Below are 56,059 nucleotides of genomic sequence, written 5' to 3' on the forward strand. Positions count from 1 at the left end.
ATTTTTAAAGCAATTCAAGAATTCGAATGAAAGGCCAGTTATATCCCTTAAAAGGAGACTATAGGCATTGGAGGTGGAAATTGTGACTTGTGAAGAAATAGAAAACAGGGTCATCGCAATAGCGGGGGAGCATACAAAGCTTGCATTGGAGCACCTGGAGATATTCGGCAAGCCTGGAAGTGAAAAACGATGCGTTGAAATACACGAAAGAATTGAACAGTTGAGGCAGGAAAGGGTGGAGCTTATAGGACGATAGAAAGGAGGGAGTGCTGTGATTGTTAGAGATATTAGGAAGCTGAATATTAAATGCCCGATTTTGAAAGGAAACAGATTCAGGCAGTACACGGCAAGGCTTGAGTTTATCGCAAAAATGGAAAAGGCCCTCAAGGAGCTGCAACTCCAAAAAGGGCATTCACAAAATTTAATGTAAAACCATTATACCACACTGGAAGGAGTTTTAAAAAATGCATTCAATGGATCTTATCGAAAACTATATAGCACTATGGATAGCCATTGAGAACGGATTTACAGTAGAAACGGCCTTTCATGTACTGGATTTGGTATTGGAAAACAAAAAAATATCTCCAAAGGTGCGAAGGGTGCTGGATGAAAAAGACGTGGATGACATGATTAAATTCAAAGATGAAATGCATTTGACATGTACTGAAATAGGAATGATGTACGGTATTTCAGAGTCAGAAGTATATCGCAAAATTAGAAACTGTAGAGCGGAAAGAACGGAGGGACAATTATGCTTATAACACCAAAAAAGATTCTCCAGGCGGCAGGATATGAAGTGCTTTCAGTTGATGAAAGAGAAAACGCCGTCAGAGTATATACAGTGAGATTCACCGAGAAAGAGAAGGCGAAAAAGAAAGCGGACATTGAAGCGTGCGGCGGAGAATACGACTTTGACCTGGACGATACCTTTGAACTGCGAGTGAATGAGCGCGGCTTCGATGGTAATGGCGATGAATATATAATTTTCAACTTGTACAAGACAGGCGAGTGCTGGGACGTAATATACCTTGAAGAAGTGTTTGACTAGGAAGGGGAGTGCTAGGCATGGATTTGGATGCAAGGCTTATGAGGGCGCAGAAAAAGCTTGATTCAATAGTTGGTATCTTTGGACTTGGACATGAAAAAACAATGAGACAGTCAAAAGCGGTGGATAGGCTCATTGTGTTGAAAATGCAAAACGAAATGAAGCTAAAAGCGGCGGGAGGAAGATAGATGAACTGCTCTGTAGTGATAGGAAGATTGACGAGAGACCCGGAGCTTAGATACATCCCGGGAAATGGCAAGGCGGTTGCGACTTTTACGGTAGCTGTCAACAGGCCGTTTAAAAATAGAGAGGGCCAGTATGAGGCCGATTTCATACGGATTCAGGTGTGGGGAGCCCTGGCGGAAAACTGCGCAAAATATCTGATCAAGGGCCAGCAGGCGGGCGTGAAGGGAAGGCTCCAGACAAGGTCGTATGACAACAGCCAGGGAGCAAAGCAATATATAACGGAGATTGTTGCCGAAAGCGTGGATTTCTTGGGCAAGCCAGGGGGCTACGAGGGCACAAACGGGTCGCAGCCGGAAATACCAGGCGGATACGAGCCAGTTAATTTTGATGACGATGATATTCCATTTTAAAGGGGGCGTTTTGAATGTCGAAAAGAGACAGGGCTGAAAAGGCAAGGCACAGAAGAAGCAATGAGAATCTAAGGAGAAGCACCGAGAAGTTTGCAAAGAAGTTTTTGGACGAAAAGAAGTGGCACAAAAGGAGCTGATGGGTGTGCATATAGAACAGATCCATACAAGGCGAATGAAAAAAAGAAAAGCAGGGTTTGCGGTTAAGGCGGCAGTGGCAGCGGGGATTATAGTCCTCGCTTTGCTGCATATCAAGTTAAGGTAGGTGCATGATATGAAAAAGCTTAAACGGGTTGTAATAAAAGAAGAGCTGGTTGAACTGACTGGAGATTTCAAACTGGCCATAGTGCTTGGCCAGATGATCTACTGGTGCGAAAAAGTCAAAGACATAGACGCATACATAGTCGAGGAAAAAGAAAGGTACATGAAATTCGGGACGGATGAAGATGGCATCCCGCGCATGGAGCTGAGCAACGGCTGGATATACAAAAAGGCCGAAGAGCTGTCGGATGAAACAATGATAGGCGTTAAACCGAAGGCCATGAGGACGTACCTCAAGGAGCTTGTAGACAAGGGATGGCTTGACCAAAGGAGAAACCCAAAGATAAAAATGGACAGGGTGCTCCAGTACAGGGTCAACATAGCAAAAATCCAAAAGGACCTTTTGGCCCTTGGATACAACTTGGATGGATACAGCATAAAACTGGCTGATATAAGTCAGATTCAAAATGGAGAAATTCAAAATAAAAAGCCGGAACAACCCGAGGGCGAAGTGGAAAATACGAAACGTCTTAAAGAAAATTCGAAAGAGCAAAAAGAAAATAGAAGGGTCGAAAAAGATGCTAGAAAGGGCGAAAAGGAAAAAGCAATACCAGAGATTACTACAGAGACTACTACAGAGATTTTAAAAGAAGATGCAGCAGGGAAAAATGAAACGCCAGTGCCCTATAAAAAAATTCAGGATATGTTCAACGAGACATGCGATAAATTCCCTCAGATACGGAAAATGACTGCAGAAAGGCAAAAGCACATAAAGGCCAGATTCAGGGAGTATGGAAACAGGATTGAAGTATTCGAGGAGCTGTTTGAGAAAATCAGCGGTAGTAAATACCTTGCGGATAACAGCAGCAAGTGGGCAGATTTTGACTGGTTCATGAAAGAAAACAACATGGCAAAGGTACTTGAAGGCAAGTATGACAAGGAGTTTAAGAAAGAGGAACAGAAGCAGGCTGGGATTGATTACAGCAAAAACACATTCCACTTCAAGGAGCAAAGGTCGCAAAAATACAGCGCAGATGAATTTGAGGCTATGATACTCGAAAACCAGGCAAAGAAATTTAGAAAAAAGCATGAACAGGAGTGAAGCGCCGAAGAAACTCGTGAAAAGAGGTGATGATATGAGTTTTGATTGCTGCCATTTGTACATGGAATGCTCAGATAAAGGCTACTGCGTGAATCAGTATGAGAACCTGAAAAATGAATGCACCTATAGGCTGAAGCTGAGGCAGGGCATAAATTTTTTCAGCCCAGAGAAATCCAGGAAAGGCGCATTCATAGAGGTTGACGGCAGGCAGTTCAAAGTCAACAAGCTTAGCTCATACGGCTGGTCAACCTATGAATTGAGCAGTGACGAGAGAGAAGATCTGAGAGGAAAGCTTGGACCTTTCGGAATCAGCGTAAGCGGAAGGAAAGAGATTTCAAAATGCATTAAAGAGCCCCGTGAAAAGGACGAATGGGCTTGCTGCAAGGTTCGTCTGACCATCGGTGAAGTGACATATGTAATATACAACCACAATGTCAGAGGAATTACAAAGAAGACAGCAGAGCGAATAAGAAACCATCTTGTTGACAGGGGGCTGGCCGCAGCCGTCGAGGTAGTGCAGACAAACAAGAATGCGGTACAAGGGCAAAAGCCCGCTCCAAGGCTGAAAACAGAGGCAGTGCAAAATGAAGAGCCACAGGCAAGAGTGCAGGTGAAGTCGAAAGAATACGACGACAGCTGGAGAATGCAGCCGGTGAAAAAGGTTGAGAGACAGGAACCGAAAGAAAAGCAGCTTTCACTTTTTGACACGATATCAGGACTTTAGGGAAATGGATAGCCAGGCGAAAGGATGATGCCATGATTCACTTTATCGAATCGCCAAAGCAAAAGAGAACCAAGATCTGCTCCAAGTGCGAAAGAACAATCCAGGCATATGAAAACTATTATGTGGAAACGGTTGAAATAGGCGGTGGAGTGGCGCTTGAAGAATATTGTATTGAGTGTATTAGAAAAAATATGGAGGTATGAAATGGTTAAATTGAGAGTGCAAGGATTGCCGGAAGAGGTTGAGGTGTGGAAAAAAGAAAATATAAGAGGCTACAAGAAAAAGAGGGAAAGAGAAAAATAATAAGATAGTGCAAAAGATGAAGAAATGGTGGATTACTCTGATTTTGCACAAGGAATAGTTTTAAGCTTGAAAAGCAAATACGTTTAACATGTTAATTATGCTAAGCGGCTAATAGTGACAGAATAAAGCCGACAGTTACACCGATGCCTACGCCAGTGGCTACAGAATATATTGCATTTTGAAACCATAGGCTACGCTCTAATTTGAAATAATTTTCACCTTCGAGTGTTAGTGTAAATTTAGTTAGTTTATAAACTTCCACATAGGTGCCGTGTATTAATTCACCTCGATATAAAAGGCCCAAATATTTTTCAACCTCGTTTAGATTTAAGTCTTTTATTTTAGGTTGTATTTGCTCAGCATTCTCAAAAAAATGGAATCTCTTATCATGGGGAGTTTCTTCTATAAGAACTTTTAAAACTTTTCTTGTATTTCTATCAAGAGGTATAAGTGTATCTTTATAAAGCATATTAATCACGCTCCTTTTATTAAATTAATACGCTTTATAAAACTATTTCAAGCAGAATATTACAAATAATGTATAAGGAATTGAATGAGTGGAAGTAGTAGTTAATGCACAAAATTAAGCAAAGACGTAACAACACCTATGGGGCTGGAAGGGCAAAAAGGGGATGAACAAATGTCATTGCAGGAGAATAGCTACAAGAAACGGCTCGCAGCTACGAGAGCTAAAAAGCAAATCAAGCTTGATGAAGGACGAAAATACAAAATAATTGATTTATCCGGGCGAGGAAGCAAAATAAAAAAACTCAAATTCGAGTTTGCAACAAAAGACCTGCTCTTCTTTAAAAACAGCTTTGGGAGAATGGAAAGTTTTATAAAAACGGATATTGGCTCGACCATACAGATTCAAAAGGCATAGGGGTGAAGTATATGAAAGTTAAGCTGCTGAATGAAATCAAAACATTTCTGGAGGAATGCTATGTGACGGAAGATTCGCCAGAAGGAAACAGAGAGATAGTAAATACCTTTTATGAAAGATGGAGGAATGACGAAGAGATCCAAGAGGCGATTGGAAAATTGGAGACTTAAGAAGGTGGAAGCATGGGGATTTTATACGAAAGCATTAGCCCTAAGATTGAAAAGATAGTGAGGAGATATTTTGAGGGGGAAGACCTTAAAGCTATTATAGAGGATGAAAAGGCTGAAATTGAAGCTGAAACTCTATTGAAAATTTTAAAACATGAGGATTAATAAGGGGTGAGTATAGTGGAAAGGGAAGAATTCAGAATAGTAAAATCAGGAGAACATGCTGAAGTGAAAAAAGTGAGTTTTGAGGATGGATATGAAAGAGAAATAAATCCAAGCAAGAAGGAACTGCTTGAAATAGTGCAACTGGTTTTATCGAAAGTACCAAGATAGGGGGGAAATACATATATGGCAAAGAAGGAAGACATCAAGGCAAAGGTTCATAAAAAGGTTGAAGATCTTATAGACATGGTGGACAAAGTAGGCAATATAGACTTTTTTGAATTTGGAGTAAGACATACAAATGGCGAATTGGTAATAAGCCTGAAAAACACGTACAAGGAAAAAATTAAATAGTTTGTGCTGACCGAGTAACGGAGGCACTTCCAGTTATGATGGGGCTGGGAGTGTCTTTTTTTGATAGGAAAAGCAGGTGGGGAGGAATACTTTTGAAAGACGTAGAAAAAACATTAAGAGAATATAGGGTAATTGAGACAAGGATTGAAATACTTCAGGAGCAGTTAAAAAATATAGATGATGTGGGGGTATCGGCTTTAGACTACACAGTTGACCGTGTTCAAACATCAAATATGAGCAAGCCGGTTGAGGACATAGTACTGAAAAAGATTGAAATAGAAAAAGAAATATACCTGGCAAAGCATAAGCTGGATATTATAAATAAGGCTTTATCAGCGCTGGATGAAGAGGAAAGGCAAGTGATACAAATGCAAGTTATAGAGGGCAAACAATGGTATAAATTGTGTTCATGCTTGCACTTAGGAGAAACCGCTTTAAGAGAGAAAAAGAAGAGAGCTCTAGGGAAGATAAGAACAGTATTACAGTAGTGAGGTTTTGGCGTTGAAAAGGCGAGGGGAATGAGTGTGTTGGAAGGCATTACAGATGATATTATGGAATTGTGAAAATTGAATATACTATTTCTTTCAAACAAGGTTGAGGGCAGTCCAAGAGGGCTGCTTTTCTGATTTGTATAATGATTGGGCGGTGAATTTAATGGATGAAGCTGCAAGTTATAAAAAAGCGAAGTTAGAGCTTATAGAGAAAAAGAAAAAAGAGTGTGAGAGGCATAAGTGCTACAGATGCAGATGGCTGTCACATTTTTATTATAAGAGCAATTATGATGCGGTTTTTGTATGTATGGTGCCAAGGTGCATAAGAAAATAAAATAAATGATATAGCATGTCAAAATTTGACGAAGGATTGCCCCTTTTAATCTATTGTAATTGGAGTATACTGGATATAAAAAGAGGAGGGGTATTATGGCAAAATGTGTATTGTGTAGCAATAAAAATGCATCGTATGAGTATTCAGAAGGTGGTTATGTTTGTGAACATTGTATGGGAAGTAATTTCACATGCCCTGATTGTGGAAGGGTCTTTCCAAGAGAAACAGGGGATTCTGGAACAGGATTTTGTGCTGAATGTGCCCATAACCATTAAGTAGGGAGAGTTATAGGCTGATTAAATAGAAAAGGAGCAATGTACATGAAAACACATGATATAATTGTTAAGGTTTTAGAAAAGCTAGACAAGTCTCTTGATGAAAATGAACCCGAGTTTAGTGATATTAGACCTGATGCACTAGAAATCAGCAGTGAACGATGGGCATATATTTTGGAAATGATGCAAGATGCATGCTTAATCAAAGGAGTAGCTTTTAGTCGCGGAGGAAGAGGTAGGGCTCCACTAGCAACGCATATTGATAATATGCAGATTACGTTAATGGGAGTTAGATATATCGACGAAAATACAACAACTGCAAAGATAGTTAAAGCAGCTAAGTTGTTAAAAGATACGATACCAGGATTATAAAGAGCCTACGGGCTCTTTTTTCATACTCAAATTTAAAATATCAACAAGTAAGAAGGTGAATGTATGAATTTCGTAGAGCCAATAAGAGAACGAGAATTGGTATATGACATAGGCAGCTACTTAAAAAAGAAGAGTGAAAGAGACTATATCATGTATATGTGCGGAATTTATACTGGCCTGAGAATATCCGACATACTAAAGCTGAAGGTCAGGGATGTCAGAAACAAGAAGTACATCAAGCTTCGGGAAAAGAAAACCCGGAAGGAAAGAACCATTGAAATCAATGATGAGCTGAAGAGGGCGCTGAACAATTACATTGAGGGCAAGGATCTGGACGAGTACCTGGTCAAGTCCAGGGAAAACTACAATGCTCCAATATGCAGGAGCATGGCGTACAAGATATTGAAGGCGGCAGGTGACAGGTTCGGGCTTGAGAGCATCGGGACTCATACGCTGAGAAAGACATTTGGATACCATTTCTACAGGCAGACAGGTGACATAGTTACGCTGCAGCAGATATTTAACCATACGCATCCGAGTGTCACATTAAAGTACATCGGAATAAACCAGGAGAGCATAAATAAGGCTATGAAAAAGTTCAAAATATAGCTTTATTTTTTTATTTTTTGCAATAAGTTCAACACAATGCAAAAGTGTGGAACTGATATTTTCAAACATGCATAAAAGCAAGAAGCATAAACGCATGTATGGGTTCAAATGAGTTCAACACAATTGTAAGATAAGTTTAACTCGATTGACAGAATAAGGAAAAAGAGGAGGTGGTTTTGTGGCGCAAAGATCATTTAGAAATTGTAACTATCCAGGGTGCTCGAAGTTGACAAAAAATACTTATTGCGAAGAGCATGAAGGCGAGGTGAAAAGGAAAAGAGGCGAGAGGGAATCGTCGAGCAAGAGAGGATACAACTACAAGTGGCAACAGGAGAGGGAAAAGTTTTTGAGAAAGAATCCATTGTGCACCGAGTGCATGAAAGAAAACAAAATAACTCCGGCAAAGATAGTGGACCATATTGTTCCGCACAAGGGAGATATGAAACTGTTTTGGGATAAGAGCAACTGGCAGCCACTATGCAAGAGGTGCCATGATAGGAAGACGGCAAGAGAGGATGGTGGATTTGGTAATGAAAGAAACAAAATATAGAGGTTTCTCCAGAGGGGGAGGGGGGTTCAAATCTCTACAGCGCAGGGAACGTAGACCGAGTGGGAAGTCATCTTTTCATGGTCGCAAGTTTTGAAAGGGGGGCTAAGACATGGGAAGGAGAGGTCCGGCTCCAAAGCCGACAAATCTGAATGTGCTCCAGGGGAATCCGGGCAAAAGGCAGCTGAATACAAGCGAACCAACATTCAAAAAGGCCATTGGCCTGAAGCCGCCGACATTTCTAGACAGGCTGGCGAAAAAAGAATGGAAGAGGGTCGTTCCACTTCTTGAAAAAAACGGCCTTTTGACCGAGGCGGACACGGCGGCCCTTGCAGCATACTGTCAAAACTTTTCAAGGTGGGTGGATGCGGAGAAGCTTGTATCTGAAAAAGGGTACACTTACACGACTGACAAGGGGAATGTAATTCAAAGGCCGGAGGTTGGGATTGCGAATACCGCAATGAAGCTTATGAAAAGTTTCGCCCAGGAGTTCGGCTTGACTCCAAGCTCCAGGACAAATCTTTCTGTAAAGGAAGCGGATGAGAGCGAAGATCCATTCGTTACTTTCATGAGGGGTGGCAAAAGTGGATAGAGTGACCAAGTACGCAAGGGAAGTCCTCGCCGGAAACATAGTGGCTGGATACCTTGTCATACTGGCCTGCAATAGGCACATTGAGGATTTGAAAAAGTCGAAAAAGAAATCATACAAGTACTGCTATGACGAAGAGGCGGCGGACAGGGCCATAGATTTCTTTGGATTTTTGAACCATACAAAGGGAGAGTGGGCTGGAACTCCTGTAGAGCTGGAGCTATGGCAGTGCTTTGTCATTGGCTCCATATTCGGATGGAAGCACAAGGACACCGACCTAAGAAGATACAGGACAGCATACGAGCAGGTCGCAAGGAAAAACGGAAAGTCCACAAAACTTGCCGGAGTCGGCCTTTATGGACTTACTGGAGACGGGGAGCAGGGAGCCGAAGTATATTCGGCTGCCACAAAGCGTGACCAGTCAAAAATCATATTCGATGAAGCCAAGAGGATGGTAAAGGCTTCGAAGCACCTGAGCAAATATATAGACACTTTCACAAACAACATGAACGTACCCGTGAACAACAGCAAATTCGAGCCCTTGTCGTCAGATGCGAATACCATGGACGGCCTCAACGTCCACTTCGGACTCATAGACGAGCTGCACGCCCATAAGACGAGGGAAGTTTATGACGTGCTTGAGACGGCCACAGGAGCCAGAAGCCAGCCGCTCATTTATATTATCACGACAGCGGGCTTTAACAGGAATGGAATCTGCTATGAAATGTATGAGTATTCCGTGAAAATACTTGAGGGAACCGTTGAAGATGACACATTCTTTGCGTACATAGCACAGATCGACGAGGGAGACGACTGGACAGACCCCGAATGCTGGATAAAGGCAAACCCGAATCTTGGAGTTTCATGCAATGTTGAAGATTTGCAGAGGAAATGTGAAAAGGCCAAGGAGATTCCGGCGGCGCAAAACAATTTCCTTTGCAAGCATTTGAACATATGGGTCAATTCACAAAAGCGATGGATGAACATGTTCAAGTGGGCCGAGTGCCCGCAGAAAATAGTCACAGAAAAAGAGCTTATAGAATATCCCTGCATAGTAGGTATGGACCTTTCATCCACCACGGATATAACGAGTGTCAATTTCGAGTTTGACATGGAAGACTATTTCTATATACTGAGCCATTCATTCATGCCGGAGGAAGGCATTGAAGAAAAGGAAAGACGGGACAACGTGCCGTATACTGCTTGGGCGAGAGAGGGATATATCACTTTAACACCTGGTCCGGTTGTGGACTACGACTGGATAGAATTGTACATCTTTGAAAAGGCGAAGGTATTTGACATCATGGAAATATGCTATGATCCGTGGAACGCCACTCAGATAGCCAACGATTTTAAAAACGAAGGGTTCACGACGGTGGAGGTGCGCCAGGGATACAAGACTTTGAGCGAACCCATGAAAAATGTATATGACCTAGTGCTGCAGCAAAAGCTTATTCACAACGGAAACCCGCTGCTCACATGGACTATGAGCAATGTCGTGGCAACGCAGGACCCGGCGGGAAACATAAAGCCGGACAAGTCAAAGGCGCAATACAGGATAGACCCGGCAGTAGCTTTAATAACAAGTCATTCAAGGGCAATGCTAAAGCCTTACAAGGGGAGAAAGAGCGTATACGAGGAGAGAGGGCTGTTTTTTATATGAAAAAGTACAAAGAGGATATTTGTTTTACCGCAGGCCTTGGCATTTGCACTTATGGTCTGCACTTGATATATGAACCTATTGCCTTTATGTTTCTTGGAAGCGTACTGATGGCAATAGGTTTTATTATGGCCAGAAAGGGGGTGAAATAGTTGTTTTTAAGCGGATTGTTTGAAAAAAGGGAGTCCATTTCTAACCCTTCACAGGAATTTGTGGACTTTATGGGTGGGGGCGTTACAACTTCAGGCAAGTCGGTGTCTGAAGAAACCGCACTGACATATTCAGCGGTGTTTGCCTGTGTGAATGTGATAAGTGAAACACTGGCTTCACTGCCGCTGTTTCTGTATGGGAAGAAAAAAGGGGCGAAGGAAAAGGCTAGGGACCACCCGCTGTATGAGCTCCTGCACGACATGCCCAACGAGGAAATGACTTCAATGACATTTAGGCAGACTCTTCAGGTCCACTTGCTCCTGCGGGGTAACTGCTATGCGGAAATAGAATGGGGGCCGAATGGTTTTCCAAGGGCGCTGTGGCCACTCAATGCGGCATCAACATGGCCAGAAAGAGACAAGAAAACGAAAAAGATTGTATATAAGACAATAATAGACGGCCAGGGGTACACACTGCCTGCAGAAAGAGTGCTGCATATACCGGGGCTGTCACTCAATGGAAGGCACGGGCTTTCACCCATAGGCCTCATGAGGGAGACGATAGGGCTTGGAATGGCAGCTGAAGAATACGGGGCAAGGTTCTTCAGCAACGGGGCAAAACCTGGGGGAGTGCTGGAGCATCCGGGGAATCTTTCGGACCCGGCGAAAAAGTCACTGGTCAAATCATGGAATGACATGCACAGAGGGCTTGAAAACCAGCACAGGATTGCGGTTTTAGAAGAGGGACTGACATACAAGCAGGTGGGGATACCGCCTGAGGATGCGCAGTTTCTTGAGACAAGAAAGTTCCAGGTAAGCGAAGTGGCCAGGATATACAGGGTGCCGCCTCACATGATAGCCGACCTTGAAAAGGCCACATTTAGCAACATAGAGCACCAGGGAATTGAGTTTGTGAGCCACACAATGAGGCCGTGGCTTGTGAGATGGGAGCAGGCATTAAGGTGGAAGCTTATGACTTCGAACGAAAGAAAGAACTACAACGCTGAATTCAACGTTGAGGGGCTTCTTCGTGGAGATACAAAGTCCAGGTATGATGCCTACCATATGGCTCTTAATGACGGCTGGATGAGCGGAAACGAAGTCAGAAAGCTTGAAAACCTTGAAGAAAAACCGGAGCTCAACGAGCACTTGATTAATGGAAACTTTACTCTTGTGAAAGCTGTTTTGAATGCGATTGAAAATATCAAAAAAGGGGGTGAGGGGCTTGAATGACAAGGAGAAGAGAGGCAACCACATTAGTGCCGAGGTGAGGGCCCAGGAAGGGGAAGACGGCAAGCGAAAAATCGTAGGTTATGCCGTGAAGTGGAACGAGCTTTCAAATCCCATATTTGGCCTGTTCAGAGAGCAGTTTGAAAGGGGGGCTTTTCAAAAGTGGCTTTCAGATCCAAACAACAAGGTCATAGCTTCATGGCAGCACAGACTCCATGAAGTTCTTGGGAGAAGGCCCAAGACACTTGAAGTTTATGAGGACGACATCGGGCTAAGGTATGAAATAGACCCGCCAAGCTGGGCTGACAAGTATGTTGAGACGATAGAGCGTGGGGACGTTGACGGAAGCTCCTTTATTTTCATTCCTACAGTTGAGGAATGGGACGAGACGCAGGACATGGCCATAAGGACCATTAAAGAGGCACAGCTTCATGAAGTCAGCCCGGTCACATACCCGGCATATTCGCAAAGCACTTCGGATGTAAGGGGGGCAGATGGAGAGTTTAGGTCTGCAGACAAGGTATTTGAGAAGTTCAAAAATTCAAAAGAGGACTATAGTGCAGACCTTGCGATGAAGAAAAAGAAACTGGAATTGCTTGAAAAAATATAAATTCAGGAGGCGTTAAACGTATGAAAGAAAAGATAAGAGAGCTGAGACAAAAAAGGGCCAACCTTATACAAAATGCCAGGGGCGTAGTTGACAGGGCAGAAGGCGAAAAAAGGAGCATGTCGGCTGAGGAGGAAACAACCTGGAATAGCTACATGACCGAGATAGACAAAATAGACAAGCAGATTGAAAGAGAGGAAAGGATGGCGGCGCTTGAAGACACACTGACAGGAGCAACGCATGAGCCTGTGGGACAATCTGGAGATCCGAAAGGTCCGGAGCAAAGGGAAAATATCCACCCGACTGACAGGGAAGAGTACCGCTCAGCTTTTGCAAAAAAACTTATGGATGGAAACCTGGCAAACCTCACAGTGGAAGAGGCGAGGGCGCTGGCTGTGAGTTCTGCTAGTTCAGGCTCAAACATAGTGGCTCCGCAGCAGTGGGTGACACAGCTCATAAAGGACCTTGATAATGCTGTATTCATGAGGAAAATATCGAATGTACTGCCTGCTCTTACTACTTCAGACAGCCTGGGAGCGCCTACGCTGGATGCGGATGTAGACGACGCAGACTGGACTACGGAGCTTCAGACTGGAAACGAGGGAAGCATGGACTTTGGAAAAAGGGAGCTCAAGCCGAATCCAGTTGCAAAAAGGATAAAGGTTTCAAACAAGCTCGTGAAGTTCTCGTCCATACCGATAGAGCAGCTTGTAAGGCAAAGGCTTGCATACAAGTTTGGGATAACTGAAGAAAAGGCGTTCATGCTGGGAGATGGCGTAGCGAAGCCGCTTGGAATATTTACGGCAAGTGATAATGGAATAGACGCTTCGAGGGACATAGTCGAGGGAAATACGGCCACGGCTGTGACATATGACGGGCTCATAGCCGCAAAGTTTGCGCTTAAAGGGGCCCATGTCCAAAATGCGAACTGGATATTCCACAGGGATGTGGTAAAACAGATAATGAAAATAAAGGACAATGAAAACAGATACATCCTGGATCCGAATAGCGCAGTCGCAGATAAGATACTCGACAGGCCATACTACATGAGTGAATACGCTCCAAATGTCCTTACCGCAGGCAATTATGCCGGAATAATAGGGGATTTCGACTACTACTGGATAGTTGATGCGCTCAACATGGAGATTCAAAGGCTTGTGGAGCTTTATGCCGAAACCAACCAGATTGGATTCATAGGAAGAAAAGAAACGGACGGGGCTCCAGTTCTAAAGACAGCTTTTGCAAGGATTAAACTTGGCGCATAGGAGGTAATCACATGACCATAAAAATGCTAAAGACATCTGCTTCAGCTGCGGGTGTCTTTTTGACAGACAGGAAATATGAGGTAGGCATTGAAATATCCGAGGATATGGCCAGCAGTTTTATCAAAATAGGTGCCGCAGTCGAGGATGGGAAAGCAGTTCAACTTGGCAAGGTGGACGAGCAGGAATCGCCCGCTGAGGACTTGCTTGTTCACAAGGGAGCCGGGTGGTACGAACTGCCAAACGGTGAAAAAATCCAGGGCAAAGACGAGGCCTTGAAAAGGCTTGAAGAGTTAAAGCTTAAGTAGGTGCAGCCATGGTTACGGTTGAGGAAATGAAAGAGTATTTGAAGCTGGAACACAGTGAGGAAGATTCTATGATAAGTGGCATGATAGAAGCTGCAAGTTCAATGGTCGAAACGAAAATAAACAGACCTATAGCCGAAGAGGAAATGACGGATGAAAATAGGTGGACAGTGCCCAAGGAAATACCCATGGCCATAAAAATGCTTGTGGCCTATATGTATGAAAACAGAGGGACTGGAATATCGAAAGACATTGAGAATGCAGTGAACTATATGGTCAAGCCGCACAAGCTTTGGAGCTGATTGAATGAACGCAGGGATGCTAAATAAAAGAATCATATTTCAAACATATGTGAACGCTACAGTAAATGAAAATGGATTCCTGCTTACGGATGACCAGCGCTGGCAGGACCATAAAAAAGTGTGGGCCGGAATAAAGACCCTTAAAGGGCGGGAATATTATGAAGCCGCAGCGACACAAAACGAAAACCAGGTCAAGTTCATAACAAGGTATCATGCCGGGATTACAGCCGACATGAGAATAAAAATGGGTGAGAGGGTTTTCGAAATCCAAAGCGTGGTTGACGTTGATGAAAAGCACAAGGAACTGAACATAATGGCCAAAGAGCAGGTGTAAAAAAGAGGACTTGAAAAAACGAGCTTTCAAATTCAATTGAGGCAAGCTTTAACAAGATGCTTGATGTCATAATGTCAACAAGGAGAGAAAAGCCCTGAAACGCCTACTGTGGGCGAAAGAAGAGGTGTAGACGAAATGGCTGAAATAAAACTGGAGGGAATGGACGAACTTCTCAATCGGCTTGAACAGCTTGGAAAAAAAGGCGCTCAAATTGAAAATAACGCACTTAAAAAAGCCGGTGAAATTGTAAAGGAGTCCATTGAAAGCCGGGCTCCTAAAAGGACAGGAAAACTCAAGGAAAGCATAAAGGTCTCTAAAATAAAAACAAAGGAGGGCCAAAAGATTGTTGAAGTGGGCCCGGACGGAGACGGTTTCTATGGCAAGTTCCTGGAATTCGGAACAACAAAGATGGCGGCACAGCCTTTCATGGGTCCTGGTTTTGAGGCCGTGAAGGATGAAGCGGCAGAGGCGATAAAAGAGGAAATCAAAAAAGGGCTGGGGCTATGATAAACAAAACAGTTATGGGAGCCCTTGCAGGTATCGGGGTGCCGGTGTCATTCCAGACATATGACGGGAATGAAAGCGTCTATATAACCTTTTTCGAATACCTGCAAAAGGGCGAGGACTACAGCGAGGACGAGGAAGAAATTACAGGCCACTATATCCAGGTGGATGTTTGGAGCAAGGGAGACTATGCGGACATAGTCAATGCGGCAAAGGAAAAACTAATAAGCGCAGGGTTTACGAGAAAAAGCGAATACGACTTATATGAGCCTGATACAAAGGTATACCACCATGTAATCAGGCTTTTTTATGCAGAAAATCAAATAGGAGGCTGATGAAATGAGCAAACAGATAGGGCTTAGGGATTTTCACATAGCACTGCTTACAAAGGACGATAAGACAGCGGCAACTTATGAAACACCCGAAAAGCTTGAAAGGGCAATAATGGCGAAGATAACGCCGAAGGTTTCAACAAGCAAAGAATATTCGGACGACAACCTGGAAGAGATAATAGACATATTCGACTGCGTGGATGTAGAGATAGAGCTGAACCAGCTTTCGCTTGCATCCAGGGCGAAGCTCCAGGGAGCAAAGCTTGTCAAAGGTGCGCTTAAAGAAACGAAAAACGACATAGCGCCATACCTGGCAATGGGCTTCAGGTCGAAAAAGAAGAACGGAACATACAGGTATGTTTGGCTTTACAAAGGTAAATTTGAGCTTACTTCAGACGAGTACGAGACTACAAAAGACAAGGTTAAGGCGCAAAATTCAAAACTCAAAGGGACATTCTTTGCCAGGGACTACGACGAAGCGTACAGGCTGATTATGGACGAGGATGAAACTGGAGTGGATACAGCAACATTGGAAGCATGGTTCACAGCGGTTCAGGACCAGCCAGCGGAAGCAGCATAAAACAAGGAGGCAATAACTAATGGCTAATGATATAAGACAAAAAGGCGTTGAGATAACACTGGATAAAAAAAGACGTCTGCTATTCGACCTGAATGCGCTTTGTGACTTGGAGGACAAGTTCGGAGACATAAACAGCGCATTTAAGCAAATAGCAAACGGCTCAATGAAGGGAATAAGAACACTTCTTCACATAGGGCTTGTACATGAAGACGAGTCGCTATCAGAAAGGGACGCTGGAAAGCTAATAGCCCTTGCGGATATAGCGGAGCTTTCTCAAAAGCTTACAAAGTCCATGACGCAGGGACTGCCAAAAGTAGAGGATGACGATGTAGACGAAAAAAACCAGGAGGCCAAGACAGTCGATTAGACTGGCCTTGGCTTTATTACTTGGGGACGGTGATACTTGGAATGAGCGAGGGTGTGTTTTGGAAAACAACCCTAAGGAAGCTCATGGCGCTGTATGATGTTCACCTGGAGATCCACGGGCTGAAGGAAGAAAAAGCAAGTATAGAGGATGTGATTTTCTAAGAAAGGAGGTAGGGTTATGGCGGAAGAAGTAGGCAGTCTCCAGGTCAATATAGGCCTTAACAGTCAGGGATTCCAGCAGGGAATAAGCAGCATAAACAAACAGCTCAAAGTTGCCGAGGCGGAGTTTAAAAATGCGAGTAGCGCTCTTTCTGGGTTTGGTAGCGAAACCGACAAGCTAAAGGCCAAATCGGAATATCTAAGTAAAGCAGTGGACCTTCAAAGCCAAAAGGTTGACCAGCTGAAAGAGGCGTATGAAAAAGCAAGGGCGACAAAGGGCGAAAATGCAAAGGCCACTCAAAACCTTGCAATCCAGTATAACAACGCCCAGGCAAGACTTAACAGCCTGAGGGGGCAGCTGGACCAGACGAATACATCCATAGCAAACCAGGAAAACAAGTGGAACCAGCTTTCAAACACGCTTGCGGAAGCCGGAGAGCGAATTAAAGCCGTGGGTGAAAGCGTATCAAATGCGGGAAAGACACTGACAGCGAATGTTACAGCACCACTTGCAGCTGTTGGAGCGGCGGGGGCAAAACTTGCCATGGATTTTGAAGAGAGTTTGAACAAGGTCGGCACAATTGCCGACGAGACGGTGCTCCCCATTGAGGAAATAGGGGACACTGTTTTGGAGCTTTCGGACGATGTGGGCGTTGCAGCTTCAGAGCTCAACGAAACACTTTACCAGACGATATCGGCCACGGGAGACACAGGGAACTCGCTGGGATATGTCGAAGTTGCTTCAAAGGCTGCCATAGGCGGTTTTAGTGACACGACAACAGCGGTTGACGGTCTTACAACTGTAATGAATTCATACGGGCTAAAGGGAACCGAGGCCATGCAGTCTGTTTCAGACCAGATGCTTACAGCACAGAACTACGGGAAAACAACATTTGGGGAAATGGCTTCAAGCATAGGAAGCGTAATTCCCATAGCGTCCAGCATGAACGTGTCCACCAAAGAGCTTTTTGCATCAATAGCGACTCTTACAAAAAACGGTATAGGCACAAGTGAGTCCATCACAGGAGTTAAGGCTGCACTTTCAAACGTTATAAAGCCAAGCAAGCAGGCCTGTGACATGGCTGCAAGCCTGGGGCTTGAATTTAACGCGGCCCACCTTAAATCTGTGGGCTGGGCAAAATTTCTTGACGAAGTTAAAGAAAAAACGGGCGGCAATTCAGAAGAAATGGCCCAGCTCTTTGGTTCGGTTGAAGCACTTAATGCAGTGACCGTTCTAGCTACCACAGGATCAGAAGATTTTGCCGGAGCTTTGGATGCAATGGAAAACAGCGCAGGCGCAACCGCAAAGGCGTTTGAAAAAATGGACCAGGGCGCAAAGGATTCCATAGAGGACACTTTAAATTCAATACAGAATCTTGGCATTGAACTTGGCCAGATACTTTTGCCCATGATAAACGATGTGGTTGCAAAAGTCGGGGAATGGGTTCAGTGGTTCAAGGGGCTTGACGACAGCACAAAAGAGACCATTGTCAAGGTTGGAATGCTGGCCGCAGCCGTAGGGCCGGTTCTTTTGGTTATAGGTAAGCTCATAACTATAGGGGGAACGCTGGTTACTGCTTTTTCTACAGTGACAACGGCCATAGGAGTAGCCACTGGAACAGTCACCGGGGCGACGGGAGCGGCTGCTGCTCTTGGAACGGCATTCACAGTCATGACAGGTCCAGTTGGAATAGCAATCGCAGCCATTGCAGGCGTGACCGTAGCGGGCGTGGCCTTATGGAAGAACTGGGACACAGTCAAGGAAAAATCAAATGAGCTTTGGACTTCTCTTGTCGCTACGTTTGAAGGCATAAAAACGAGCATATCAAACGTTTGGACAAGCATTGAAACAGCCACGGAAAACACATGGAAATCCATGGTGGATTTTGTGAGCGGGCTGTGGGAAGGGTTTAAAAATACCATTTCAAACATAACTCAAAAGCTTGCAGATGCAGTTGTAGAAAGCTTCAAATGGCTGTATAACCACAACTACTATTTCCAAGACCTTGTTGACTTTGTTGTGGGAGCCTGGGAAAGCCTGAAGGTGACAACATCGAATATATGGACTTCCATAAAGGGGTTTTTAAATGGACTATGGAATGGAATAAAAACCACATGCATAGGCGTGTGGACAGGAATAAAGCAGGGCGTTGAAGGCATACTGAACGGACTGGAAACGTCAATAATGAACATATGGAATGCGATAAAAGGCGGAGTGGGAATTGTTTTAAACGGCATTAAAACGATTGTTTCAAACGGATGGAACAGCATAAAAACTGGCGCTGAAATTGCCTGGAACTCAATCAAGACGGCAATAGTGAATGTCTGGACAAAGCTGAAAGAGCTGGCCGGAACATGGGCAAAGAACATGATGGACATGTTTGTTGGAGGAATAAAAAACAAGATAAATGATGTCAAAGAAGCAGTCCGCTCAGTTGCCGAGAAAATAAAAGATTTTCTTGGATTCCATTCACCTACAAAAGACGGCCCAGCATCAGAATCAGACCAGTGGGCTCCAAATTTCATGAACATGTTTGCCAGTGGGATTGCTGCAAACACAAATCTCGTTCAAACGGCAGCTGAAGGGGTTGCTTCAGTTGTGAAAAGTACATTCGATTCAGCCGTCTCATATGCTCAGGACATGGCTAAGAAAATAGAAAATATAAGTTCGAGCAGTGGCGGAAGCTTCAAGACAAGCGACACATGGGTCGATGGAAATGGCAATTACCTGGGGACAGACGGAAATATCCATAATGACGGCAGCAGTGGAAGCAAGAGCAAAAAAGACCATAAAGACAAAAGCGGCAATATAGGCGGCGGAGAAACCAAGGAAGAAAAAGACGCACGCAGAGAACGTGACAAGGCAAGAGGGATGCCGGACGGATATGCAAGCGGGACTGACAGCGCAACGAGAGGCTGGCACGTTGTAGGCGAAGAAGGGCCGGAACTTCTTTGGTTTGGCGGTGGAGAAACTGTCCTTAACAACTCAAACACAAAAGCGCTGCTTCAAAGCGCAAACATGTCGATAAGAGCCCTGGGCAAAATGCAAAATGTAAGCGCTTCAGGAATAGACTACGAAAAGCTTGCCGATGCTCTGGCCAGAAAAATCGGCAGGAGCATAACCCAAAACATAACCATAAAATCACCAGCGCCGCTGTCGCCTTCTGAAGTGGCGAGGCAAAACAAAAGGGCTTTAGAAAAGATGGCATTGGAGTGGTAGCATGGCCAAAAGCATGAAATTCATAAACAATTCAGGAGCAGAGATTGTCTTGGGTAACGCTGCTCCTTATCTTTTGCAGAAAATAGACATAAAGACAGGCGTTGAAATAAGCAATAGCAAGGGAGTAAAACAGGATGGAAGGACATATCTTGGAAACACCCTGGAGGAAATGGACATATCGCTTCAAATCGCCGTGATAGGGGAAGGCAAGGAGGATATAGAGAATAAGAAAAGGCTGCTCCAAAGGGCGTTCAATCCTAAAAACGACGAGGGCGTTCTCCAGTATGACAACGGAATCAAGGCGGTCGAGTCCAAATGCATAGTAAATGAGCTTCCCTACTTCGCAAGCCAAAACATAAGAATGGCAAGATGCCTCATAAGCCTGACGGCCCACCAGCCTTTCTGGAATGAGCTATTTCAAGAAAGCGAAGAAATGTCATATATCATGGGAGGGCTCAGATTCAATCTGGCCCTTCCGGCGGCATTTTCCAGCCGGGGATTCAAAAGGAAGGCAATAAACGGAGGCGACGTGGAAACCCCTGTTGAAATCGAATTCAAAGGCCCTGCGGTCAATCCTACAGTGACAAATGTTACAACTGGAGAATTCATAAGAGTGAAAAGAGAACTTGGAGAAGATGACATCTTGACCATATATACAGGCTTCGGTGAGAAGTATGTGAACATCAACGGCGAGAATGCATTTTCGTATATAGACCTGGAAAGTAGCTTCTGGCAGATGGAGCCAGGAGAAAATATTTTGAGCTACCAAAGCAACAACGACAGCATAAAAACAAGGGTTAAAGTCAAATGGAAAAATAGATATATAGGGGAGTAGAAAGGAGGGAGCCTATGGCTGAAAGATATGGATTCTTTGACTCGATAGAGGGCGAGGACGAACGCTATTACACCGCAGATGAATTTGCAAAATTTTTCAACAGGGTAATAAGCACAGGGATTTTAAATGGTGGGGAAAATCTGCAGGTTGTCTGCACTGGCAGCGACATGAATGTGCAGATAAAAACAGGCTGTGCATGGATGCTGGGCTATCAATACGAAATTGAAACAGATGCACTAAACATGCCTATTGATACAGCAGATCCGGCGATGGACAGAATAGATCGAATTGTTGTCCGCCTGGATAAGAGGCTAGAAAACAGATATATAAAAGCCTTTGTGCTGAAGGGAGTCCCGGCAGAAACGCCAATTGCTCCTGCACTTACAAGAGATGAAAATGTATATGAGATATCGCTGGCACAAATCAAAGTCATTGCAGGGAAAAGCTTTATAGAACAGGCCGAAATCACAGATGAAAGACTGAATGATGAGGTTTGTGGTTTGGCAAATTCACTTATAAAAGCTGACCCTACTGAAATTTTCAATCAATTCAATGACTACTTAACAACATATAAGACAACAAAAGATGCAGAGTACAACACATGGGAAACTTCAAAACAGCAGGCATATGATTCCTACATTGCTTCGATTCAATCTGCTTGGAATACGTGGTTTGGGAGCCAGCAGACGGAAGGCTTTGTCATGCAATCAGAGAAAGGGGCTCCTGGGGGAGTTGCCGAACTTGATTTAGAGACAGGTAAAGTTAAGCCAGAGCAGCTACCCGACATGAATTATGCTGAGTTAGATGAAGCAAAGCAAGTCAAGGATGAAAACTTGAAAAATGTGAAAAAACTTATTTTCACAGGCAAGTCAAATGCTCAATTGCCAGCAAACATTCCTGTTTCAATTTCAGGTGAGGGAAAGGTTAAAAGGTTTGCTATTAGCCCTAAATATTCACCAGGCTATAAAGCTGCGACAGATGCAATTCAAATAAATACAAACACTTATCAATACAACGGAGATTTACTGCCCCTTGAAAATGATAGATTCTTATATGCACATTTTTACACAACCCAATCAATCCTATTTTGCGGATGCGGCAGAGTATACTTTGACGAAGCTGCAAATGAGCAAAAAGTGGAAAATATTCAGGGCTATACAGTCAATTCTTATGCATATTATCCTTCCGGGTGTAGATTTATAAGACTCGAAGATGACAGGCTGCTTATAGTCTATGTGAAATATGATAATGGGGCATATAAACTTTTGGGAAGGTTATTTGCGCTAAATATTGAAGGTAATTCATCAAATACACTATCGTTTTTATCTGATATCGACTTTGGAGTGCTTTTAAGGGATGTTAAATTTGTTGAAGTTGATGGAAGATTCATTGTTGCAGGTCAGCACGGGAATAGAAGTGAGGTTGTTTTTTATGAAATTTCAATAGATGAAAATGACAATGTTTCTATTTTAGAAATAGGAAGCCTGTCAAATACGCTTTTAAGTGATTCTGTTTTCGATATGAAGTATGGGCTTGAAAACAACACTTTTATATTAGAGTATTATTTGAGCAGCCCAAGAGGGGTTTATCTTAGAAAATGCACATTGGGAGAAACATCTATTGACTTTGGAAATCCTTTTACGGTTACAACTTTAGCTGTGTCTAGCTATAGAGCTGACAGAGATAGGTTTATTGTCCTCCAGCCAGGAATTATAGCGCTGGTTTACACATACAACGGGTATCCTTACATGCGTATTATTAACTTTAATACGTTATCAATGTCAACATTAAGATATGTAGGTGATTTATCTGGTGGAAACCATACTTTGCTTCAAATAAACAATAGGGAGCTTCTTCTGACTGAGACACAAACATCCTCACCATATACAAAGAGATGGCGCTGCGTGAAATTAATATACACAGAGAATACAGTCACTGACATTAATTTTGTTGGAAGCTACTATAATTCGCCAGTAGCAGGAAGTGGCATACCAAACTATAGGGTTGTAAAGGGTTCATATCTCTTTTCGCTGCACCCAAACACAACAAACGGGGCATTGCAGTTTAGAGCATTTCCATTTGATTTTTCTTTGAATTTTCTTGGCATTTTGCAAAATGATGTTGAGGTTGATTCAACTGCATATGTTGCCATAGAAGGCTTCGTTGCACTGTCAAATGTTTCATCAATTCCAGGCTCGGCAATCTGTTTAAGCATTTACGGGGAATTCAAAAATCAGGATGATTTGACGAGTGGAGAAAAAGCTTCAGGTGAATTTATAGAAGTCGGGAAATTCATTGATTTCTCAGGAACAGCGCTGATAAAAAGTTCGCTGTAAATAATAAAGGAGGCATGGAGCATGGACATACTGATTAATAAAACTGACAATGTTGTTATCGACATAGGAAGCATAAAGCCTGCCCAAGAAGGGTTTGAGGTTACTTCTGGATATTTCTCAGAAAAAACGCTATATTTAAATCTACAGGAAGAACTTACTTTAATCGCAGATGTAATTGTACCTGATGGAGCGGTCCCTTCAAAATTTATATATCAAAATGGCAACTTTGAGGTTAATCAAAATTATAAAGAATATGAAAATCCTGAAAAGAAAATTGAATCCTTGGAAAAAGATATTCAAGGGCTTCAAAACGCAATAACAGAGCTTACAATGCTAATGGCAGAGCCTCAGTAAAGGGGCGTTTTTTAATGCTTAAATTCATAAAATTCATAAAGGAGATGGTTTGTATGTTTCAATTTACAAAAGATTCGGCAGTGGTAAGGGATGCATGGGTTCCGCTAATACTAGCAGGCAAAAGGACACTGGCAGAAGTGCCAACGGCATTCAATCTGAAGGCTGCAGTTGAAGCAGTTCTTGCGGAAATCGTCGCACCTGCAACATCAGAAGAAAAATAATCGAAGGGGGCGGATATTGCGCCCCTGTTTTACTTAAAGGGGTGAACGTATGAAGCCTATCAGAATTTTAACGCCTGACCTGGAACTTGTAGGGGAGATAGACAATTACAGTTCTCTTGTTTTTTGCAGGAAATATCATGCTCCAGGTGAATTTCAGTTGGTTACGAACATAAAGGTTCAAAATGCACAGGCTCTTCAAAAAAACAACTTTATTATGCTTGGGGCTGACAAAAACAAAGTAGGGATAATACGGCATAGGGAGATCGGTACAAATGAAAAGGGAGAAGAAATTCTCCAAATCAAAGGATACGCCCTTGGACATATTATGAGCCAGCGTATTACTATCCCACCTGATGGCCAAGCACAAGACATACAGGAAGCAGATGCAGAAACTGTTATGAAACACTATGTCCAGAGGAACTGCCTGGACGTGCCCGGCATGGAGTTTTCAAACTTAGTTGTAGCTGAAAATCAGCACAGAGCAGGAATAATAAAATGGCAGAGTAGATACAAGAATCTATCGGAAGAACTTGAAAAAATCAGTAAGGTTTCAGGTCTTGGGTGGGGCGTGCATATTGATTCTAACCTGAATAAGTGGATATTTGATGTGTACATGGGGAAAAATCTTTCTGTAAATCAGCAGATAAATCCGCCGGTGATTTTTTCACCTGAATTTGACAATATTGATTCTCAAGACTTAACGGACAGTTTGATAGGATATTTTAATTTTGCCATTGTAGGGGGTAAAGGCGAAGGAGCTGCAAGGGAAATCGTAGCGGTAGGAACTGAGGCTACTGGCCTTGACAGATATGTAACCTTTATTGATGCGAGAGATATTGAGGATAGTGAAGACCTTCAAGAAAGGGGTATGGCAAAACTTTTAGAATATGAGAAAATCACATCTTTCAATTCAAAGATATCACAAAGCGGACCGTTTAAATACGAAAAAGACTGGAACCTGGGTGATGTGGTTACGGTTCAAAATAAGTCTTGGGGAATCACCATGGATGTTAGGGTTACGCAGGTGGAGGAAATCTATGAGGAAGAGGGGTTTAAATTAAAAGCTACCTTTGGGGAGGGGATTCCGACTTTGATTCAAAAGATAAGGTCCTCGCTTTCAGATCTGAATGTGGAGAGCACAAAATAATATAGACAAGGGGAAAGCGTATGGAAAATGGAGTATGTATGGAGAAACACAAAAGAGTGGATGAAAAACTAGAAACACACGATAAAAGGCTAAATAACCACTCAAACAGGATAGATAAACTGGAACAAAACAATGCGGAAATGAAAGAGAAACTCAGCGGATTGATAGACAAGCTTGGAGCTTTGAACACGACATTGAAGTGGTTCATAGGCTTGATGGTAGGATCCTTTGTAAGCTTCTTTTTTTATGCTGTACAAAACAACATTTTTAGATAAGGAGGGAATCGGTATGGATAACATGGAGATATACGGTGTTATGGCGGTTCCGCTAATCACCGGTCTTGTCCAGACGGCAACCAGTGTGGGGCTGTCTAAAAAATATGCGCCACTGGTTTCGCTAGGAGCGGGAATGTACATAGGAGCCGTTGGGTTTGCAAACGGCAATCTCACAAAGGGAATTATCGTAGGGGCAGCCATAGGGCTTTCAGCTTCAGGGTTTTATAGCGCTGTCAGGATGCCGGGAAAATAAAGGGAGGAAAACAATATGTATAAAGTAATGAAAAACATCCATATATCAGATCATTTCACGATAGCAGAATTTACATGCAATGATGGATCTGGAGAGGTTATATACTCAAGGCATCTGATAGAGCTGCTTGAAAAAATCAGAGTTAAGGTCGGTAAGCCTATAATAATCAATTCTGGATATAGGAATCCAGGCTATAATAGGAAAGTTGGAGGCAGTCCCAAAAGTCAGCATATGCTTGGAACAGCAGCGGATATAAGGATAAAAGGACTTAGTTCAAAAGCGGTTGCAGATATAGCAATAGAATGTGGGGCAAGAGGAGTTGGTGTATATGACACTTTTACACATGTGGATGTCAGATACGAACCTAAAAATGTAAATAAGGGATATGATTTTTGGGATATGAGGACAAAATAATAAAAAGCCTGGAGAGATTCCCGGCTTTTTAGATTATGTATGATAGGAATATGATTTTGAATATTTATTTTCAAGATCTTTGTCTTGTTTCTTTTTTTAAATCATAATACATATCGTTTAACAATTCATAAAAAAATGACATATGTTTACTATCCCTATTAATAATATCATCAAAAATAGGATACATTCCCCAGCGGAATATCATAAAAAATCCAATAAACATGACTATAATAACAATAATATAGATAAACATAGTGATTGCAGATTCTAAATTTTTAGTAATGGCAGGATTAAATATGCTATTGAAAAAACTATTACATAAAGATATGATTAAAGCTCCAAAAAAAGAAGGTAAAATTGGAAATTTTGTTTTTAATTTTTCAGATTCTTTGAATGCTATATTTGATAATCTTTTAATTTCACCTGCACTAACTTCCTCTCCATTTTCTCTTAGATACTTCAATATTTCATTTTTTCGATGTTTATTTATTTCTCTTAAAACTCTAGGGGTATTCCAAAATGTAGCATTTGAAGATATACCATATATTTCATTAACAATTTTTTTTGTTTTGCTATTGAGTAATATAAATAATACAAAAGATAGTATTGCGTAAGGCAAAATTATTTTATTAACAAATATTTTTTCGGAAAGTTCGTTGCTGAATATTAATCTGAAAACAAAAAGCACAGTAAAAATGAATGGAGTTGATAGAATTGCAAAATATAAACTTTTCACATGTTTAAATACAAGGTTGTAAATACCAAGTTCTTTTTTATAAAAATTGAAAATTTCATATAGCATAAAAAACCTCCACTAGATATACGTATGTTTAAGATATAGTATGTCATTAAATGCGATAATTTACAAGTTTTGTAGAACTTGTATTTAATACGAGGTTTTTAAAAATCTCAAGAGGACAAGGAAGTTATTTTTTCTGTACTGGAAATAAATATTTCCTGTATAGTTATTTAATTATGATATAAAAAGTCGAATTTACCCAAGCGAAAATGAAATAACAGCATATGTTTTTGAGTTGCAAATTACAAATATATTACAATGAAACAAGATTATTTCTATAATTGTCCTTTTTAGGGTATAATTCATATGGTTAAAATAAGTTTAACAACATATTCATCAAATTATTAGTTATAATAGAAATAAGTTAAAAGAAGGAGTTCTTATGCCTAAATATGTTTATAAATTTAGTGAAACAAATTTAAACAATACAAAAAATACTTACATAGAATTAACTGAGTTTCAAAACAAATTACTTAATTGCAATAAATCTAACATAGTTTTAGACCTATCAAATATTAAATTTATTTCACCTAATGCACTTAACATTATAGTTGGCACTGTTGAAGAATGCAGGAAGAAAAAAAAGATAGTAAAATATGATTTATCTGAAGTAAATCCTGAAGTATTAAGTTTTTTAATAAGTTCGAATTTTATTGCAAATGAGTATTCAATAAAGATAACAATTAAAGATGAAGATATTTGTTTTAAAATTTGGACATATGATGAAATATTTAATGATGAAATATTAGACGAATATGTAAGCGATGTAATAGAAAAGACGCACATGAAAATGGATTACAAAGTAAAAGATAAATTGTATACAAATTTGACAGAGATTATTGCAAATGCTGGTTATCATTCTGGAAATAAAAACGATGGATTTTATTCATGTGGTAGATATTTGCCAAACCAAGAAGTTATGCATTTTGGGTTTTATGATACTGGTGTAGGAATCGTTGAGAATGTTAGACAATTTTTGAATACTCAAGAAAGTGATGAAGCTCTTATGAAGTGGGCTTTACAATTAGGAAATACCACAATAGTTAACGTTGATTATGAAAGAGGATTGGGCCTTTCGTTTCTAAAAGAATTTGTTCCTTTAAACAAAGGGTATTTGAGAATTATAACTAATGGAATCTACTATCAGCTAGATGAAGATGGAGAACAATTTGAGATGTTAAAATACCCTATACAGGGGACATCAATTAATTTACAGATAAATGCAGACGTGAAACATAAGTATACAATGAAAAGGGGTAAATAATATGAAAATAATAATAAAGGAAATCTCTTCAATAGCGATATCTAGTAAAAGTGGAATGTTACTTAGACAAAAATTAGAAAAAGCATTGGAATCAAACGAAATTGTAACTATTGATTTTTGTGGTGTTGATAAATTTGCATCTATGTATTTTAATGCATCGATAGGTTATGTTGCGCAAAAATTAGGTAGGGAAGAGTTTAACAGAAGGGTGAAAATAGTAAATATAACAATTAACGGTAAAGAAATAATAAATTCATCAATTGAAAATTCAATTAGTAAAAAAGAATCTTTTGATATTCAAGAAACATTGAAAGGGTTAGGTGACTAAATGCACTCTTCGAATGTTGATAACCTCTGTGTGATAAGAAATGAGAAGGTTTTTGTAGATACAAATGTTTTGATATGGACTCACTATTCAAAAGCATCGATTAGTGAAAGTGTAAAGGCGTATCAGATGGAAAAATATCCAGATGCAATAGAAACTTTGATAGAAAATAACAATACATTAGTGACTACAACTTTAAATATTTCTGAATTAATGAGAGTAATAGAAAAGCATGAAATTAATATCGCTAAAGCCAATGATATTAATCTTAAAGATAAATATGATAAAGAGATTAGAAACATAAAAAGTGTAAGGGAAGAAATTAAAAAGGAAGTAGAATTAGCAATGAATCAAATAAAATCAATATATAATTGTGTTGAGATAAGTATAAAAAATTGTGGATTAGACGATTTTATAAAAAAATATTTAGGTGTTAACCTTGATGTTAATGATTTTATGATGATTGAAGAAATGACAAAAAATGAAATCAAATGGTTTTTATCTGATGATAGTGATTTTACATCATACCCTGATAGCACTAAGTATTTACTTACTGCAAATCATAGGGCACTTCCTCAAAATTAAATTGCCAACGCAAAGTTTTGCGTTGGCAAATCGTAGGCAAAATGATAATTTAGCCATTGAAATCAAGTGCTTGCAACGATATTTTTTTAAAGTGCCAAGACGAAGCTAGACACGGTTCAGCATTTGCAGGACTTCTTAAGAGATATTTCGGCTAGTATTTTCAAAGGTTGTAGCGACTGGAAGCTGTTGCTATCGCTGGGATAGATAGAATCACACACGAAACAAAAATGTTTTAACCTATTTCACCACATCACAGAATATTATATAATATTCACATCATCCGTAGGCAAAGCGTTGGCAAAATCCACTGTCAGCGCTTTTTTTATTTGGGCACCGGGTGCCCAAACAGTCCATTTTTCAAATATATCAAGGATTAGTTTTTTGTGGAAGGCTCAACTTCACTAGTTGTCATAATACGGGCCTAAAAAGGTTGTTAATAATCGGAATCATTAGAATCCCATGAAAAAACTTTCTGGGGACACAATCAGTGCCATAAGTGTATTATAATATAGTCATGATGCGAATAAAGGGATATAAATGCATGTTTACAAAAGGACTGGGGCATGGCAGAAACACTGATTCATCAAAACAAGGCCATACTAGTATAAACAATTTATGGGAAAGGAGTTGTTAAACGTGGATAAATTTATACATATTGTGTTTGGCGATTCGGCAGCGGGAGTATTGAGGTATTTTTTGAATAAGGGTGAACATGAATTCAATGGAAAGGTAATAAATTTCAGTGATGATTTTTCCATAGGCCCGATATATGAAATTGACACCGAAGAGGGTTTTAGGAGAAGACTGGAATGGTTTAGAAGTGTCTTTGAAAAAATTGGGGAATTAGACTGGTTTGAAGAGGCTGCAAAGGGAATTGTGGACTCATATGAGAAAGTAAGATCAGTTGGGCAAGGCGCAAATATTATAGTATGGCACGGGGAGAATGCATCCAACCAAGCGGGATTGCGATATTTGAGTTCTGTGCTGGATGAAAAGGACATGTACGAATTAGATATTTCAAAAGCAATAGGGACGGTACGCGGTGAAAATGAATACATTCCAAGGAGCCTTGCCGAAATGTCTCCTGAAGATATAGGAGATATAATTTTTCATGTGAAAAAAGTTGAAAAGGAAAAACATGCTGCATTAAAAGAGGAGTGGAAGCACCTTAGAGATTCGCCTGAAAACCTCAGGATTTTGAAAGGGGAAGGAGTATTTGGAGTAAATGATGAGTATTACGACGATGAAATATTATTAAGCTGCACATATAATTTCAAAAAAGCTGCAAGGGTCATAGGAAAGATTATGGGAAAATCGGAGCAGCTAATAGGAGACATGTACATTGACTACAGGTTGAGAGCGTTAATTGAAAGCAAAAAAATAGAAGGCAGGGGAAGCATTAAGAGAATGAGGGATTTTGATGTGAGAGTAAAATATAGTTTGAATGAATTTTTTAAAGCGCTTTTTAAAAAAGAATGCGACAAAGATGAAGACGGATTCTACCATTACCTTATAGAGGAAAATGAATATGGGCTTGAAGTGGACACGGTATACATAGGGGATTGGTGGAAAAGAGTTGATATGTCAAACAAGCTGATACTTGATTATGATGATAGCAATATGTTTTCCCTGACATGGTTTAAAGAAGGCGTAGAATTAATCAGAATAAATCATGTACTCATAGGCAGGGCCGAATACAAAACAGAAGAATATGTTGATGAAAATGGTGAGAATGTAAAAGAGGAGTCGGTAGTTCTTCATATGGACAACGGATCAAACCAGTATATTCAGATTCAAATGAGACCGCATATGAGTATAAGATTAGGGAGCAGAGAATGTCCTAATCAGTGAAAAAATTTATTTGTTCAGTATGCGGATACACTCACGAGGGAAGCGAATCGCCAGAAAAATGTCCGCAGTGAGGAGTTGCTGAGAAAGCGCCAATTGGCGCTTTCTATACTAGAAATAACTTCGTGGACACAATGCATTCTATTTGTCTGTGTTGTCGCCTAGGCGGGTGGACTCATCGTGCATGTTTTTTGACATTTTTGCTAACAGAGCAACGGCCATTTCCTGCTCTTTTGGAGATAAATCTTTCATGAATATAGTTTTTAAATCCTCGAATATTTTCATTATCTTACGCCTGACACCTTGCCCCTCCTCCGTTACATACAGTGTCACTATCCTCTTGTCGGCATTCTCGTTAGTTCTTTTAATATACCCAAGCGCCTCAAGCTTTTTTACAGACTTGGCGACTGTTACTTTGTCTTCCTTTAGCAATACGCATATCTCATTTTGGCTTATGCCGTGATTCTGGTTTATGTTTTTAATCACTTTCACGTCATTCTTTTTTATTTGCAGTTCTCTCAATCTCTTGTTTATAAAGTAATTGTAATCTCTTTCTAGAGTAAATAAGTATTTAAAAATTGAAGTATCCATTTTTCCTCCGTTTGTCTATTTGGGGGGCATGAAGTCGAGGGGTTCTTTTATATAGTTTCGTTTTCCGTATTTTTCGCTGTGCTTTTCTAGAATTTCAGCCATGACACCTGGACTGTCTTTCATCCTGGAAACAAGCTCTTCGTCTGTGCCTTGTGAAAAAGGACAGGCCGACATGCAAATGCCACAGCTATTTCCGGAGTTTATCCACATTTCCATACAAGATATATGGTTATGCTTCCAGTATTTTTCGCCATTTTCACTTGTGGAAGATTCAGAAGCGATAGCCTTCACTGGACAGTTATTTTCACAACGTCTGCATAGTTCGCAAAACTCTTTTAATCCAAAATCAATTTTTCCATCTGCCGCTAGAGGCAGATTGGTAAGGACAGCGGCAAGTTTAGTCCTGTTTCCGTACTTTGGGTTTACAACGGAGTTACACCTTCCCATTTGGCCGAGCCCGGCCTTTTCCGCTAAAAATGATATGGGGGAGTGGTAGGTGAAGGAGCTGTCGGTTAAAGCGTCAAAACCTAAGTCCTTTATATACATGGCAAGCCTTGCCGCCACTTCGGAACTTTTTGCATAGCCCAGCATTGCAGACATGAAAAGCTCTTTACTAGGCGCACGGTTTATATAATCTTTTTCCAAGGGGACGGCAAAAACAATGGCGTACTTATAATCTAGATTAATCTCGTCACCATATTTATGCAGCTCTGTACTAAACCCTCTATGAGAGTATAAATCATCTGGGCCGATTTCTGCAACACCTACGGCATCAAGCCCTGACAATTTCAAGAATTCTTTTACCAGGACTGACATTGTCTCAGGCGGAATATTCCTTTTTGTGGGATTGACATCCATATTGAGGGCCTCATCGTTAATTGAAGACGCCAATCTTTGGTACTCCACCATTAGCCTGAAGGCGGCATATTCATGGTCAGAAGAATTGGGATCGATGCTCATAATTGACTTGTTTTGCGACTTTTCCTCAGACTTACCCATAAACAAGATGCCTTTGGATTTGCCATTGGATATCCCCGCGCTTTTAGCCATTTTTTCTTTTTTCTTCATCTTTAAATTCATATCACATTGTTTATTGCCAGGGTTTTGTGAGTAGTATTCATCGAATTCATTAGATCCTATTTTTAATAATAAACGTGAAAACACAGTGTCTCTTTCGTCATATCTCATATCAGGTCACCTTCCCAGGGAAAAATGGTTTCTACTAGAAACTATAGTCGATTTTATCATGCCGGATTCATGCTTGTCAATAATTTCAGTTTGGGTGGACCACCATGGCGTGGATCATTATTAGGAAATAAACCTGCTATCAGCCGGGCTATGCTTGCCTTGGATGACGCATCTGTACCCATTCTCATTGAAAGCTCTGCGAACACAAGCATCAAGAAAGACATTCCAAGGAAACTTTAAATACAAATTGGATGGGAATCCGGGGCATATCCAGGTACAGTTTCTTTCTGTGGTATAATATGGAATGTAATATAAAGTAAAATATAGAAATGAATTTCAAAGAGGGAGTAGGGAGATTATGAGAAGAATTGTTTTAGTATTTTTGATTGGGATTTGTTTGAGTATGGCATCGTGCATATTTGCGCAGGAAAGCGGGGGTGTTTTACCAGGAAGCAGTATGCAGTACGAAAACACTACAAGTGGAATGGGAAGCATAACTGTAAACTGGAACACTGACTATTCAAAATTCAGCGCGGCTGTGTACAATGGCGAGGGTGAAGTGGTCGATTTCGAGGGGTGCGTCTCTTCTGGATTTTCGGGAACCATATTTAATGTGCCTTCCGGGGGAAGGTTTGAGATTACTTCTCTTGACTCCAACGAAAAAGAAATAGGAGTCGAATATGACGAAACAGTTTTTTCAGGTTCGGCCTTGGAAGAGTCGCCTTTTACAATGATTGAGCTTTATCCAGAGAAATCATGCAGGTTTGAAAATATGACGGACGAAAACCAGACGATTAAATTGCAGATGGGATATTATGAATATGTCGACTATGTGATATACAAAAACGACGGAAGCCTAGTGGAGCAGGGATATAGGAAAAATGAAAGTGTAATATACATACCTCCACAGGGAGATGCTGTAATAACTGCAACTGCGAAAAATAATTATACAAAAAGCGTACACATAACGGGCATAAGGACGCTGACTCGGGGTGAGTATTGTGACGATAATGCTCTTGCCGTTACATCGATTTATCCAGATGAGAGCTGCGCATATAAAAATAATTCAGATGACATGCTCCAGGTTATAGTATCGGGAGATTATTACGACAGCTTTGACTATGTAATATACGATGAAAATGACAGCCTGTTAAAACAGGCCATAGATTATAATGGGCTCTACACTCAATGCATCTACTCTGTACCTTCGGGCGGAAAAATTGTGCTGAGTGCATCTTCAGACAATGACTATAAGAGGCAGATGAGAGTGGCGGCTTCATCAAAGTTTTTCTCAGCTGAGGGATCGGAATATCCAGCGCTCAAAAAGGAGTCACTTTATGCGGGCCAAAGCTGCGAATTTGCAAATAGTGACGATGAAAACCAGCACTACATACTGACATCATGCGGGTATTCTAAAAAAATAAACTACAAGGTTTACGAATCAAACGGAAACGTTGTAAAAGAGGAAGATGGAGCATACAGGGACAGCATACCGGTTCCGCCGCTTGGGAAGGTCGAGATAAAGGCTTCTACTTCAAACAGCATGGAAAGCGTAGTGCTTGCAGGAGGGGCGTACATGGTGTTTGGGAAAGAGCCGGAGCCTGAACAGAATCCAAATCCAGAGCCGGACGATGATTTGTGGACTCTTTGGAGTGAAGATGTCCAGACCGTGGACAGCCTGAAGCAGTGGAATATTAGGCTCAACTCGGAAATAGGCGGGGAGATGTTTGAAAGTAGCATGGTGACCATAACAGAAAAAGTCTCGGGTGTGGAATTTGAAACTCAAAACGTTTTTCTTTCAGACGGAATGACTATAAGGGTTGACCACAAAGAGCCATTTGAGAGCGGAAAGGAATATATCATCAGAATAAAAAAAGAGCTGCCGTCAAAAGACGGGGCTATGCTTGATGGGAACATAAAAATGGAATTCAGGGTAGAGTAAGGGAAGGGGTATAGTTATATCTGATTGATAACTCATTTTTGCAAAGTTAAAGCCTCCTTCAAATTGCCATGCTACAAGGATGCCGCTAGCATCCTTGTAGCGTGGAGAAACAGTAATTACATAAAAAAGCGCATTTTCTCGAGGGAGAATGGTACATAGTCATAGACTATAAGTGAAGGAGTATAATGGAGCAGTAATGAAAACTTATATTTCGAACAGCTCCATTATCTCGCTTTCACTCATTTTGGAGAGCATTGTCTCGCCCGGTTTTATTACGCTGTCTATCATTTCCCTTTTCTTTTGCTGAAGGCCGTATATCTTTTCCTCTATGGTTCCCTTGGCTATGAGCTTTATCACGTGCACCACATTTTTTTGCCCCATCCTGTAGGCCCTGTCGCTTGCCTGGTTTTCAACTGCGGGATTCCACCACGGGTCAAAATGTATTACCGTGTCCGCACCTGTCAGGTTGAGCCCCGTGCCTCCGGCCTTCAGGGATATCAGGAATATGCTCTTTTCACCTGAGTTGAACGCGGAGGCCATTTTGAGCCTGTCCTGCGATTTTGTGCTCCCGTCGAGGTAGAAGTAGTCCACTCCTTTTTGGACAATCATTTCCTCAATCCTGCCGAGCATTGATGTGAACTGAGAAAACAGAAGAATCCTGTGCCCGCCTTCAATAAGCTCGTCAAGCAGTTCGTCGAGCACTTCGAGCTTTCCGCTGCCTCCACTGTAGCCATCGAGAAAAACTGACGGATCGCAGCATATCTGCCTGAGCCTTGTCAGTCCCGCGAGTATCTTCATCTGGCTGCGCCCAAATCCGTTTTCGCTTATCTCAGAGCCTATTTCGTTTTTAATCTTGCTAAGGTAAGCCATGTATACCTTCTTTTGCTCTTTTGACAGGTCTAAAGACAGTTTGTTTTCTATTTTTTCGGGAAGCTCCGTCAAAACATCATTTTTAAGCCTTCTTATCATGAACGGGCTTATGTGCTTTTTAAGGACTTCAATGGTGGTGCCTCCGGAATCTGAATCCATAGGTTTTTCGAACTTTTCTTTGAACCCGGAAACAGAATATAAAAATCCCGGCATTATAAAGTCGAATATGGACCAAAGCTCCAGCAGGGAGTTTTCTATGGGGGTTCCTGTAAGGGCGAACCTGTTTTTGGACTTTATGAGCTTTACGGCCCTTGCGGTTTTTGATGCAGGGTTTTTGATGTGCTGGGCCTCGTCGAGTATGCAATATTTAAAGTCCATGTCAGTGTACGACTCAATGTCGTTTCTAACCATGCTGTATGAAGTTATTAAAAGGTCAATGCCTTCAAGGTTGTCGAGCTGGATTTCCCTCTGGGCCTTGTTTCCGTCTATTATGCGCACGTTCAGATTAGGGGTGAAATTTTCAGCTTCGCTGATCCAGTTGTATAAAAGCGATGTAGGTGCGACTATGAGCGAGGGCCTCTTTGTTCCCGGGGAACTTTCCTTTTCCGAAAGCAGCAGCGAAAGAACCTGGAGCGTTTTTCCAAGCCCCATATCGTCGGCGAGTATTCCGCCGAAGCCGCAGCCTGAAAGCGTTTTGAGCCATTCGAATCCGGTCTTCTGGTAGTCGCGCAAAATACTAGCAAGACTGGCAGGCGGATCAATAGACTCGCACTCCGGATTCTTTATTTTGAAAATCATATCGTTGAGGCTTTTGCTTTTATTGTAGTTTCTTATGTCCATGTTTTTCAGTTGCTCGTCCATGAAGAAGGCCCTGTATGAAGGAATATTCATGACTCCGGATTCCATCTGATCCTTTGTAAGCTGGGTGTATTTTGCGATTTGGGAAAGCTGCTGAAGGGCGTTCGTTTCCAGAGGCAAAAATGATCCGTTTTTTAGTTTGTAAAACGTTCTTTTTTCGCTCAGGGCTTCAAGCACAAGCGGCAGGTCCTCGTTTTCAAGGCCTTCAATTGAAAATTCAAAGCTCAGATAGTCCTGCCCGCTTGAAAGGCTGAGCTCTGCTGAAAAGGACTCGGGATCTATCACCGGATTCGACCTGAATGAGCTGGAATAGTACACCTGGGCATGCTTTTGAATTTGCAGGACTCCATATGTCAAAAATTCATATGCCGAATTGTCATTGTCGAGGTAGTAGCCGTCTTTTGAGACTTTGAACGAAAATTCTTCAATTATGTTCATTATGGAGTTTTCAGTGTGCATGTCGCGCACGAGTATTTTAGTTGCGGTGTCTTCCGCAGGCGGCTTCAATGGGTCTATGACATGGCTGCCGTATTTGTATTTGAGGTCGGCTGTGAGCCTGCCTCCTATGCTGTCGATATAGAGCTCCGCCAAGAGGTCATTTTTTTCCATCTTTTCGCTTAAGGACTCATGGAAAATGACATTCCCTATGCTGCCAAGAGCAGGAGATACGAGAGATACGAATTCGTCAACAATGGAGTTTTCTATGCGGATGGAATCTGCATTTTCACTGCCAAACACATTGGAAACAGCAGACAATATTTGTGACTTGTCCGCAGGTATATTATATAAATTGCCTTCGAAAAGAACGTATGAACAGTCTTCTGTAAGCGGGCGCAAAGAGGAAGCATTTTTAAGCAGCAGTTCAAAATATTTGCCGCTGGACATTAGTGTGAAATCCAGAGGGATGTCTTCGCGCAGTATATGAATATTCGGGTACAGGGAATCCTTATATGTGATGTTGAATGTTTTTGAATCTATAAGCTCAAGCAGTGATTTCAACCTGTGCTTGCTTAGGCTGACGTGTTTTCCGCTTAAATATGCGTCTTTCCAGTTTTTCTTTCCAAGCAGCTGTTCGTCGGAATAGATCTGCATTAAAAAGTCAATTATTCTGGAATCCTGATCCTCGAATTCGTGCTCAGAAGGGTCATATGTGAAGCCTCTTGTGAATTCAGCCTGTTTTTGCGACGCGACTGAACTTAAAAAGGAAGCCATGTCACGTACGACATACAGCTTTTTTTCTCCTATTTTCATCCAGAATGTAATTTCGTTGGCATTGCAGTCAACATCTATATGGCACTCCAGTTTGAGCCTTTTCTTTTTTTTCATTTTCTGACTGTCAAAATTTCTGAAAATCTCGAGAAGTGTATGGGCAGCATCTTGGCCATTGCGGGTGCCGCTTTTTAGTGGCATTTTTGTATCAAAGGATTTTTTTGCATGGGGATTGTCCATAAGGTGAAGCTGCAGAGCAACTATGTGCTTGCAGGAGTACCCCATCCATGAATCATATGCGGGGCATGTGCACTCTGCGTCTATCCATGTGCCTCCAAACCCTATATGAACGCACGTGGTGTAGTCTTCACTGCCTGAAACGGTTGCCGCAAACGAGCGGGTATTTTCGTTATAGTATATGTCTTTCACTTTTCCGGATTTATAGTATTCAAGCCCGCGTTTGTACACTGCGGCGCTGAATGCGTTTGAACGTATTGATTTTTCGGTAAGTCCGAACATTAATTCACTCTCTTTCTGCTGATTTTCTATTTGTATATTGAATAAGTGCTGAGTCAAAAGGCTACTTAATATAATTGTATACATACATAGGGGATTGTGTCCACATGAATATGTAAAGGGGAGTTATTTTACAAGCCGCCAGGAACATGGTCGGACGACAGCAGCCTTGCACTTTGCCTTGCCCAGAGCCTTGTAAACGGATTTGACTATCATGTCATGCCCGAAAGGTTTTGCGATTGGATTACAAAATGGTACTGGACTCCATGAATATGTTGAGGTATAGCGGGCCTTGCAAGGTTTGGCGAGATAAATGGCATTGATAAACAATCATGATTATAAAATTTTTGAATAAAATGCCAAAGAAGCATTACGTTTTACAATTGGACAATGAATGTGAGCACAATTAGAATGGAAAAAGGTGAGAATTTTCGTGTATCCATGCAAATATAGGGTATATCGATGAATTTCCATATTAAAGAGATGCAAGCTCTGATGGGAGGAATGGATTTGGCTAGATACATAATGAAAAGACTGATAATGCTCATTCCGGTTGTTGCCGTGGTCATGGTTATATCTTTCTTGGTTACTCATATAATGCCCGGAGATCCTGTGAGGATGATGCTGGGCGACTTTGCAAGCGAGGAGCAGGTTGCGGCCATGAAGCATCAGCTTGGATATGACAAGCCCATGTTTGCACAGTTTTGGGTATGGCTTTCAAGGATAATAAGGGGAGACCTCGGAGAGTCGCTGTTTTTACACATGCCTGTTTCGAAGGCGATATTTTCAAGACTTGAGCCTACGTTTTTGCTTGCGTTTTTAGGTGAGAGCATAGGGCTTTTGATAGGAATACCTCTCGGGGTTATAGCCGCTGTAAAGCACAGGAGCTGGATGGACCAATCTGCAATAGGGGTATCGCTTACCGGGGTTTCGATCCCCAGCTTTTGGCTTTCACTTATGCTCATACTAGTGTTTTCAGTGAAGCTTCACTGGTTCCCTGTTCAGGGGTATGAACCGCTTTCGCAGGCGGGGCTCGGAACGTTTAAATACCTTGTGCTTCCTGCAGTCACGCTTGGATTCATGCAGGGAGGAATAATCGCCAGAATGACCAGAAGCGCCATGCTTGACGTTTTGAGGCAGGACTACATAAGGACAGCAAGGGCGAAGGGGCTTGCGGAGAGCTTTGTAATCGCAAGGCACGCACTTAAAAACGCCATGATACCTGTTGTGACTGTAATAGGCTTTAGCATGGCTGTGCTGCTTGGAGGAACATGGGTTGTGGAGACCGTATTTAACATACCGGGAACAGGGGCGCTTGCCATAAGCTCCATAATGAAAAGGGACTACCCTGTAATACAGGGGAGCATGATATTTACGGCTCTTGTATATGTAATTGTAAACATAGTGGTGGACATAAGCTATGCATTCTTGAACCCTAAGGTCAAATACAGATAAGGAGGAGAGCCTGTGAGTGGAAATAGGCAAAAAATGAAAAAGTTTTTAAATATGGTAAAATCACACCCTTATATAATGATTGGCGGAAGCCTTATTTTAGTGATGGTTTTGGCTGCTTTGGCGGCCCCGATTCTTACAAGCTTTGATCCGCTTGAAGTCAGCGGAAAGGACAGGCTACTTGCACCTTCGTCTGCCCATGTCATGGGAACTGACCACTTTGGAAGGGATGTAATGAGCAGGCTGCTTTACGGAGCGAGGGTTTCTATAGAGGTCGGGCTTTCCGTTGTGGTGCTGAGCACTCTGATGGGAGGAATAATAGGGCTTATAGCGGGATACTACAAGAAATTCGACAATGTGGTAATGAGAATACTAGACGGATTCATGGCATTTCCAGGGATAATAATAGCTATAATGCTTGCGGCCATATGGGGCGCAGGAAAACTCAACATAATACTTGCGCTTTCATTTGCATATTTTCCGCCTATGGCGAGGGTTGTAAGAAGCTGCGTGATTTCCGTAAAGGAATGGGAGTGCGTTGAATCAGCAAAGGCGGCAGGAGCGAAGGACGGACATATAATTTCAAAATACATACTGCTCAATTCACTTTCGCCAATAATAGTCCAGGCCACATTCAGCTTTGCAGTGGCTATACTTGACGAGGCGGCGCTAAGCTTTTTGGGCGTTGGCATAGAGCCTCCGTACCCGAGCTGGGGAGGAATGATCACGGAAGGAAGGGCATTCATGGCAATAGCCCCATGGGAGATGGTATTTCCGGGGCTTGCAATAGTAATAACTGTGCTTGGCCTCAACCTTTTGGGAGACGGGCTCAGGGATCTTCTCGATCCAAGGCTCAAGGCATAGTGAATATGACAGTTGAAATAGGGTGATTCATTTGGAAAATATTAAAGCTTGTTTTAATAGGGATGATAAAAAATCGCACAGATGTGAATTTGACGGGATGGAAGGCCTCGGAGCGAAAGATATCGCAGCACTTGTGGCGGCCTCGTTTTCGGTGATAGCGCCGTTTATGCTGTGCTGCATGCTTGCCGCAGGAACGGTGTTAATGCTTATGAGCTTCTTGGTTTTATAGGTTAAGGGCAAAGGTGCTGTAAAGGAGCTGAGATTATGGAAAAGCTTTTAGACGTTAAGGATTTGAGGACATATTTTTATACAAGTGAAGGAAAAGTTCCGGCTGTGGACGGTGTGAGCTTTAGCGTTGGAAAAGGCGAGACAGTCGCAATAGTCGGGGAGTCGGGAAGCGGAAAGAGTATAACGGCTCTTAGCATACTTGGCTGCGTGCCGTCACCTCCAGGCAGAATAGAGTCGGGGGAGATAGTTTTCGAAGGTAAAAACCTTCTTGAAAAGTCTAAAAAGGACATGAGAAAGATAAGGGGAAACGAAATATCAATGATATTCCAAGAGCCCATGACCTCACTGAATCCCGTGTATACTGTGGGAAGGCAGCTCAGCGAGGTGTTCGAGATACATCACGGAATGAATAGAAAAGAGGGGTTTAAAAAGGCAGAAGAGCTTCTCGAAATGGTAGGAATCCCTTCACCGCAGGAAAGAGTGAAGCAGTACCCCCATCAGATGTCGGGAGGAATGAGGCAGAGGGTCATGATAGCGATGGCGCTTGCATGCAATCCAAAGCTGATAATAGCTGACGAGCCCACGACGGCGCTTGACGTCACAATACAGGCCCAGATACTGGAGCTTATGAAGGACATGAAAAGGGAGACTAAAGCGTCAATACTCATTATAACGCACGATCTTGGAGTGGTGGCTGAAATGGCTGAAAGGGTCATAGTAATGTATGCCGGAAAGGTTATAGAGTCTGCCACGGTAAGGGAGATATTCAAAAATCCAAAGCACCCTTACACAATGGGGCTGCTTTCTTCAATGCCTTCCATGGATGCAAAGAGAGAACGGCTTACTACAATAGAAGGCTCGGTTCCAAGGCCCACTGAGTTTCCAAAGGGCTGCAGGTTCAATCCGAGATGCAATTTTGCAAGGGAAGTGTGCCAAAATTATGAGCCTCCTTTAAGGGATGCCGGCGAAAGGTGCATTAGCTGCTGGATGGGAACACAGGAGTATCTGGAAGAGGTGACAGCTTAATGAGTTTTGTTGAAGGAAATGAAGCCCTCATAAGGGTGGAAGAGATATATAAGCATTTTTCTGCTTCAGAAGGCTTTTTTTTCAAGGATGAAAAGAAGGTTAAGGCTGTTGACGGAGTGAGCTTTGACGTCAAAAAAGGGGAGGCCCTTGGAATAGTGGGCGAGTCGGGATGCGGCAAGTCCACCCTGGGAAGGGTCCTTTTAAGGCTTCTAGAGGCCGACGGAGGAAAGGTGATTTTTAAGGGGGAGGACATGCTGTCTCTTTCTGATTCTGAGATGAGAAAGAGGAGAAAGGACATGCAGATAGTGTTTCAGGACCCATTTGCATCGCTCAATCCGAGAATGAAAGTGGGGGAGCTCATAGCCGAGCCCTTAAAGATTCATGGGGTAAAGGATGCAAATGAGGTAAACAGAAGGGTTCTTGAAATAACAAAGCTTGTGGGGCTCAATGATTACCACCTTAAAAAATACCCCCATGAGTTTTCAGGCGGGCAGAGGCAGAGGATATGCATAGCCAGGGCCCTGATACTGAGGCCTGAGTTCGTAATATGCGACGAGGCAGTTTCGGCGCTTGACGTTTCGATACAAAGCCAGATAATAAATCTTTTAAAGGATCTCAAGGACGAGCTGGGCCTGACATACATGTTCATATCGCACGACCTTTCTGTTGTAAGACACATAAGCGACAGGGTCGGGGTGATGTATCTGGGAAAGATGGTAGAGCTGGCACCGGCCGAGAGCCTATTCGAAAATCCGAGACACCCTTACACCAAGGCGCTTATTTCGGCAATACCCGTTCCGGACCCGGATGTCAAAAAGGATAGGATAATACTAAAAGGAGATGTCCCAAACCCTATGGACATTCCAAAGGGTTGCAGCTTCCACACTAGATGCCATTACGCAAATGACATATGCAAAAGGGAAGAGCCGGGGCTTGAAGAGGGAGCAGGTGGGCATTTCACGGCATGCCATTTCTCGGGAAATTTTTAATGAATGCTGCCATGTGCAGCCGCTGAAGAGTTTGAACATCCTGTGCACTTTTACATACTGCAAACCCCATACTGCACACGGGATTCAAAATATAATATATATTAGGAGGAAAAAATGAAAAAGGCAAACAGGAAAATTAAAGCAATAATAAGTCTTATACTTGTTACAATGCTAAGCATGATGTTTACGGCTTGCTCTTCTCAGGAAGATGCAAAGCCTCAGGAAAAGGCGGAAGGGGCAGACAGCAAGTTCGGCGGAACCATAACGGTTGCCCAGAAGATGACTCCGCCTCACCTTGACAGCGACAAGTCTACTGACTGGGCTATATCTTCTATAATGAACCACGTTTACGAGGGACTTTTCGAGTTCGATGCTAATTTCGAGCCTCAGCCCCACCTGGCTGCAAGCTATGAGATAACAGACGGCGGAAAGGTTTACGACGTAAAGCTTAGGGAGGAAGTTCTTTTCCACAACGGAAAGGAAATGACTTCTGAGGACGTAGAGGCCTCATTCAACAGATGGATAAAGAACAACGATGCAGGAAACATGGTGGCTCCATACTTCGACAAGCTTGAAGTTGTGGGACCGTACGAAGTGAAGTTCATGTTCAAAGAGCCTTACGCTCCATTCATAAGCGTTTTGGGATCCCACGTTTCTAACCAAAAGCTTGTCATAAGGCCTAAAGAGCTTGTTGAAAAATTTGGAGACAATATAATGGACGAGCACATAGGAACAGGACCTTACAAATTCGTAGAGTGGGTTCCAGACCAGCAGGTTGTGCTTGAAAGATTCGATGACTATGTAGCAAGCGAAAAGCCGGCATCGGGACTTGCAGGGGAAAGAATTGCATACGCAGACAAGATAGTTATAAAATCGGTGCCAGAGCAGTCTACAAGACTTGCGGGAGTTCAAACTGGTGAGTTCCAGTTCGCGGAGGAGATACCTCAGGACCAGTACGAAATAGTTGAAAGCGATCCAAACGCTGAGCCTGTAATAGTAACTCCAGACGGAATGGAAATGGTTATAATAAACTGCGGAGCGGCGCCTTTCAACAACATAAATGCAAGAAGAGCGCTTGCGTCGGCCATAGACATGGAAGAGCTTGGAAGGATGATGATAGGAAACGAGAACTTCTGGAATGTAGACGGATGCATATATCCTAAGGGAACAGTATGGTATCAGGAAAACTCTGGAAAAGGAGTTTACAACAACTACGATCCGGCAAAAGCGAAAGAGCTTCTTAAGGAGGCCGGATACGACGGAACTCCTATAGTAATAGTGAGCGGACAGGACGACAAGGTTGAAAAGCAGGGAGCAATAGCGCTTAAGGGAATGCTTGAAAAGGCAGGATTCAACGTTGAGCTTCAGCTTTTCGACAGGCCTACAGTTGTTGAAAAGCGTTCCAAGAAAGAGGGATGGAACCTTCACCTTTCATACTTCTACATGGCATGCCCGGATCCACAGGTTGAAGGAGCATGGACTGGAACTAACGCCTGGATTTCAAACTGGGACGACGAAGATTCTCGTGCAATGGATGAGATATTCGCAAGAATGATGAAAGAGACAGACAAAGACAAGAGATTCGAAATAGTTAAGGAGTTCTACGATAAGACTTGGGAGACTCTTCCTTATATAAAAACTGTAGAGTACAGCAGAATGCACATATCAAACAGTGAGCTCAAGGGATACGCAAACTCTTGCCAGCCGTTCTTCTGGAACACATGGATTGAAGAGGAATAACACTGACTGGCATACGAGATAATACTATAAGGGGGAATCGCTTTTACACGGCGGTTCCCTTAAAATCTGTTTAAATTGCACATGATAGGTGTGTGAAGTGTTAGCCGAATGACTCATACCATGCACATGCTTTTTGTGAATTTATATAGCCATTTTAAAAGGGGGATTTATATTATGGAAAGGGAAAAATACATAGAGGCTGTCAAAAGGGCGAACTGTGTTTTGGACCTCAAAAGAAGAATAGTGGGAGTCAGATTTCTTTTTTCAAAAGAGGAATTCGAGCAGGCGAAAGCTGAGATTCCAAAGGGGAAAATGCCCTACTGTAAAATGATAAACCGTGTAATGGACGGAGAAGGCATGAAGGTGGATTTTGACAATTTCGGATGCTTTGCCGCGGCCAGAGTGCTTGGAATAGTGGAATTGGACGACTGGTATGTTTCAGGCCACTACTACGGTAGATGCGGGTTATATCAGGACATGCCCACTGCAAAGGAGGTCACAGGCAATATATCAAACTGCAACCACAAGGCATACGGACTTGAAATAATGCCGCTTGAGGAGTTCGAAGACGAGCCCCAAATAGTGATCATAGCTACAAACACATTCAATTCAATGAGATTCATACAGGGCCATGCATACAAGTACGGCACGCACAGGGGATACAAGTTCATGGCAAACCAGGCAATGTGCGCCGAGTGCACAGCCCACCCGTACCAGACAAACGATATTAACATATCCCTTCTGTGCGTTGGAACCCGAAAAAGCGGTTTTAACGAAGACGAGCTGGGAATTGGAATACCTCTTACAAAATTCGTGGAGATGGTTGACGGGTTGTGTAAGACTGTTACTCCGGCCGAACCGAATAGGACAAAAAAGGTGATAGAGGAAAAGCTGAATGCCAGCGGGATTTCAGATGTCGAGATAATATACAACAAGAACTACGGCGATGGAATGCACAAGTATGATTTTGCACATTTCAAAAAAAGAGAAGAATAATTAAAAACTTAATAGGGATAGAGGTATGAAATAATGAAAGACAACATAAAGGAACTCGGGCTACTTGTGCTTTCTGCGTTTTTGCTCGCAGCAGGGGTGTATTATTTCCTGGCGCCAAACGAGATAGCAGCTGGAGGGACAACCGGAATAGCCATAATAATAACCAACTATTTTCCAAACGCCAACATAGGGATACTCATGATGATAATGGACGTCATACTGTACAGCGTGGGATTCCTGCTGATAGGTCCTGTGTTTGGAATAAAGACTATGTTTTGCAGTTTCACAACGTCGTTCTTTGTGTTCATTATGCAAAAATATTTTCCGATATCGACGCCCATCAGCAGCGACATACTCGTGCAGCTGATATTTGGGATATGCATGTGCGGCATTGGAATGGCGATTGCATTTGACAGGGAGGCTTCAACAGGGGGCCTAGACATAGCGGTAAAGATAATAAACAAGTTCTTCAAAGTGAAAATGGCTCATGCCGTTTTTATGGTTGACACTTTTATAATACTTGGAGCGGTGACGGCATTTGGGATAGAAAAAGGCCTTTATGCGCTGCTTGGGGTGTTCATGCTCTGCGTGACCATAAACATCATAATGGAAAAGCTCAGGCTGTACCAGCAGGTCATACTCAGCAGCAGCAAAGTAGAAGCGGCGAGGGATTATATAGCAAACGTGCTTGGCGGAAAGGTTTCGATATACTATGCCAAGGATGGATGCTCGGACTGTGAAAACGCCATAATAATGGCTGTGCTAAAAAGCAGGGACTTTTTAGAGCTTAAAAACTACATGAGCTCAATAGATCCGGACTCCTTCATAACAGCCCACAACATAAACGAAGTGTGCGGGAACGCGTATTTGGGAGCTGGAAACATGGGGGAAAGAAAGACTGCGTAAATAAAGCCGAAATCAATACACCATATTATAAAAGCGAAGCGCCTAATAGGTGGCTTCCAGAGGTTATAAGCAAAAAATGAGAATATGCATAATAAATGGTGTATTCTCCGAAAAGTGGTATAATAAATAGCAATTTCGTGGATTTCAAGCTATGAATTTAGAAAATAAAAAAGGACATGAAATTTATATTCATGTCCTCGATATGCTATACAAGATTATATGCTTACTATATTCTCGGCTTGTGGTCCTTTTGCTCCTTGAGCTACATCAAAAGAAACTCTTTCGCCTTCTTCTAGTGTTTTAAAACCATCCTTTTGGATCTGAGAAAAATGTGCGAAAACATCTACGCCATCTTCTCCAGTTATAAATCCAAATCCCTTATCTGCATTAAACCATTTCACTGTACCGTTATTCATAATCGATACCTCCAAATTTTATTTTTTTCTTAAACCATTTCGTACAAAGTAAATCAAATTAAAAATTTAGAGTTAATACGATTAATACCGATATAATTCTATTTCATTTTTAAATTTAATTATTTCCTACAAACTTTAATTAAGACTTATTAAGAATATCATATTTTGCTGAATGTGGCAAATATTTCTTTTTGTGAGAAAGTATTTTGATTGTGTCTCTCTTTATTTATACATGTATATAACCATAATTCATCCATATTCAAATGGAAAGCTTAGAAAAAATATAATAGCAGATACGGCGATGTATGCAGCAAAGGAGCTTGAAAAAAATACTTACAAGTTCTTTGGATTTGGAATGAAAGAAAAATCACTCAGGAAAATCGATATTGAAAACCGTCTGAAATATGCTTTGGAAAATAAAAAATTTATTATACATTATCGCCGAAAATATATATTAAAAGTGGATCAATAATAGGTTTTTAAGCATTCTAAGTTGATATTTATCATATCACTTTTCAGAGAATATACCGTTTATGAGTTTATGCTAGGAATAGTTCCAAAAGGGTATAAAACCTATGTAATCAAATAAAAGCTGTGAGAATGGGGTGGTTGTAAAGGAGGAATTATCATGAGAAAAAAAATCACTGTTTTGATTTCGACCGCGATTGCGCTGGTGCTTATACTATCACTGGTCGTTTTCGCCGATGAGACATGGACGATACCGCAGGGGCAGGTCGTGGACAGGGATGCCTTTCTTTCGGGGGAACTGGCGCAGAACCTCGGCATTGTCAACGGGGATCTTTTCATGGCCGGGAACAGTTTGAGCAATCAGGGGAATGTCACAGGTGATATCCTGATGGCCGGCAATACGTGCAATGTATCTGGAAACGTCGACGGAGACATAAGGGTTGCCGGAAACGTGCTGACAATCGATGCGAATGTGAAAAAAAATGCGTCGCTCGCGGGAAATAGTATAACGATAGGAAGCGGCGGCTCCGTTGAAGGCAGCGTGAGCGCTGCCGCATCAAGCATCATTATCAACGGAAAGATCGGTCGCGATCTTAGAGGTGGAGCAGGTTCGATCGCAATTAACGGTGAAATTGGGCGCGATGTCGAGATCGAAAGCGGAAGCGTAACTTTCGGGCCTAATGCGAAGGTTGGAGGTAATCTGACGTATACGGCTGAATCGAAGATTCAGATTCCTGAAGGTGTCGTTGCGGGAGAGGTTGTTTTTAAAAAGGCAAAACAGCCTGTGAAGCCTCCGAAAGCCGACGACATTAAAAAGGGTATAGGACCTTTCTCGATAGCCGGAAAGCTTTTCGGATTAGTATCGTACTTTGTGGTGGGTGCGTTGGCTGTGTATCTATTTAAGAAGCCTTTCACCACCGCATCTGACACGATCAGTCAAAAGCCGTGGGCTTCTCTCGGTATAGGTTTTGTAGGGATTGTCGTTATCCCTGTTGCATTGATATTGGTAATGATAACAGTAATAGGAATACCGCTTGCGATGATTGTCTGGGCTCTTTATTTCATCGCACTTTATATCGCAAGGCTGCCTGTTGCGCTATGGCTTGGAAATAAGATTTTAAAATCTGACGAACGCACGATCATTCAAATGCTTCTTGGGTTGTTGATTCTTGGGTTGCTTGCGCTGATTCCTTATGCAGGAGGCTGGATTTCATTTGTAGTTACTTTGTTTGGACTTGGAAGCATAATGATATGGCTGAACAAAAATATAGGGAAGCAGAAGGAACCGGTTGAATTTGAACCTGGAAACGATTTGGAATAAAATCTGCTTTTGGAAATTGTTTGGATGAAAGTTTCTTATTTGTAAGGCTAACCCATTTTAGAAATTGACATGTTCTAAAATGGGTTAGTATTTTTCACAAGCTATTCGGGCAATAAGAACTTAATGTATTGTACCAGGACATACAAAACGATCACAATAGAAAGTATTTCTTCAAATACTACTATATATTTTAAGGAGTTTAATGCGTAGCCGCTGCTTTGTAAAAATGCACCTGTTTTTTTCATGGCGATAGCGCTTATTACAAAAGGGAATGTAAAAGCCGAGTAGCTTGGATAAAAGTTTAGTTTTAACATTTTAGGCAAATATAAAATCACAGAAAATGTCATTACCAATGAAAGAACTGTCAAAAAGCCCATCATAATAATGCTCTTATCTTGGAAAGAACTCATATATCCGGCCAAGCACAGGCTTGCAGGTGCTGCAAATATTGCGTTTGTAGGCAATACTGGCTCGGGAATTCCTTTGACATATAAAACCCTGTATATTACAACAGGAAGCAGTGTCAAATAAAAAGCCACTCCAAAGACATTTTTATATATGGCTCCGTAAGGCATCATCAAATTTCCGGACGCAGCCAGTGCTAGCATTAATCCTGATGCAGGTATCGGCAGTTTTGCCGCTATATTTTTCATTTTCAAATCTCCATTAGCACATATTATATGTTTGATTCACTGGCTGATACTACGCCGTCTTCAATAAGCTTGTCAGCCACCCAGGCAGCAACCAACCCAGTTATAGTAATGCAGTGCTGCCTTCTTTCCTCTGAAGCAAATTCATAATTTCTGGTGATTACTCTGCAGCAAGTGCTCTTGTAATTTTCTTTTATATAATCGTGCAGTTCATTTTTATTTGAAGCACTCCTTTTGTAGTATAAAATTTATCTATGGATATTCGAATTTGTATAGATATTTTTAGGAGCTAGCTAGCTTCTGTAGTTAGTATAATAGAGATGTTAAGGCAGTTCAATAAGAGAAGATACGATGTGTACTAACACAGATTGGAGAATAAGGTTTGGAGAAATATTCGCAGATCATTGAGTATATAAGAGACTGGACTGAAAGTGAAAAAATGAAAGCGGGAGAAAACTGCCGTCTGTGAGAGAGCTTGCGCATAAATTCAAGTGCAGCACCATAACAGTTGTAAGAGCATACAAGGAACTGGAAGGGGAACATTTCATATATGCAGTACCTAAAAGCGGATACTATTTAGTTTCAAAAAAGGGAGAAAAGCTTGAATCAGACAGTGAAATCGACTTTTCAACTGTTCTTCCGGACAAAGAGCTCATACCATACAAAGAGTTTCACCACTGTCTGGATCAGGCTATGAATAAAAATAAAGATGAGCTGTTGTCATATGGGTATCCACAAGGCTTGCCATCGCTAATAGATAGCATGAAGAGGCATCTTGAGGACTATCAGGTGTTTTGCAAGGCATCCCAAATTGCAATTACATCAGGATCACAGCAAGCGGTAAACATACTCAATAAAATGGACTTTCCAGAAGGAAAAGACACCGTGCTAATTGAAAACCCGACTTACGAGCGAATGATTAAAAATCTGGAATTAAATAGGACAAGAACAGTTGGCATAGAGAGAAAGTTTGACGGAATCGACTTTCAAGAGCTGGAGAAAATATTCAAAAATGAAAATATAAAGTTTTTTTATACTGTAGCACGATTTCACAACCCGACTGGGGGAAGCTATTCGGTAGAAGAGAAAAAAGAGATACTGAGGCTGGCGGATAAATACAATGTGTATATAGTGGAAGACGACTACTTGGTAGACTTGGATACAAAAACCAAGAATGATCCCATATACGCATTTGACACAAGAGGCAGAGTTATCTATTTGAAGACATTTTCTAAAATATTGCTGCCGGGTTTGAGGGTTGCGGCAGCAGTGCTGCCAGATGATTTGATGGGTCAGTTTTTAAAATACAAGCAGTGGTCTGATGTGCACACTTCTATTTTGCCGCAAGGGGCTCTGGAAATATATATGGAAAATGGCATGTTCAAGCAGTCTAAGGCGCGATTTCAAAAAAAGTATAGGGAGCGCATGAGATACCTAAAAGGCATATGCGACAATTTCGATCCGGAGATTTTAAGGGCAAATGTTCCGGAAACGGGATTTTTCGTATCCTTAGAGTCGAGAAAGAGGGTGAATCCTGATAAATTTATTAAGGATTTGGCAGCAAAAGGAGTGACCATAAAGGATACCAGAAGCAGCTTCATGGCCCGAAATGAATGCATGAACCTGATTAGAATAAGTGTTTCGAGAACGGATACATCTCAAATAGAAGAGGGCGTAAACTGCATATATGATTACTTTGCAGACTTGGCCAAAGCAACTTTGACCTAGCAAAAATGTGAGTATAAGCAGAAAAAAAGCAGGTGGTATCACCTGCTTTTTTTCATTTGAAGCAAAGATTCTGTTGTCCGGCTGCCCGAATAGCTCTATCTCTCCAGATATTTAATATCGTCGCAGTATTTACTAACAGGCGAATAGTCGCCTATGGGGTTGTTTTCAATGTTCAAATAATCCAGCCCATCCATATTGCCAAGGCAGGAGATGTCGCTTACAAGATTGCCGGCAAGCTGCAGATCACTTAGCTGGGTCAAATTGCTTACTGGCGAGATATCGGATATAAGGTTTTCGGAAAGATCCAAGTAGTTTAATTTAGTCAATGTACTTAGTGATGATATGTCACTTATCTGATTTCCACAAATATCCAATTCGGTCAGTAGGCTCAAGCTCTTCAGCGGGGATATGTCCGCTATTTGATTTTCGCTTAGGGACAAAGAGTCCAGTCTGGTCAAATTGCCAAGCGCGGATATGTCTTTTACCTGATTTTGGCTGGCATCAAGGATATACAGACGGACCATTGAGCCGACAGGGGAAATATCATGTATGTAGTTGCGGGAAATATCAAAATCATATAAATTGATTAATGATGCGAGCGGTGTAATGTCGCTTATATGGTTGTCCTCCAGACGCAGGTCCTCCAAGTAGATCAACGAGCCGAGCGGCGACACGTCCTGTATCTGGTTGCCTGCAAGGTCTAAATCGTATAAATTTTTCAAACCATTGAGTGCAGATATATCACCTATTCGATTGTAGCTCATGGACAGTGATGACAAATTGCGCAAATAGCCAATTGCTGAAATATCGCTTATATTGTTGGAGCTAAAGTCCAAGGACTCCAAATTGGTTGCGTTTTTAAGCGCGGAAATACCGCTTATTTGATTGTCGTCAATATGAAGGCATGACAGCTTAGACAAATTGCTAAGCGCAGATATATCGCTTATGCTGTTGCTGTCCATGTATAGGTCTGCTAAACCTGTCAATGAACCAAGCGGTGAGATGTCGTGTATTCGGTTTGAAGAAATGAATAAAGTCTCCATATTCGTCAAAGAGGAGAGAGACGATATGTCGCTTATCTGGTTATCTTCAAGAGACAGAGAATTTAGCTCTGTCAATTTGCCAAGCGCAGATATGTCGCTTATGTGATTTCCTTCAAGGTTCAGATGAGTCAGATTTTTCAAACTGCCTATGTCTGATATGTCGCTTACTTTATTGCTTTCAAGAGACAGGTATTTTAGATTGACTAGTTTTTCAAGCGCAGATAGGTCGCTTATATTGTTGGCGTCAAGGTCTAAATATTCCAAACTGCTCAAAGAACTAAGATTGGATATGTCACTTATTTTGTTTTCTGAAATCCCCAGGCTGGTTAAACCTGTCAAATTGCCAAGCGAGGATATGTCATTTATATTGTTGCTGCCTAAATCCAAGTCCTCTAGACCGGTCAAATCGCCCAGCGGAACAAGGTCGGTTATGTTGTTACTGGCAAGGTTTATGTAATTCAAATTCTTCAAAGTGCTAAGTTGAGACAGGTCGCTTATTTCGTTGTTTGGGAGATCTAACTCGGACAAGTTTGAAAAATACTGTATGCCCTCTATGCTTTTGATGGAATAACCTGGAGCTGAAATGTAGTCTACATTTTCAATATCTGACTTGCATATGTCACCCTCGGACTTGCCTATGGCTTGCCTTACGGCAGATTCGAAATTTTGGTCTGGAAATTCAATTACATTGTCATTTACACTTGCGGAGATTGACTGGGAATTTACTCTGCCGCGGATGACTTTTGCTGCGCTGGAATCAACAGCAGCATAGGATATTGAAGCAGATGAAAACAGCAGTGTCGATGCGAGAAATAGAGCTGAAAATCTTTTTTTCATTGTGCTACCCCCTTAGGTTTGTATATTTATTAACTAAATTATACCATGTTATTTAATGTGAAAGTTAGGAAGTTTTGTCGATGGATTTAATGCATGTTTGACTCTTGAACTGAGTTATAAATTTATTTTTTGCATGTTTTTCATGGAATTCACGGTTTGTGATCAGCAGCTTTAACTTGATTACTTCAGTCTGGGGAGGTTCAAGTCCATAGAAATTAATAGGCAGATGGAGGTTGGTTTATATTTGAATTTCATGTGCAGCAGGTGCCTGGATTGTCCTTTTCACGGCTATACTGAATGTAGAATACTGATGTTTTTTTGAATGGTGCCGAGATAGAAACGGTTTCGAAGTTATCGCATAACCCGATTAATGCCTCAAAGATAGTTCTGCAAAAGCCGAGAGGAGTGCAACGTGCAGTGCCTTGTATAGTATGCTGCATTAAAATTTGTGATACTGCAGCATCGTGTAATGGGTATATACACATAAACAATGCGATATTTTGAAAGTGAAAAGTATAAGGAGAAGGGGTGATTTGGAATGCTAAGCGGTGTTATATACAAGATATTTTTGAACAAAGAGGGAAGCCTCGACATAGCGGAAATTCACGAGGAGGACTACGTGGCATGGGAGGGCAGGGACTTCATGACTGATGGGAACGGAAATGAACTGAGGTTTGACTCTAAAATGGAGGCTGCCGAGTGGATGAGGGAAAACTGCGTTCCTGAACTCATATCATATGAGTTCAAAAAGGTGGACTGGTCAGCGTACAGGAAAAAGTAGCAGCGCAGCAAGGTGGCCATAGGTAGCTTTATTTGTAAAAATTATTGGAAAGTTTAAGCCCGGGGAATATTCCCCGGGCTTTTACATGCAAGTATTGGTCTGAGCGGATTTGCTTTTTTTTGTCTTAGCCCTTAAAAATGCGTATGAGAGCGATCCGAGTATCCCCACATATATTGAGCTTATATTGTCCAGCCCAAGGAGTATCCAAGCTATGCTTAATATAGGCCCTATTATGACATAAATGCTCTCGTGGCGCCTCGATATGGAATCCGGAAAATAAAGTGCAACGAGCACAGGCACGAATACTGGAGTCGCTCTGAAAATCATTGAGAGGAATCCCCAGCTTAAAATCATTGAATTGTCGTTTGAAACGACTATGAAATAAATGGCTGAAATTATAATGGCTATCATGATTCGCATGGACCTTATGCTTTGGGAGTCGCTCCTAGAAGGAAACATGGGGGATATAACATCCCTCGAGCATATCGTGGTTATGCCAAGTGCAAGCCCCGCCCCGGTGGCCACTGAAGATATTAAAACAGCAGCTATCGAAAGCCCCGCCACTACAGGATGGGTATTATTTGTTACAAACAGCACAAACGCGTCCCTTGCGGCAATGTCCGGAGAAACTGTCCTCATGTACATGCCTATCATTGTGCACACAAGCCCTATAGGAGGTATCATGAATGCTGTAAGCAGGCAGCTTCTTTTGAGGACATGTTTGTCCCTTGCAGACATTACAGACTGGAAATAAATCTGGGTGCATGTCACCCCAAGAACCGTCGAAATCGGAAGCGACAGGTCCTTTAAAAATCCGTTTGAAAAAGGGTTAAACCACGGATCAGGGGAAAAGCTCATAGCTGCAAGTGGTATGAAATCATATTCAAAAAGCAAGTACATCCCGCAGACTATGCTTGTGGAGTAAAGAAGAACCGTCTTTATTCCACCAACTATGGTCCCGCCCCAAAATCCGCCGAATATTACATATCCTCCTATCAAAGCGCAAACTATAAGAGCGGATATGTGTATGTCGAAATCTAAAACCGAGCTGAATATTGAAACCGATGCGAGCACCTGCCCGTTTATATGTATGAACATGCCAAGGCAAAGAACTGTGCAGGCCGCGGTTTTAGCCCTGTCGCCAAAGAATTTGCCTATGACGCCCGTAACCGTCATGAACTCCTTTTTTTCGGTGAGTTTCCCGTAAAAAAAGTAAAGCACAATGCTGGATATGCTAAGGCCGAGTGTAAACCATATCGCCCCGAGCCCGCGTTCGAACGCCATCTGGCTTGTGCCTACGGTGGATGCCCCGCCTATTATTGCTCCCATGAGCATGCTGGTAACTCCCACTGTCCCCAGACGGCCCCCGCCTATCAAAAAATCCTTTGAGTCCTTTACAAGCTTTTTGCTCATATAGCCTGCAAACAGAGTAAGTAGAATTGTCACGTAAAAAGTCCAAAGTATCACTGTATCACCTTCTGTAAGTATAGTATTTGTGTTGCTTGCAAGACCGCATGCGGACCAACCTAATTATACCACTTTTGCGTGAAAATGATAGCGAATTTATAAAACACTGATATACTACAAAAAAGATTAAGCGGCCTCAGGCATATGGAATTTAGGACTGAGGCCGCTTAATCAAGTTTTTATTGCTGTGCTGTCTATTTGATATGGGTAGCTATAGCCATTAATAAAAAATAGCCTAGTCATATATGCATTTGTATATCCTCTGATTTGTATATACGATTGTTTTCACTGATATTTTTGATCTTTGAATCACAGTTGAATTTTTTAATGTTGGTTTTTGCTTTTTTTAAGAAATTTTCAAATTTAACCATGGACTCTCCCTCGGGATTAAAATGAGCTGTAAAGGAAATGATTGGTTCAATCCCTTGATGCATAAGCTGTTTGAAGTGTTGCGGAAGTATAAGTTCAAACAATTTCACTTATATCAAGTGAATGAAAGTATTCGTGATATCAAGTCGATTCTTTTTTCGTGACAGCTAGAAGTTTTTTCCATAGGGGCTTTTGGCTCCAACAAGATATGCTCAGTATTCTCACGTGTTAGATAGAACCAATCAACTACTATCGCAGATATAATTTTTCTTTTGAATATTAAACATTTCCTCATAACTACACCCCTTTAGTTATTTTATATTCAAGTGTTTGAGGCTCCAGAATAAAACTGCATAGTGTCAAATGCTAAATAGCACGCAAAACTACTATAATTTTTCTTTGGAGTCTTTAACATACTCGTTTTTATCGGGATATGTTTTAGTTAGATTCCCAGAAATTTTAGCGGGGGAGTCCGACTTCGAATTGCTGTTTTTGAATCTTCCTGTGAAATGGCTTTGCTCGTCGTAATATTCCGTCATCATTTTTTTAACAGTTTTTATCATACAAATTACCTCCTCTATAAATTGGGTTTTTACACATTCATAAGTCATCGTGGATAAAAACTTCATTTCCGTTGGACAGAGTTACTTTGTATTTCACATGCAAATCAAAATTATACACTTTCAGGGTATAACGGCGCCTGATTCATTAGCCGACAAAGCATATGAAGCAGGCATTGCCTATACCATGTCTTACAAGTGGCTGTACAATAATGTTGTCATATTCTGTTTGATGGATTATTCAAATACATTTATATACATTTGTTTAAGTTCGCTTATCAGTGGATATCTTGGATTGGCGCCTGTACACTGATCGTCAAATGCCTGCTCGCTCATTTCATCTAAAGTTGCATAGAATTTTTGTTTAGAAACTCCCGCTTCGCTTATAGTCTTTGGCATGTCTACCTTGGCTTTTAATTCATCTATTGCCTTGATCAGAAGCTCTACCTTTTCCTCTTCGGTAACTCCGCCCAAGTTTAGGTAGTCGGCAATACTAGCATATCTCCACTTGGCGTTTGGATACTTGTACTGCGGGAATGCCGCTTGTTTTCTTGGATTGTCCACCGC

Annotated in this window: 73 protein-coding genes and 1 pseudogene (1 of these 74 running past the window's edge); 62 read left to right on the forward strand and 12 right to left on the reverse strand. The window is 41.7% G+C overall.

Going from position 1 to position 56,059, the window contains the following annotated elements:
* Nucleotides 1–67 precede the first annotated feature (67 nt).
* The 10 genes from BUQ87_RS15185 (at nt 68) to BUQ87_RS15200 (ending at nt 3,928) form a co-directional block, all read left to right on the forward strand.
* Nucleotides 68–256 (forward strand): hypothetical protein, encoded by a 189-nt coding sequence (locus tag BUQ87_RS15185; protein WP_038263117.1) that lies wholly within the window; start codon nt 68–70, stop codon nt 254–256.
* 15 nt (nt 257–271) lie between these two features.
* On the forward strand, nt 272–430 hold the full coding sequence (locus BUQ87_RS15190) for a hypothetical protein (protein WP_159434296.1): 159 nt from the start codon (nt 272–274) through the stop codon (nt 428–430).
* Between the two features lie 34 nt (nt 431–464).
* A complete protein-coding gene (locus BUQ87_RS08795; RefSeq protein ID WP_052635993.1) occupies nt 465–761 on the forward strand; it encodes a hypothetical protein in 297 nt (98 codons plus the stop codon).
* Nucleotides 752–1,048 (forward strand): hypothetical protein, encoded by a 297-nt coding sequence (locus BUQ87_RS08800; protein ID WP_038263114.1) that lies wholly within the window; start codon nt 752–754, stop codon nt 1,046–1,048. Before BUQ87_RS08795 ends, BUQ87_RS08800 begins: the two co-directional genes overlap by 10 nt.
* 17 nt (nt 1,049–1,065) lie before the next feature.
* A complete protein-coding gene (locus tag BUQ87_RS15195; protein ID WP_159434297.1) occupies nt 1,066–1,233 on the forward strand; it encodes a hypothetical protein in 168 nt (55 codons plus the stop codon).
* Entirely contained in the window at nt 1,234–1,641 is a 408-nt protein-coding gene (locus tag BUQ87_RS08805) for a single-stranded DNA-binding protein (RefSeq protein ID WP_038263110.1), read from the forward strand.
* A gap of 14 nt (nt 1,642–1,655) precedes the next feature.
* Nucleotides 1,656–1,778, forward strand: a complete 123-nt coding sequence (locus tag BUQ87_RS15675; protein WP_278309049.1) for a hypothetical protein — start codon at nt 1,656–1,658, stop codon at nt 1,776–1,778.
* A gap of 134 nt (nt 1,779–1,912) precedes the next feature.
* Entirely contained in the window at nt 1,913–3,001 is a 1,089-nt protein-coding gene (locus BUQ87_RS08810) for a hypothetical protein (protein ID WP_052635992.1), read from the forward strand.
* On the forward strand, nt 2,988–3,725 hold the full coding sequence (locus tag BUQ87_RS08815) for a hypothetical protein (protein WP_207647182.1): 738 nt from the start codon (nt 2,988–2,990) through the stop codon (nt 3,723–3,725). The genes BUQ87_RS08810 and BUQ87_RS08815 overlap by 14 nt, the downstream gene beginning before the upstream one ends.
* A 32-nt stretch (nt 3,726–3,757) precedes the next feature.
* Nucleotides 3,758–3,928, forward strand: a complete 171-nt coding sequence (locus BUQ87_RS15200) for a hypothetical protein (RefSeq protein ID WP_159434298.1) — start codon at nt 3,758–3,760, stop codon at nt 3,926–3,928.
* Nucleotides 3,929–4,128: 200 nt separating this feature from the next.
* Here BUQ87_RS15200 and BUQ87_RS08820 read toward each other — a convergent pair whose 3' ends face one another.
* Entirely contained in the window at nt 4,129–4,497 is a 369-nt protein-coding gene (locus BUQ87_RS08820; RefSeq protein WP_038263104.1) for a hypothetical protein, read from the reverse strand.
* A 138-nt stretch (nt 4,498–4,635) separates the two neighbouring features.
* Here BUQ87_RS08820 and BUQ87_RS08825 point away from each other — a divergent pair, with 138 nt between their 5' ends.
* From BUQ87_RS08825 to BUQ87_RS08950, 33 genes are all read left to right on the forward strand, one after another.
* A complete protein-coding gene (locus BUQ87_RS08825; protein WP_207647183.1) occupies nt 4,636–4,911 on the forward strand; it encodes a hypothetical protein in 276 nt (91 codons plus the stop codon).
* An 11-nt stretch (nt 4,912–4,922) separates the two neighbouring features.
* Entirely contained in the window at nt 4,923–5,081 is a 159-nt protein-coding gene (locus tag BUQ87_RS15205) for a hypothetical protein (protein ID WP_159434299.1), read from the forward strand.
* A gap of 12 nt (nt 5,082–5,093) precedes the next feature.
* Complete coding sequence (locus tag BUQ87_RS15210) at nt 5,094–5,243, forward strand: hypothetical protein (protein ID WP_159434300.1); 150 nt, start codon at nt 5,094–5,096, stop codon at nt 5,241–5,243.
* Between the two features lie 15 nt (nt 5,244–5,258).
* Nucleotides 5,259–5,411 carry a hypothetical protein gene (locus BUQ87_RS15215; protein ID WP_159434301.1) on the forward strand — a complete coding sequence of 51 codons (153 nt, stop codon included), beginning with the start codon at nt 5,259–5,261 and terminating at the stop codon, nt 5,409–5,411.
* Nucleotides 5,412–5,426: 15 nt separating this feature from the next.
* Complete coding sequence (locus BUQ87_RS15415) at nt 5,427–5,594, forward strand: hypothetical protein (protein ID WP_169738181.1); 168 nt, start codon at nt 5,427–5,429, stop codon at nt 5,592–5,594.
* Nucleotides 5,595–5,686: 92 nt separating this feature from the next.
* Nucleotides 5,687–6,082 carry a hypothetical protein gene (locus tag BUQ87_RS08830; protein ID WP_143182440.1) on the forward strand — a complete coding sequence of 132 codons (396 nt, stop codon included), beginning with the start codon at nt 5,687–5,689 and terminating at the stop codon, nt 6,080–6,082.
* Nucleotides 6,083–6,514: 432 nt separating this feature from the next.
* The gene (locus BUQ87_RS15050) at nt 6,515–6,694 is read left to right on the forward strand and encodes a hypothetical protein (protein WP_143182441.1); all 180 of its coding nucleotides are present in this window, start codon (nt 6,515–6,517) and stop codon (nt 6,692–6,694) included.
* A 45-nt stretch (nt 6,695–6,739) separates the two neighbouring features.
* Entirely contained in the window at nt 6,740–7,066 is a 327-nt protein-coding gene (locus BUQ87_RS08835; RefSeq protein WP_038263098.1) for a YjcQ family protein, read from the forward strand.
* 63 nt (nt 7,067–7,129) lie between these two features.
* Nucleotides 7,130–7,675, forward strand: a complete 546-nt coding sequence (locus tag BUQ87_RS08840) for a site-specific integrase (protein ID WP_038263095.1) — start codon at nt 7,130–7,132, stop codon at nt 7,673–7,675.
* Nucleotides 7,676–7,901: 226 nt separating this feature from the next.
* Nucleotides 7,902–8,225, forward strand: a complete 324-nt coding sequence (locus BUQ87_RS08845) for an HNH endonuclease signature motif containing protein (protein ID WP_242943821.1) — start codon at nt 7,902–7,904, stop codon at nt 8,223–8,225.
* Nucleotides 8,226–8,334: 109 nt separating this feature from the next.
* On the forward strand, nt 8,335–8,814 hold the full coding sequence (locus tag BUQ87_RS08850) for a phage terminase small subunit P27 family (protein WP_038263089.1): 480 nt from the start codon (nt 8,335–8,337) through the stop codon (nt 8,812–8,814).
* On the forward strand, nt 8,807–10,474 hold the full coding sequence (locus BUQ87_RS08855; protein ID WP_038263087.1) for a terminase large subunit: 1,668 nt from the start codon (nt 8,807–8,809) through the stop codon (nt 10,472–10,474). The genes BUQ87_RS08850 and BUQ87_RS08855 overlap by 8 nt, the downstream gene beginning before the upstream one ends.
* Nucleotides 10,471–10,623: a hypothetical protein gene (locus BUQ87_RS15220; RefSeq protein WP_159434302.1), complete on the forward strand. Its 153-nt coding sequence runs from the start codon at nt 10,471–10,473 to the stop codon at nt 10,621–10,623. Before BUQ87_RS08855 ends, BUQ87_RS15220 begins: the two co-directional genes overlap by 4 nt.
* Nucleotides 10,624–11,853, forward strand: a complete 1,230-nt coding sequence (locus tag BUQ87_RS08860) for a phage portal protein (RefSeq protein WP_038263084.1) — start codon at nt 10,624–10,626, stop codon at nt 11,851–11,853.
* Nucleotides 11,846–12,460 (forward strand): HK97 family phage prohead protease, encoded by a 615-nt coding sequence (locus tag BUQ87_RS08865; RefSeq protein ID WP_052635991.1) that lies wholly within the window; start codon nt 11,846–11,848, stop codon nt 12,458–12,460. The genes BUQ87_RS08860 and BUQ87_RS08865 overlap by 8 nt, the downstream gene beginning before the upstream one ends.
* Before the next feature lie 20 nt (nt 12,461–12,480).
* Entirely contained in the window at nt 12,481–13,722 is a 1,242-nt protein-coding gene (locus BUQ87_RS08870; protein ID WP_052635990.1) for a phage major capsid protein, read from the forward strand.
* A gap of 11 nt (nt 13,723–13,733) precedes the next feature.
* Nucleotides 13,734–14,027, forward strand: a complete 294-nt coding sequence (locus BUQ87_RS08875) for a hypothetical protein (protein ID WP_038263082.1) — start codon at nt 13,734–13,736, stop codon at nt 14,025–14,027.
* An 8-nt stretch (nt 14,028–14,035) separates the two neighbouring features.
* The gene (locus BUQ87_RS08880) at nt 14,036–14,326 is read left to right on the forward strand and encodes a head-tail connector protein (protein WP_038263079.1); all 291 of its coding nucleotides are present in this window, start codon (nt 14,036–14,038) and stop codon (nt 14,324–14,326) included.
* Nucleotides 14,327–14,342: 16 nt separating this feature from the next.
* Nucleotides 14,343–14,660, forward strand: a complete 318-nt coding sequence (locus BUQ87_RS08885; RefSeq protein WP_278309050.1) for a phage head closure protein — start codon at nt 14,343–14,345, stop codon at nt 14,658–14,660.
* A gap of 108 nt (nt 14,661–14,768) precedes the next feature.
* On the forward strand, nt 14,769–15,167 hold the full coding sequence (locus tag BUQ87_RS08890) for an HK97-gp10 family putative phage morphogenesis protein (protein ID WP_330391310.1): 399 nt from the start codon (nt 14,769–14,771) through the stop codon (nt 15,165–15,167).
* A complete protein-coding gene (gene gp17 / locus BUQ87_RS08895; RefSeq protein WP_038263073.1) occupies nt 15,164–15,499 on the forward strand; it encodes a tail completion protein gp17 in 336 nt (111 codons plus the stop codon). Before BUQ87_RS08890 ends, gp17 begins: the two co-directional genes overlap by 4 nt.
* A gap of 4 nt (nt 15,500–15,503) precedes the next feature.
* Complete coding sequence (locus tag BUQ87_RS08900) at nt 15,504–16,076, forward strand: major tail protein (RefSeq protein ID WP_038263070.1); 573 nt, start codon at nt 15,504–15,506, stop codon at nt 16,074–16,076.
* A 19-nt stretch (nt 16,077–16,095) separates the two neighbouring features.
* Complete coding sequence (locus BUQ87_RS08905; RefSeq protein ID WP_038263067.1) at nt 16,096–16,443, forward strand: hypothetical protein; 348 nt, start codon at nt 16,096–16,098, stop codon at nt 16,441–16,443.
* 20 nt (nt 16,444–16,463) lie between these two features.
* Nucleotides 16,464–16,604, forward strand: a complete 141-nt coding sequence (locus tag BUQ87_RS15225) for a hypothetical protein (RefSeq protein ID WP_159434303.1) — start codon at nt 16,464–16,466, stop codon at nt 16,602–16,604.
* 16 nt (nt 16,605–16,620) lie between these two features.
* A complete protein-coding gene (locus tag BUQ87_RS08910; RefSeq protein WP_052635989.1) occupies nt 16,621–19,821 on the forward strand; it encodes a phage tail tape measure protein in 3,201 nt (1,066 codons plus the stop codon).
* Nucleotide 19,822: 1 nt separating this feature from the next.
* On the forward strand, nt 19,823–20,656 hold the full coding sequence (locus BUQ87_RS08915; protein WP_074210083.1) for a phage distal tail protein: 834 nt from the start codon (nt 19,823–19,825) through the stop codon (nt 20,654–20,656).
* 14 nt (nt 20,657–20,670) lie between these two features.
* Nucleotides 20,671–22,992, forward strand: coding sequence for a hypothetical protein (locus BUQ87_RS08920; protein ID WP_052635988.1), 2,322 nt, complete (start codon nt 20,671–20,673; stop codon nt 22,990–22,992).
* Nucleotides 22,993–23,013: 21 nt separating this feature from the next.
* The gene (locus BUQ87_RS08925) at nt 23,014–23,346 is read left to right on the forward strand and encodes a hypothetical protein (protein ID WP_038263065.1); all 333 of its coding nucleotides are present in this window, start codon (nt 23,014–23,016) and stop codon (nt 23,344–23,346) included.
* A gap of 53 nt (nt 23,347–23,399) precedes the next feature.
* A complete protein-coding gene (locus BUQ87_RS15230) occupies nt 23,400–23,567 on the forward strand; it encodes a hypothetical protein (protein ID WP_207647184.1) in 168 nt (55 codons plus the stop codon).
* 49 nt (nt 23,568–23,616) lie between these two features.
* Nucleotides 23,617–24,714: a siphovirus ReqiPepy6 Gp37-like family protein gene (locus BUQ87_RS08935; RefSeq protein ID WP_038263060.1), complete on the forward strand. Its 1,098-nt coding sequence runs from the start codon at nt 23,617–23,619 to the stop codon at nt 24,712–24,714.
* 20 nt (nt 24,715–24,734) lie between these two features.
* Nucleotides 24,735–24,989 (forward strand): hemolysin XhlA family protein, encoded by a 255-nt coding sequence (locus tag BUQ87_RS08940; protein ID WP_038263058.1) that lies wholly within the window; start codon nt 24,735–24,737, stop codon nt 24,987–24,989.
* 13 nt (nt 24,990–25,002) lie between these two features.
* Entirely contained in the window at nt 25,003–25,242 is a 240-nt protein-coding gene (locus BUQ87_RS08945) for a hypothetical protein (RefSeq protein WP_200774455.1), read from the forward strand.
* 15 nt (nt 25,243–25,257) lie between these two features.
* Nucleotides 25,258–25,656, forward strand: a complete 399-nt coding sequence (locus tag BUQ87_RS08950) for a YcbK family protein (RefSeq protein WP_052635987.1) — start codon at nt 25,258–25,260, stop codon at nt 25,654–25,656.
* Between the two features lie 70 nt (nt 25,657–25,726).
* Here BUQ87_RS08950 and BUQ87_RS08955 read toward each other — a convergent pair whose 3' ends face one another.
* Complete coding sequence (locus tag BUQ87_RS08955) at nt 25,727–26,458, reverse strand: hypothetical protein (RefSeq protein ID WP_038263055.1); 732 nt, start codon at nt 26,456–26,458, stop codon at nt 25,727–25,729.
* A gap of 379 nt (nt 26,459–26,837) precedes the next feature.
* Between BUQ87_RS08955 and BUQ87_RS08960 the strand changes: the two genes are divergently transcribed.
* The 5 genes from BUQ87_RS08960 (at nt 26,838) to BUQ87_RS15830 (ending at nt 30,551) form a co-directional block, all read left to right on the forward strand.
* Nucleotides 26,838–27,719: a hypothetical protein gene (locus BUQ87_RS08960; protein ID WP_038263053.1), complete on the forward strand. Its 882-nt coding sequence runs from the start codon at nt 26,838–26,840 to the stop codon at nt 27,717–27,719.
* 1 nt (nt 27,720) lies between these two features.
* Entirely contained in the window at nt 27,721–28,047 is a 327-nt protein-coding gene (locus BUQ87_RS08965) for an STAS-like domain-containing protein (RefSeq protein WP_038263051.1), read from the forward strand.
* 30 nt (nt 28,048–28,077) lie between these two features.
* Complete coding sequence (locus BUQ87_RS08970; protein ID WP_159434304.1) at nt 28,078–28,629, forward strand: PIN domain-containing protein; 552 nt, start codon at nt 28,078–28,080, stop codon at nt 28,627–28,629.
* A gap of 636 nt (nt 28,630–29,265) precedes the next feature.
* Nucleotides 29,266–30,480 (forward strand): DUF1835 domain-containing protein, encoded by a 1,215-nt coding sequence (locus BUQ87_RS08975; protein WP_038263048.1) that lies wholly within the window; start codon nt 29,266–29,268, stop codon nt 30,478–30,480.
* Nucleotides 30,477–30,551 carry a rubredoxin-like domain-containing protein gene (locus tag BUQ87_RS15830; RefSeq protein WP_408635090.1) on the forward strand — a complete coding sequence of 25 codons (75 nt, stop codon included), beginning with the start codon at nt 30,477–30,479 and terminating at the stop codon, nt 30,549–30,551. Before BUQ87_RS08975 ends, BUQ87_RS15830 begins: the two co-directional genes overlap by 4 nt.
* A 67-nt stretch (nt 30,552–30,618) precedes the next feature.
* Here BUQ87_RS15830 and BUQ87_RS08980 read toward each other — a convergent pair whose 3' ends face one another.
* Both BUQ87_RS08980 and BUQ87_RS08985 read right to left on the reverse strand, forming a co-directional pair.
* Nucleotides 30,619–30,999, reverse strand: coding sequence for a MarR family winged helix-turn-helix transcriptional regulator (locus BUQ87_RS08980; protein WP_159434305.1), 381 nt, complete (start codon nt 30,997–30,999; stop codon nt 30,619–30,621).
* Between the two features lie 84 nt (nt 31,000–31,083).
* Complete coding sequence (locus tag BUQ87_RS08985; protein WP_052635986.1) at nt 31,084–32,256, reverse strand: 4Fe-4S dicluster domain-containing protein; 1,173 nt, start codon at nt 32,254–32,256, stop codon at nt 31,084–31,086.
* 358 nt (nt 32,257–32,614) lie between these two features.
* On the opposite strand from BUQ87_RS08985, the gene BUQ87_RS08990 reads away from it, so the two are divergent.
* The gene (locus BUQ87_RS08990; protein WP_143182442.1) at nt 32,615–34,198 is read left to right on the forward strand and encodes a hypothetical protein; all 1,584 of its coding nucleotides are present in this window, start codon (nt 32,615–32,617) and stop codon (nt 34,196–34,198) included.
* 204 nt (nt 34,199–34,402) lie between these two features.
* Here the strand turns inward: BUQ87_RS08990 and BUQ87_RS08995 are convergent, their stop codons facing one another.
* Nucleotides 34,403–37,654 carry a DEAD/DEAH box helicase gene (locus BUQ87_RS08995; RefSeq protein WP_038263042.1) on the reverse strand — a complete coding sequence of 1,084 codons (3,252 nt, stop codon included), beginning with the start codon at nt 37,652–37,654 and terminating at the stop codon, nt 34,403–34,405.
* Between the two features lie 108 nt (nt 37,655–37,762).
* On the opposite strand from BUQ87_RS08995, the gene BUQ87_RS15835 reads away from it, so the two are divergent.
* From BUQ87_RS15835 to BUQ87_RS09040, 9 genes are all read left to right on the forward strand, one after another.
* A complete protein-coding gene (locus BUQ87_RS15835) occupies nt 37,763–37,921 on the forward strand; it encodes an ADP-ribosylglycohydrolase family protein (RefSeq protein WP_143182445.1) in 159 nt (52 codons plus the stop codon).
* A 240-nt stretch (nt 37,922–38,161) separates the two neighbouring features.
* Nucleotides 38,162–39,106, forward strand: coding sequence for an ABC transporter permease (locus tag BUQ87_RS09005; RefSeq protein ID WP_143182443.1), 945 nt, complete (start codon nt 38,162–38,164; stop codon nt 39,104–39,106).
* 12 nt (nt 39,107–39,118) lie between these two features.
* A complete protein-coding gene (locus BUQ87_RS09010; protein ID WP_202883181.1) occupies nt 39,119–39,967 on the forward strand; it encodes an ABC transporter permease in 849 nt (282 codons plus the stop codon).
* A gap of 31 nt (nt 39,968–39,998) precedes the next feature.
* The gene (locus tag BUQ87_RS09015) at nt 39,999–40,196 is read left to right on the forward strand and encodes a hypothetical protein (protein ID WP_038263036.1); all 198 of its coding nucleotides are present in this window, start codon (nt 39,999–40,001) and stop codon (nt 40,194–40,196) included.
* Between the two features lie 35 nt (nt 40,197–40,231).
* Nucleotides 40,232–41,221 (forward strand): ABC transporter ATP-binding protein, encoded by a 990-nt coding sequence (locus tag BUQ87_RS09020; RefSeq protein ID WP_038263033.1) that lies wholly within the window; start codon nt 40,232–40,234, stop codon nt 41,219–41,221.
* Entirely contained in the window at nt 41,221–42,210 is a 990-nt protein-coding gene (locus BUQ87_RS09025; RefSeq protein WP_038263029.1) for an ABC transporter ATP-binding protein, read from the forward strand. The genes BUQ87_RS09020 and BUQ87_RS09025 overlap by 1 nt, the downstream gene beginning before the upstream one ends.
* 114 nt (nt 42,211–42,324) lie before the next feature.
* Complete coding sequence (locus tag BUQ87_RS09030; protein WP_038263026.1) at nt 42,325–43,950, forward strand: ABC transporter substrate-binding protein; 1,626 nt, start codon at nt 42,325–42,327, stop codon at nt 43,948–43,950.
* Between the two features lie 174 nt (nt 43,951–44,124).
* On the forward strand, nt 44,125–44,946 hold the full coding sequence (locus BUQ87_RS09035; RefSeq protein WP_052635985.1) for a DUF169 domain-containing protein: 822 nt from the start codon (nt 44,125–44,127) through the stop codon (nt 44,944–44,946).
* Nucleotides 44,947–44,979: 33 nt separating this feature from the next.
* Complete coding sequence (locus BUQ87_RS09040; RefSeq protein ID WP_052635984.1) at nt 44,980–45,852, forward strand: YitT family protein; 873 nt, start codon at nt 44,980–44,982, stop codon at nt 45,850–45,852.
* Nucleotides 45,853–46,067: 215 nt separating this feature from the next.
* Here BUQ87_RS09040 and BUQ87_RS09045 read toward each other — a convergent pair whose 3' ends face one another.
* Nucleotides 46,068–46,268 carry a cold-shock protein gene (locus BUQ87_RS09045; RefSeq protein ID WP_038263023.1) on the reverse strand — a complete coding sequence of 67 codons (201 nt, stop codon included), beginning with the start codon at nt 46,266–46,268 and terminating at the stop codon, nt 46,068–46,070.
* Between the two features lie 232 nt (nt 46,269–46,500).
* Between BUQ87_RS09045 and BUQ87_RS15235 the strand changes: the two genes are divergently transcribed.
* Together BUQ87_RS15235 and BUQ87_RS09050 are read left to right on the forward strand one after the other, a co-directional pair.
* Complete coding sequence (locus BUQ87_RS15235) at nt 46,501–46,740, forward strand: hypothetical protein (protein WP_207647185.1); 240 nt, start codon at nt 46,501–46,503, stop codon at nt 46,738–46,740.
* Nucleotides 46,741–47,073: 333 nt separating this feature from the next.
* Nucleotides 47,074–48,057: a DUF8173 domain-containing protein gene (locus BUQ87_RS09050; protein ID WP_143182444.1), complete on the forward strand. Its 984-nt coding sequence runs from the start codon at nt 47,074–47,076 to the stop codon at nt 48,055–48,057.
* Between the two features lie 101 nt (nt 48,058–48,158).
* Here the strand turns inward: BUQ87_RS09050 and BUQ87_RS09055 are convergent, their stop codons facing one another.
* Nucleotides 48,159–48,710, reverse strand: a complete 552-nt coding sequence (locus BUQ87_RS09055; protein ID WP_038263017.1) for an SLAC1 family transporter — start codon at nt 48,708–48,710, stop codon at nt 48,159–48,161.
* Between the two features lie 23 nt (nt 48,711–48,733).
* Nucleotides 48,734–48,955 (reverse strand): C-GCAxxG-C-C family protein, encoded by a 222-nt coding sequence (locus tag BUQ87_RS15770; protein WP_334292811.1) that lies wholly within the window; start codon nt 48,953–48,955, stop codon nt 48,734–48,736.
* 208 nt (nt 48,956–49,163) lie between these two features.
* Between BUQ87_RS15770 and BUQ87_RS09060 the strand changes: the two genes are divergently transcribed.
* Complete coding sequence (locus BUQ87_RS09060) at nt 49,164–50,435, forward strand: aminotransferase-like domain-containing protein (protein ID WP_083603803.1); 1,272 nt, start codon at nt 49,164–49,166, stop codon at nt 50,433–50,435.
* 95 nt (nt 50,436–50,530) lie between these two features.
* Here BUQ87_RS09060 and BUQ87_RS09065 read toward each other — a convergent pair whose 3' ends face one another.
* On the reverse strand, nt 50,531–52,315 hold the full coding sequence (locus tag BUQ87_RS09065) for a leucine-rich repeat domain-containing protein (RefSeq protein WP_052635983.1): 1,785 nt from the start codon (nt 52,313–52,315) through the stop codon (nt 50,531–50,533).
* A 538-nt stretch (nt 52,316–52,853) separates the two neighbouring features.
* On the opposite strand from BUQ87_RS09065, the gene BUQ87_RS09070 reads away from it, so the two are divergent.
* Entirely contained in the window at nt 52,854–53,096 is a 243-nt protein-coding gene (locus tag BUQ87_RS09070; RefSeq protein ID WP_038263014.1) for a hypothetical protein, read from the forward strand.
* A gap of 81 nt (nt 53,097–53,177) precedes the next feature.
* Here the strand turns inward: BUQ87_RS09070 and BUQ87_RS09075 are convergent, their stop codons facing one another.
* From BUQ87_RS09075 to BUQ87_RS15775, 3 genes and pseudogenes are all read right to left on the reverse strand, one after another.
* Entirely contained in the window at nt 53,178–54,563 is a 1,386-nt protein-coding gene (locus BUQ87_RS09075) for a sodium:solute symporter family protein (RefSeq protein ID WP_038263011.1), read from the reverse strand.
* A 755-nt stretch (nt 54,564–55,318) separates the two neighbouring features.
* Nucleotides 55,319–55,495, reverse strand: a complete 177-nt coding sequence (locus tag BUQ87_RS15240) for a hypothetical protein (protein ID WP_159434308.1) — start codon at nt 55,493–55,495, stop codon at nt 55,319–55,321.
* 234 nt (nt 55,496–55,729) lie between these two features.
* Nucleotides 55,730–56,059 (reverse strand): annotated as a pseudogene (locus tag BUQ87_RS15775) (bifunctional acetaldehyde-CoA/alcohol dehydrogenase) (it continues 1,999 nt past the right edge of the window).

This window comes from Peptoclostridium litorale DSM 5388 (genome assembly GCF_900141635.1).
Classification (GTDB): Bacteria; Bacillota; Clostridia; order Peptostreptococcales; family Peptostreptococcaceae; genus Peptoclostridium; species Peptoclostridium litorale.

Coding starts and splice junctions, on each gene's coding strand:
- BUQ87_RS08795 (WP_052635993.1), top strand. CDS start 465: ATGCATTCAATGGATCTTATCGAAAACTATATAGCACTATGGATAGCC.
- BUQ87_RS08800 (WP_038263114.1), top strand. CDS start 752: ATGCTTATAACACCAAAAAAGATTCTCCAGGCGGCAGGATATGAAGTG.
- BUQ87_RS15195 (WP_159434297.1), top strand. CDS start 1,066: ATGGATTTGGATGCAAGGCTTATGAGGGCGCAGAAAAAGCTTGATTCA.
- BUQ87_RS08805 (WP_038263110.1), top strand. CDS start 1,234: ATGAACTGCTCTGTAGTGATAGGAAGATTGACGAGAGACCCGGAGCTT.
- BUQ87_RS15675 (WP_278309049.1), top strand. CDS start 1,656: ATGTCGAAAAGAGACAGGGCTGAAAAGGCAAGGCACAGAAGAAGCAAT.
- BUQ87_RS08810 (WP_052635992.1), top strand. CDS start 1,913: ATGAAAAAGCTTAAACGGGTTGTAATAAAAGAAGAGCTGGTTGAACTG.
- BUQ87_RS08815 (WP_207647182.1), top strand. CDS start 2,988: ATGAACAGGAGTGAAGCGCCGAAGAAACTCGTGAAAAGAGGTGATGAT.
- BUQ87_RS15200 (WP_159434298.1), top strand. CDS start 3,758: ATGATTCACTTTATCGAATCGCCAAAGCAAAAGAGAACCAAGATCTGC.
- BUQ87_RS08820 (WP_038263104.1), bottom strand. CDS start 4,497: ATGCTTTATAAAGATACACTTATACCTCTTGATAGAAATACAAGAAAA.
- BUQ87_RS08825 (WP_207647183.1), top strand. CDS start 4,636: ATGGGGCTGGAAGGGCAAAAAGGGGATGAACAAATGTCATTGCAGGAG.
- BUQ87_RS15205 (WP_159434299.1), top strand. CDS start 4,923: ATGAAAGTTAAGCTGCTGAATGAAATCAAAACATTTCTGGAGGAATGC.
- BUQ87_RS15210 (WP_159434300.1), top strand. CDS start 5,094: ATGGGGATTTTATACGAAAGCATTAGCCCTAAGATTGAAAAGATAGTG.
- BUQ87_RS15415 (WP_169738181.1), top strand. CDS start 5,427: ATGGCAAAGAAGGAAGACATCAAGGCAAAGGTTCATAAAAAGGTTGAA.
- BUQ87_RS15050 (WP_143182441.1), top strand. CDS start 6,515: ATGGCAAAATGTGTATTGTGTAGCAATAAAAATGCATCGTATGAGTAT.
- BUQ87_RS08835 (WP_038263098.1), top strand. CDS start 6,740: ATGAAAACACATGATATAATTGTTAAGGTTTTAGAAAAGCTAGACAAG.
- BUQ87_RS08840 (WP_038263095.1), top strand. CDS start 7,130: ATGAATTTCGTAGAGCCAATAAGAGAACGAGAATTGGTATATGACATA.
- BUQ87_RS08850 (WP_038263089.1), top strand. CDS start 8,335: ATGGGAAGGAGAGGTCCGGCTCCAAAGCCGACAAATCTGAATGTGCTC.
- BUQ87_RS15220 (WP_159434302.1), top strand. CDS start 10,471: ATGAAAAAGTACAAAGAGGATATTTGTTTTACCGCAGGCCTTGGCATT.
- BUQ87_RS08870 (WP_052635990.1), top strand. CDS start 12,481: ATGAAAGAAAAGATAAGAGAGCTGAGACAAAAAAGGGCCAACCTTATA.
- BUQ87_RS08875 (WP_038263082.1), top strand. CDS start 13,734: ATGACCATAAAAATGCTAAAGACATCTGCTTCAGCTGCGGGTGTCTTT.
- BUQ87_RS08880 (WP_038263079.1), top strand. CDS start 14,036: ATGGTTACGGTTGAGGAAATGAAAGAGTATTTGAAGCTGGAACACAGT.
- BUQ87_RS08885 (WP_278309050.1), top strand. CDS start 14,343: ATGCTAAATAAAAGAATCATATTTCAAACATATGTGAACGCTACAGTA.
- gp17 (WP_038263073.1), top strand. CDS start 15,164: ATGATAAACAAAACAGTTATGGGAGCCCTTGCAGGTATCGGGGTGCCG.
- BUQ87_RS08900 (WP_038263070.1), top strand. CDS start 15,504: ATGAGCAAACAGATAGGGCTTAGGGATTTTCACATAGCACTGCTTACA.
- BUQ87_RS08905 (WP_038263067.1), top strand. CDS start 16,096: ATGGCTAATGATATAAGACAAAAAGGCGTTGAGATAACACTGGATAAA.
- BUQ87_RS08910 (WP_052635989.1), top strand. CDS start 16,621: ATGGCGGAAGAAGTAGGCAGTCTCCAGGTCAATATAGGCCTTAACAGT.
- BUQ87_RS08915 (WP_074210083.1), top strand. CDS start 19,823: ATGGCCAAAAGCATGAAATTCATAAACAATTCAGGAGCAGAGATTGTC.
- BUQ87_RS08920 (WP_052635988.1), top strand. CDS start 20,671: ATGGCTGAAAGATATGGATTCTTTGACTCGATAGAGGGCGAGGACGAA.
- BUQ87_RS08925 (WP_038263065.1), top strand. CDS start 23,014: ATGGACATACTGATTAATAAAACTGACAATGTTGTTATCGACATAGGA.
- BUQ87_RS15230 (WP_207647184.1), top strand. CDS start 23,400: ATGTTTCAATTTACAAAAGATTCGGCAGTGGTAAGGGATGCATGGGTT.
- BUQ87_RS08935 (WP_038263060.1), top strand. CDS start 23,617: ATGAAGCCTATCAGAATTTTAACGCCTGACCTGGAACTTGTAGGGGAG.
- BUQ87_RS08940 (WP_038263058.1), top strand. CDS start 24,735: ATGGAAAATGGAGTATGTATGGAGAAACACAAAAGAGTGGATGAAAAA.
- BUQ87_RS08945 (WP_200774455.1), top strand. CDS start 25,003: ATGGATAACATGGAGATATACGGTGTTATGGCGGTTCCGCTAATCACC.
- BUQ87_RS08950 (WP_052635987.1), top strand. CDS start 25,258: ATGTATAAAGTAATGAAAAACATCCATATATCAGATCATTTCACGATA.
- BUQ87_RS08955 (WP_038263055.1), bottom strand. CDS start 26,458: ATGCTATATGAAATTTTCAATTTTTATAAAAAAGAACTTGGTATTTAC.
- BUQ87_RS08960 (WP_038263053.1), top strand. CDS start 26,838: ATGCCTAAATATGTTTATAAATTTAGTGAAACAAATTTAAACAATACA.
- BUQ87_RS08965 (WP_038263051.1), top strand. CDS start 27,721: ATGAAAATAATAATAAAGGAAATCTCTTCAATAGCGATATCTAGTAAA.
- BUQ87_RS08985 (WP_052635986.1), bottom strand. CDS start 32,256: ATGAGATATGACGAAAGAGACACTGTGTTTTCACGTTTATTATTAAAA.
- BUQ87_RS08990 (WP_143182442.1), top strand. CDS start 32,615: ATGAGAAGAATTGTTTTAGTATTTTTGATTGGGATTTGTTTGAGTATG.
- BUQ87_RS08995 (WP_038263042.1), bottom strand. CDS start 37,654: ATGTTCGGACTTACCGAAAAATCAATACGTTCAAACGCATTCAGCGCC.
- BUQ87_RS09020 (WP_038263033.1), top strand. CDS start 40,232: ATGGAAAAGCTTTTAGACGTTAAGGATTTGAGGACATATTTTTATACA.
- BUQ87_RS09025 (WP_038263029.1), top strand. CDS start 41,221: ATGAGTTTTGTTGAAGGAAATGAAGCCCTCATAAGGGTGGAAGAGATA.
- BUQ87_RS09030 (WP_038263026.1), top strand. CDS start 42,325: ATGAAAAAGGCAAACAGGAAAATTAAAGCAATAATAAGTCTTATACTT.
- BUQ87_RS09035 (WP_052635985.1), top strand. CDS start 44,125: ATGGAAAGGGAAAAATACATAGAGGCTGTCAAAAGGGCGAACTGTGTT.
- BUQ87_RS09040 (WP_052635984.1), top strand. CDS start 44,980: ATGAAAGACAACATAAAGGAACTCGGGCTACTTGTGCTTTCTGCGTTT.
- BUQ87_RS09045 (WP_038263023.1), bottom strand. CDS start 46,268: ATGAATAACGGTACAGTGAAATGGTTTAATGCAGATAAGGGATTTGGA.
- BUQ87_RS15235 (WP_207647185.1), top strand. CDS start 46,501: ATGTATATAACCATAATTCATCCATATTCAAATGGAAAGCTTAGAAAA.
- BUQ87_RS09050 (WP_143182444.1), top strand. CDS start 47,074: ATGGCCGGGAACAGTTTGAGCAATCAGGGGAATGTCACAGGTGATATC.
- BUQ87_RS09055 (WP_038263017.1), bottom strand. CDS start 48,710: ATGAAAAATATAGCGGCAAAACTGCCGATACCTGCATCAGGATTAATG.
- BUQ87_RS09065 (WP_052635983.1), bottom strand. CDS start 52,315: ATGAAAAAAAGATTTTCAGCTCTATTTCTCGCATCGACACTGCTGTTT.
- BUQ87_RS09070 (WP_038263014.1), top strand. CDS start 52,854: ATGCTAAGCGGTGTTATATACAAGATATTTTTGAACAAAGAGGGAAGC.
- BUQ87_RS15240 (WP_159434308.1), bottom strand. CDS start 55,495: ATGATAAAAACTGTTAAAAAAATGATGACGGAATATTACGACGAGCAA.